Origin of the sequence: Vibrio agarilyticus, assembly GCF_012641465.1 — a bacterium.
Lineage (GTDB): Bacteria > Pseudomonadota > Gammaproteobacteria > Enterobacterales > Vibrionaceae > Vibrio > Vibrio agarilyticus.
Genome location: NZ_JABAIK010000004.1, coordinates 57,672 through 115,342 on the forward strand (window position 1 = coordinate 57,672; position 57,671 = coordinate 115,342).

46 protein-coding genes and 1 other RNA gene (2 of these 47 cut by a window edge) are annotated in these 57,671 nt (G+C 48.3%); 16 read left to right on the plus strand and 31 right to left on the minus strand.

What is annotated here, in order from left to right:
• Nucleotides 1-557, minus strand: partial view of a deoxyribonuclease IV gene (gene nfo / locus HGP28_RS05055; RefSeq protein WP_168835560.1) — the 5' portion only. It extends 325 nt beyond the left edge of the window; 557 of the gene's 882 nt are visible here — the first part of the coding sequence; it begins with the start codon at nt 555-557; its stop codon lies beyond the left edge, outside the window.
• 336 nt (nt 558-893) lie between these two features.
• Here nfo and grcA point away from each other — a divergent pair, with 336 nt between their 5' ends.
• The gene (gene grcA / locus HGP28_RS05060) at nt 894-1,271 is read left to right on the plus strand and encodes an autonomous glycyl radical cofactor GrcA (protein ID WP_168835376.1); all 378 of its coding nucleotides are present in this window, start codon (nt 894-896) and stop codon (nt 1,269-1,271) included.
• A gap of 128 nt (nt 1,272-1,399) precedes the next feature.
• Here the strand turns inward: grcA and thrC are convergent, their stop codons facing one another.
• From thrC to thrA, 3 genes are read right to left on the minus strand one after another with little or no spacing between them, the layout of a single operon-like run.
• Nucleotides 1,400-2,686 (minus strand): threonine synthase, encoded by a 1,287-nt coding sequence (gene thrC, locus HGP28_RS05065; RefSeq protein ID WP_168835377.1) that lies wholly within the window; start codon nt 2,684-2,686, stop codon nt 1,400-1,402.
• Nucleotides 2,683-3,639: a homoserine kinase gene (thrB, locus tag HGP28_RS05070; protein ID WP_168835561.1), complete on the minus strand. Its 957-nt coding sequence runs from the start codon at nt 3,637-3,639 to the stop codon at nt 2,683-2,685. The genes thrC and thrB overlap by 4 nt, the downstream gene beginning before the upstream one ends.
• Nucleotides 3,640-3,653: 14 nt before the next feature.
• Nucleotides 3,654-6,113: a bifunctional aspartate kinase/homoserine dehydrogenase I gene (thrA, locus tag HGP28_RS05075; protein ID WP_168835378.1), complete on the minus strand. Its 2,460-nt coding sequence runs from the start codon at nt 6,111-6,113 to the stop codon at nt 3,654-3,656.
• A 435-nt stretch (nt 6,114-6,548) separates the two neighbouring features.
• Here thrA and HGP28_RS05080 point away from each other — a divergent pair, with 435 nt between their 5' ends.
• Nucleotides 6,549-7,010 (plus strand): hypothetical protein, encoded by a 462-nt coding sequence (locus HGP28_RS05080; RefSeq protein WP_168835379.1) that lies wholly within the window; start codon nt 6,549-6,551, stop codon nt 7,008-7,010.
• 184 nt (nt 7,011-7,194) lie between these two features.
• On the opposite strand, the gene HGP28_RS05085 is transcribed toward HGP28_RS05080, so the two are convergent.
• Together HGP28_RS05085 and HGP28_RS05090 are read right to left on the minus strand one after the other, a co-directional pair.
• Complete coding sequence (locus tag HGP28_RS05085; RefSeq protein ID WP_168835380.1) at nt 7,195-7,722, minus strand: putative 4-hydroxy-4-methyl-2-oxoglutarate aldolase; 528 nt, start codon at nt 7,720-7,722, stop codon at nt 7,195-7,197.
• A 21-nt stretch (nt 7,723-7,743) separates the two neighbouring features.
• A complete protein-coding gene (locus HGP28_RS05090) occupies nt 7,744-8,169 on the minus strand; it encodes a DUF3293 domain-containing protein (RefSeq protein ID WP_281355530.1) in 426 nt (141 codons plus the stop codon).
• Between the two features lie 367 nt (nt 8,170-8,536).
• Here HGP28_RS05090 and arcA point away from each other — a divergent pair, with 367 nt between their 5' ends.
• Nucleotides 8,537-9,256, plus strand: a complete 720-nt coding sequence (arcA, locus tag HGP28_RS05095) for a two-component system response regulator ArcA (RefSeq protein ID WP_168835382.1) — start codon at nt 8,537-8,539, stop codon at nt 9,254-9,256.
• A 67-nt stretch (nt 9,257-9,323) separates the two neighbouring features.
• Here arcA and HGP28_RS05100 read toward each other — a convergent pair whose 3' ends face one another.
• From HGP28_RS05100 to mnmL, 3 genes are all read right to left on the minus strand, one after another.
• On the minus strand, nt 9,324-9,767 hold the full coding sequence (locus tag HGP28_RS05100) for a hypothetical protein (RefSeq protein ID WP_168835383.1): 444 nt from the start codon (nt 9,765-9,767) through the stop codon (nt 9,324-9,326).
• Between the two features lie 8 nt (nt 9,768-9,775).
• Complete coding sequence (gene arcB, locus HGP28_RS05105; RefSeq protein ID WP_168835384.1) at nt 9,776-12,118, minus strand: aerobic respiration two-component sensor histidine kinase ArcB; 2,343 nt, start codon at nt 12,116-12,118, stop codon at nt 9,776-9,778.
• A gap of 124 nt (nt 12,119-12,242) precedes the next feature.
• The gene (mnmL, locus tag HGP28_RS05110; protein ID WP_168835385.1) at nt 12,243-13,190 is read right to left on the minus strand and encodes a tRNA modification radical SAM protein MnmL/YtqA; all 948 of its coding nucleotides are present in this window, start codon (nt 13,188-13,190) and stop codon (nt 12,243-12,245) included.
• A gap of 534 nt (nt 13,191-13,724) precedes the next feature.
• Between mnmL and gltB the strand changes: the two genes are divergently transcribed.
• The 8 genes from gltB to HGP28_RS05150 all read left to right on the plus strand — a co-directional run bounded on the left by gltB (nt 13,725) and on the right by HGP28_RS05150 (nt 24,905).
• Entirely contained in the window at nt 13,725-18,263 is a 4,539-nt protein-coding gene (gene gltB, locus HGP28_RS05115) for a glutamate synthase large subunit (RefSeq protein WP_168835386.1), read from the plus strand.
• Nucleotides 18,264-19,733 carry a glutamate synthase subunit beta gene (locus HGP28_RS05120; RefSeq protein WP_168835387.1) on the plus strand — a complete coding sequence of 490 codons (1,470 nt, stop codon included), beginning with the start codon at nt 18,264-18,266 and terminating at the stop codon, nt 19,731-19,733.
• Nucleotides 19,734-20,246: 513 nt separating this feature from the next.
• Complete coding sequence (locus tag HGP28_RS05125) at nt 20,247-20,714, plus strand: DUF1499 domain-containing protein (RefSeq protein ID WP_168835388.1); 468 nt, start codon at nt 20,247-20,249, stop codon at nt 20,712-20,714.
• Between the two features lie 109 nt (nt 20,715-20,823).
• A complete protein-coding gene (gene mtnN, locus HGP28_RS05130; protein ID WP_168835389.1) occupies nt 20,824-21,519 on the plus strand; it encodes a 5'-methylthioadenosine/S-adenosylhomocysteine nucleosidase in 696 nt (231 codons plus the stop codon).
• Nucleotides 21,520-21,531: 12 nt separating this feature from the next.
• Complete coding sequence (locus HGP28_RS05135; RefSeq protein WP_168835390.1) at nt 21,532-22,485, plus strand: cobalamin biosynthesis family protein; 954 nt, start codon at nt 21,532-21,534, stop codon at nt 22,483-22,485.
• A 1-nt stretch (nt 22,486) separates the two neighbouring features.
• Nucleotides 22,487-23,320, plus strand: coding sequence for a vitamin B12 ABC transporter substrate-binding protein BtuF (gene btuF, locus HGP28_RS05140; RefSeq protein ID WP_168835391.1), 834 nt, complete (start codon nt 22,487-22,489; stop codon nt 23,318-23,320).
• A gap of 81 nt (nt 23,321-23,401) precedes the next feature.
• Nucleotides 23,402-24,022: a TRIC cation channel family protein gene (locus tag HGP28_RS05145; RefSeq protein WP_168835392.1), complete on the plus strand. Its 621-nt coding sequence runs from the start codon at nt 23,402-23,404 to the stop codon at nt 24,020-24,022.
• A gap of 13 nt (nt 24,023-24,035) precedes the next feature.
• Nucleotides 24,036-24,905, plus strand: coding sequence for a LysR family transcriptional regulator (locus tag HGP28_RS05150; protein WP_168835393.1), 870 nt, complete (start codon nt 24,036-24,038; stop codon nt 24,903-24,905).
• Here the strand turns inward: HGP28_RS05150 and HGP28_RS05155 are convergent.
• From HGP28_RS05155 to secA, 6 genes are all read right to left on the minus strand, one after another.
• Nucleotides 24,832-25,611 carry a TSUP family transporter gene (locus HGP28_RS05155; RefSeq protein WP_168835394.1) on the minus strand — a complete coding sequence of 260 codons (780 nt, stop codon included), beginning with the start codon at nt 25,609-25,611 and terminating at the stop codon, nt 24,832-24,834. The two genes, HGP28_RS05150 and HGP28_RS05155, sit on opposite strands and share 74 nt — an antisense overlap.
• A 183-nt stretch (nt 25,612-25,794) precedes the next feature.
• The gene (carB, locus tag HGP28_RS05160; protein WP_168835395.1) at nt 25,795-29,028 is read right to left on the minus strand and encodes a carbamoyl-phosphate synthase large subunit; all 3,234 of its coding nucleotides are present in this window, start codon (nt 29,026-29,028) and stop codon (nt 25,795-25,797) included.
• A gap of 16 nt (nt 29,029-29,044) precedes the next feature.
• A complete protein-coding gene (gene carA, locus HGP28_RS05165) occupies nt 29,045-30,184 on the minus strand; it encodes a glutamine-hydrolyzing carbamoyl-phosphate synthase small subunit (RefSeq protein ID WP_168835396.1) in 1,140 nt (379 codons plus the stop codon).
• 480 nt (nt 30,185-30,664) lie between these two features.
• Nucleotides 30,665-31,474: a 4-hydroxy-tetrahydrodipicolinate reductase gene (gene dapB / locus HGP28_RS05170; protein ID WP_168835397.1), complete on the minus strand. Its 810-nt coding sequence runs from the start codon at nt 31,472-31,474 to the stop codon at nt 30,665-30,667.
• Between the two features lie 83 nt (nt 31,475-31,557).
• The gene (mutT, locus tag HGP28_RS05175) at nt 31,558-31,962 is read right to left on the minus strand and encodes an 8-oxo-dGTP diphosphatase MutT (RefSeq protein ID WP_168835398.1); all 405 of its coding nucleotides are present in this window, start codon (nt 31,960-31,962) and stop codon (nt 31,558-31,560) included.
• 79 nt (nt 31,963-32,041) lie between these two features.
• Nucleotides 32,042-34,771 carry a preprotein translocase subunit SecA gene (gene secA, locus HGP28_RS05180; protein ID WP_168835399.1) on the minus strand — a complete coding sequence of 910 codons (2,730 nt, stop codon included), beginning with the start codon at nt 34,769-34,771 and terminating at the stop codon, nt 32,042-32,044.
• Nucleotides 34,772-35,294: 523 nt separating this feature from the next.
• Between secA and HGP28_RS05185 the strand changes: the two genes are divergently transcribed.
• Nucleotides 35,295-35,759: a DUF721 domain-containing protein gene (locus tag HGP28_RS05185; protein WP_168835400.1), complete on the plus strand. Its 465-nt coding sequence runs from the start codon at nt 35,295-35,297 to the stop codon at nt 35,757-35,759.
• 108 nt (nt 35,760-35,867) lie between these two features.
• Here HGP28_RS05185 and lpxC read toward each other — a convergent pair whose 3' ends face one another.
• The 16 genes from lpxC to rsmI form a co-directional block, all read right to left on the minus strand.
• Nucleotides 35,868-36,785, minus strand: a complete 918-nt coding sequence (gene lpxC / locus HGP28_RS05190) for a UDP-3-O-acyl-N-acetylglucosamine deacetylase (RefSeq protein WP_168835401.1) — start codon at nt 36,783-36,785, stop codon at nt 35,868-35,870.
• 96 nt (nt 36,786-36,881) lie between these two features.
• A complete protein-coding gene (ftsZ, locus tag HGP28_RS05195) occupies nt 36,882-38,096 on the minus strand; it encodes a cell division protein FtsZ (protein WP_168835402.1) in 1,215 nt (404 codons plus the stop codon).
• Between the two features lie 32 nt (nt 38,097-38,128).
• Nucleotides 38,129-39,391: a cell division protein FtsA gene (gene ftsA / locus HGP28_RS05200; RefSeq protein ID WP_168835403.1), complete on the minus strand. Its 1,263-nt coding sequence runs from the start codon at nt 39,389-39,391 to the stop codon at nt 38,129-38,131.
• Nucleotides 39,375-40,142, minus strand: coding sequence for a cell division protein FtsQ/DivIB (locus tag HGP28_RS05205; protein WP_439333836.1), 768 nt, complete (start codon nt 40,140-40,142; stop codon nt 39,375-39,377). The genes ftsA and HGP28_RS05205 overlap by 17 nt, the downstream gene beginning before the upstream one ends.
• A 289-nt stretch (nt 40,143-40,431) precedes the next feature.
• Nucleotides 40,432-41,895 carry a UDP-N-acetylmuramate--L-alanine ligase gene (murC, locus tag HGP28_RS05210; RefSeq protein ID WP_168835404.1) on the minus strand — a complete coding sequence of 488 codons (1,464 nt, stop codon included), beginning with the start codon at nt 41,893-41,895 and terminating at the stop codon, nt 40,432-40,434.
• 23 nt (nt 41,896-41,918) lie between these two features.
• Nucleotides 41,919-42,980, minus strand: coding sequence for an undecaprenyldiphospho-muramoylpentapeptide beta-N-acetylglucosaminyltransferase (gene murG / locus HGP28_RS05215; protein WP_168835405.1), 1,062 nt, complete (start codon nt 42,978-42,980; stop codon nt 41,919-41,921).
• A gap of 3 nt (nt 42,981-42,983) precedes the next feature.
• The gene (gene ftsW, locus HGP28_RS05220) at nt 42,984-44,174 is read right to left on the minus strand and encodes a cell division protein FtsW (RefSeq protein ID WP_168835406.1); all 1,191 of its coding nucleotides are present in this window, start codon (nt 44,172-44,174) and stop codon (nt 42,984-42,986) included.
• 39 nt (nt 44,175-44,213) lie between these two features.
• A complete protein-coding gene (gene murD, locus HGP28_RS05225; RefSeq protein ID WP_168835407.1) occupies nt 44,214-45,539 on the minus strand; it encodes a UDP-N-acetylmuramoyl-L-alanine--D-glutamate ligase in 1,326 nt (441 codons plus the stop codon).
• Nucleotides 45,540-45,570: 31 nt separating this feature from the next.
• Entirely contained in the window at nt 45,571-46,653 is a 1,083-nt protein-coding gene (gene mraY, locus HGP28_RS05230) for a phospho-N-acetylmuramoyl-pentapeptide-transferase (protein WP_168835408.1), read from the minus strand.
• Nucleotides 46,650-48,011, minus strand: coding sequence for a UDP-N-acetylmuramoyl-tripeptide--D-alanyl-D-alanine ligase (locus HGP28_RS05235; RefSeq protein WP_168835409.1), 1,362 nt, complete (start codon nt 48,009-48,011; stop codon nt 46,650-46,652). Before HGP28_RS05235 ends, mraY begins: the two co-directional genes overlap by 4 nt.
• Complete coding sequence (gene murE, locus HGP28_RS05240) at nt 48,008-49,501, minus strand: UDP-N-acetylmuramoyl-L-alanyl-D-glutamate--2,6-diaminopimelate ligase (protein ID WP_168835410.1); 1,494 nt, start codon at nt 49,499-49,501, stop codon at nt 48,008-48,010. Before murE ends, HGP28_RS05235 begins: the two co-directional genes overlap by 4 nt.
• Before the next feature lie 150 nt (nt 49,502-49,651).
• Entirely contained in the window at nt 49,652-51,400 is a 1,749-nt protein-coding gene (locus tag HGP28_RS05245; RefSeq protein WP_168835411.1) for a penicillin-binding transpeptidase domain-containing protein, read from the minus strand.
• A complete protein-coding gene (ftsL, locus tag HGP28_RS05250) occupies nt 51,397-51,714 on the minus strand; it encodes a cell division protein FtsL (protein ID WP_168835412.1) in 318 nt (105 codons plus the stop codon). Before ftsL ends, HGP28_RS05245 begins: the two co-directional genes overlap by 4 nt.
• A gap of 2 nt (nt 51,715-51,716) precedes the next feature.
• Nucleotides 51,717-52,667 (minus strand): 16S rRNA (cytosine(1402)-N(4))-methyltransferase RsmH, encoded by a 951-nt coding sequence (rsmH, locus tag HGP28_RS05255; RefSeq protein ID WP_168835413.1) that lies wholly within the window; start codon nt 52,665-52,667, stop codon nt 51,717-51,719.
• 182 nt (nt 52,668-52,849) lie between these two features.
• An RNA gene (rnpB, locus tag HGP28_RS05260) (RNase P RNA component class A) lies at nt 52,850-53,290 on the minus strand.
• Nucleotides 53,291-53,415: 125 nt separating this feature from the next.
• Nucleotides 53,416-54,285, minus strand: coding sequence for a 16S rRNA (cytidine(1402)-2'-O)-methyltransferase (gene rsmI, locus HGP28_RS05265; RefSeq protein WP_168835414.1), 870 nt, complete (start codon nt 54,283-54,285; stop codon nt 53,416-53,418).
• Nucleotides 54,286-54,355: 70 nt separating this feature from the next.
• On the opposite strand from rsmI, the gene HGP28_RS05270 reads away from it, so the two are divergent.
• The 4 genes in view from HGP28_RS05270 to HGP28_RS05285 are tightly spaced (at most 3 nt apart) and all read left to right on the plus strand, a layout consistent with a single transcriptional unit that may run on beyond the window.
• Entirely contained in the window at nt 54,356-56,149 is a 1,794-nt protein-coding gene (locus tag HGP28_RS05270; protein ID WP_168835415.1) for a penicillin-binding protein activator, read from the plus strand.
• Complete coding sequence (locus HGP28_RS05275) at nt 56,136-56,504, plus strand: YraN family protein (protein WP_168835416.1); 369 nt, start codon at nt 56,136-56,138, stop codon at nt 56,502-56,504. Before HGP28_RS05270 ends, HGP28_RS05275 begins: the two co-directional genes overlap by 14 nt.
• A 3-nt stretch (nt 56,505-56,507) precedes the next feature.
• Nucleotides 56,508-57,098, plus strand: coding sequence for a phosphoheptose isomerase (locus tag HGP28_RS05280; protein WP_168835563.1), 591 nt, complete (start codon nt 56,508-56,510; stop codon nt 57,096-57,098).
• Nucleotides 57,099-57,101: 3 nt separating this feature from the next.
• Nucleotides 57,102-57,671, plus strand: partial view of a BON domain-containing protein gene (locus HGP28_RS05285; RefSeq protein ID WP_168835417.1) — the 5' portion only. 6 nt of this gene lie beyond the right edge of the window; the window shows 570 of its 576 coding nt (coding positions 1-570); it begins with the start codon at nt 57,102-57,104; its stop codon lies off the right edge, out of view.

Genomic DNA, 57,671 nt, shown 5'->3' on the forward strand with positions numbered 1-57,671 from the left:
TCAAGGCAAACCCCGACACGAGATTTATCGTCAACCAAGGCAATGATCTGCGCCAAGTGCTCAAATCGCCAACCTAAGTTCGTTCCTTGGCCTGCGGTATTTTCAATCACGGCAACAACATTAGGAACCGCTTGATGCGCAAGATTAATCGATTCCGCTATCGTCGCAAGACACTCCGCCTCTGAGGTCTGTTTTAAATGACTGCCGGGATGAAAATTCAGTAGCGTTAAGCCCAACAGTTCGCAGCGTGCCATCTCATCAATAAATGCCGCGCGCGATTTGGCCAATTTTTCTGGATCTGGCGCGCCCAGATTAATCAGATAGGAGTCGTGGGGTAGAATTTGTTCTGGGCGAAAACCAAGTCGCGAGCAATTGCGTTTAAAGGCTTCAATCGAGTGATGCTCAAGCGGTTTTGCCACCCATTGCCGCTGATTTTTAGTAAACAGCGCAAACGCAGTTGCGCCAATTTCATGGGCGCGCAAAGGCGCATTTTCAACGCCACCAGCAGCAGAGACGTGAGCACCGATCCATTTGTTTGAACGAACTGTTGACACAATAACCCCTTAAAAACACATTTCACCTAAAAAACGACACGCTCAATAAACCCTATATGATGTTTTTTGACAACATTATCGAGCTAAAACCAACAATATCGACGCCAAAACCGTGCCAGCATACTGAGTCTATTTACCTAAGATAATTTTTTACATTGGAGTTTTCAAAGGTTTTCTTGATTTAACGCAACAAATCCACCATGGACAAATTCAAAATTTTGTTGTTATTTGACATAAATCAATATCTTTTTTGTGGGAATTGACTATATAATGGTGACAGTTCAACAAAATTTGTAAAACTTAAACAAAAACCACAAGAATAGTGGATAGGAGAGAGTCATGATCCAAGGTATTCAAATTACTCAATCAGCAAACGACAACCTATTAAACTCTATCTGGTTGATCGATTCAGAAACCAACGAAGCCCGTTGTGTGGCAGCATCTGCTGGCTATGAAACTGACCAAGTGATCGCGGTAAGCGATCTTGGTGAATACGAGTCACGCGATATTGCCATTGAAGCTGCGCCAAAAATCGAAGGTGGCCAACACCTTAATGTGAACGTTCTGCGTCGTGAAACATTAGAAGACGCGGTAGCTCATCCAGAGAACTACCCTCAGCTCACTATCCGTGTTTCTGGTTACGCCGTACGCTTCAACTCACTGACCGCTGAACAGCAGCGTGACGTTATCGCGCGTACGTTTACTGAATCACTGTAATGAATAAACTGCCCATTCTCATGGGCAGACTGCGCCAGTTGATACTGGAGTGACAGACATGTTAAGGGCGCTCATTGAGCGCCCTTATTGTATTGATATCCAAACCATTTCAAACGAGGCTGGGAATCTTACTTAGCCTGCACTTGGCGTAATATCACTTTCAACGCGTCAAAATCTGCATCAAGCTCAGCTGAAAGCAGTGGCAATTTGGCATGCTTTGCCAAAGGTGCTGGCAATTCAATATCGGCACCCAAAATATCATCCACCACTTCTTTGAACTTCGCCGGATGCGCCGTACACAAAAATAGCCCTGTCTCATCAGCTTGAAGCTGCTGATTTAGCACTTGGTACGCAATTGCGCCATGAGGTTCACATAAGTAACCGAGCTGATTCAATTCACGTACAGCCGCTGCACTTTGCTCGTCAGTCACCGCGCCTTTACCAAGAGTTTCAAGCCCCCATGTTTTCACTCGGCATAACTCTTCAATACGTGGCCAGTTATTGGGCTGGCTGACATCCATTGCATTGGATGTGGTCGCTATGGTTGGTTTTGGCTCCCAACGTCCCGTTTCTAAGTAGCGCGGTACGGTATCGTTAACATTGGTTGCGGCGATAAAGCGCTTGATCGGCAGGCCGAGAGCTTTTGCTAGCAACCCAGCCGTCAAGTTACCAAAATTACCGCTTGGCACCGACACAACAAGATTGTCGCGCTGCGCCGCAGGCACTTGTGCAACGGCTTCAAAGTAATAACAAATTTGCGCCATCAAACGACTAATATTAATTGAGTTAGCCGAATTCAAACCGATTTCTTGGCGTAGCTCCGCATCATCAAACGCTTGCTTCACCAGCGCCTGACACGCATCAAAGTCGCCATTAATTGCCACGGTATGAATGTTGCCACCCAGTGTACAAAAGAGTTTTTCTTGTAACGGGCTGATTTTTCCTTTTGGATACAAAATCACGACATTGATGTTCTCCATGCCATAAAAGGCATGTGCCACGGCGGCACCAGTATCCCCTGATGTTGCGGTCAAAATCGTGATTTTTCCACCATCAGAGACCGCCGCAAGTGATTGCGCCATAAAGCGGCCACCAAAATCTTTAAAGGCAAGTGTTGGGCCGTGGAATAGCTCGAGTGCGTAAACACCCTCTTTTACCGATTTGATCGGAGCTGGAAATTGAAACGCGGCATCAACCATCGCACTAACTTGCTCTGGAGCCAATTCATCGCCAATCAACGCAGACAAAATAGCGCTACTGCGGGTGACAAAATCTTGTTCGAGCAACCCATCAACATCACTGAGCGCCGGCAGCGCTTCAGGGAAAAACAGCCCTTGGTTACGTCCTAACCCTTGACGAACCGCTTGAGCAAAAGAGACTTGCTCGTCATTTTCTTTTATGTTGTACAGCTTCATAGCTCACTTCCTGTAACTCTTGCACCTTGTTTATCAAGGCGACAAATATGGACAAATCCCTGTTCATTTTGCACATAGTGCTCTTCTAGCCAGCGCGCAACACGCTGAGCGACATCGTAGTCTTTACAGACGCTAAAGAGTGTCGGACCGCTGCCTGAAATACCACAGGCTAACGCCCCTGCGCTCATTGCGTATTGGCGTGCGGCGGCAAACCCTGGTAATAGTCGCTCACGGTAAGGTTCTGCGATGACGTCTTTAATCATCGATGCGGCAAGCTCTGGCTGACCAGAGTGACATGCGTGAATGAACCCGGCAAGATGACGACCATGGGCAATCACGTCTTGTCGACGATACTGAGCCGGAAGAATAGCACGCGCTTCGGCTGTAGACACTTTAATGCCCGGATACGCCATTACCCAATACCATTCATCAAAACACGGAACCGACTGACTGATAATACCAAGCTCTTCAAGCATCAGCTGCAATCCACCGAGGTAGCACGGTGCCACATTATCATAATGAATGCCACCTGAGATCTTGCCTTCCATCTCGCCCATCAGTGCAAGGAGTGCCATTTCATCAAGCGGCTCACCGTGAAATCGATTTAACGCATCCAGCGCGGCAACAATAGAGCACGCACTTGAGCCCAACCCTGAGCCTATCGGCATATTTTTTTCTAACGTCATGGTCACAGGTTTAATCGACTGGCCTAATTTGTCGAGTTCGCGAGCAAACACTTGCCAACAATCATAAACGATGTTTTCGGTGGGTTCGGTCGGTAGCTTATCCACAAAACGACCTGCGGTACGCAACGTAAACGGAGCATCACCCCGTTCGACTTTCACTCTATCGCCAAGCAGTGCCCCATCAATCGGTGAAACCGCCGCGCCGAGTACATCAAACCCAACACTCACATTACCAATCGACGCTGGCGCGTAGACCACCACATCCATATCACAGCTCATGATCACATCCCTAATTTCCAGCCAAGCGTACGCATGACATCTGAGAAAACCCCAGCAGCTGTCACTTGAGTGCCTGCGCCATAACCACGTAAAACCAGTGGGATGGGATTGTAATAGCGGCTATAGAAGGCGAGAGCGTTTTCACCATTTTTGATCTTGAACATAGGATCGTCTTCATCCACCGCCGCAATACTGACTCGGCATTTACCGTTATCAATTTCCCCCACATAGCGCAGCACTTTGCCTTGCTCTGCAGCATCTTCAGCGAGCTGCTTAAAGTAGGCATCAGCCTCAGGTAGGCGTGCCATAAATTCATCCACAGAACCAGAATCATCAAACCCTGGCGGCAGTGCTTTCTCAATCACCACATCGTCAAGCTCAAGTGCCATACCCGCTTCACGCGCCAAAATCAGAAGTTTACGCGCCACATCCAAGCCAGAAAGATCATCTCGAGGATCAGGTTCAGTGAACCCATTTTGCTTGGCAATCAGTGTCGCTTCACTCAGCGTCATCCCTTCGTCAAGCTTGCCAAAGATGTATGAAAGCGAACCGGATAAAATGCCAATAAAGCGTTCTAACTCATCACCGGCGGCAATGAGATTTTGCATATTTTCAATAACCGGCAATCCCGCACCAACCGTTGTCTCATACATCAATTTACGGCGAGACTGACGAGCAACATCGCGCAACTGGTGATAGTAGGACATGCTGGCGGTGTTGGCTTTTTTGTTCGGTGTGACAACGTGGAAGCCTGCCGCTAGAAAATCAGCGTATTGGCTGGCAATCGCCTCACTCGAGGTACAATCCACCAATACCGGGTTGATGATATGGTTACGCTGCACCAGCGCCGACAAATTCGCGAGTGAAAATGTCTCACTCGCCCCTTGCATGCGATCGCGCCAGTGTTCAAGTGGTAGACCTGCGCCATCAAGCAGCACGCCTTTACTGTTGGCAAGGCCGCACACGCGGATCACAATACCACGCTCAGCAAGCTTTGATTGCTGACGATAAACCTGATCCACTAATTCAGCGCCAACGCCACCGACGCCAACAACAAACAGATCTAAAAAGTATTTAGAATTGAACAGATTTTCATGACACGCTTTGACCGACTCAGAGATTTTATCTTCTGGGATCACCGCCGAAATCGCGCGCTCAGAAGATCCTTGCGCAATCGCCACAACATTGACATTGACTTCAGCCAGTGATGAGAAAAAGCGAGACGCCACACCGCGCGAGGTGCGCATGCCATCGCCAACGAGTGTCACAATCGCGACATTATCAAGAAACTCAACAGGCTCTAGTAGGTTCTCTTTTAATTCGAGTTCAAAGGCATCGCACAGCGCCTGTTTGGCACGGACTTTATCTTGAGCTTCAATACAGAAACTGATGCTGTATTCCGAAGAGGACTGGGTAATAAGAACTATCGATACACCCGCAGCCGACATCGCACCAAAGACTCGGCTGGCCATGCCAACCATGCCCTTCATACCTGGCCCTGATACATTCACCATAGTCAGCTTATTGAGTGTGGTAATGCCTTTGATTGCCAGTTTATCTTCACCTGTATCTTGGCCGATGAGCGTGCCTGCGCCTTGAGGATTAAAGCTATTTTTGATGAGACACGGAATATAGAAACGAGCAATCGGCGCAATAGTTTTAGGGTGCAATACTGACGCGCCAAAGTAAGAGAGCTCCATTGCTTCTTGATAGCTCAGAGACTTCAATAGGCGAGCATCTTCCACCAGCCGAGGATCGCAGTTAAACACGCCATCGACGTCCGTCCAAATCTCACAGCACTCTGCTCGCAAACACGCAGCCAAAATAGCGGCAGAATAATCTGACCCGTTGCGCCCAAGCGTCACTAACTCACCGTCTTCATTACCAGCAGTGAAACCTGGCATGATATGCACATGATTGTCCGGTAGTGGATTTTGAGCAAAGCGCTGAGTCGATGCATCGACATCCACCATAGCTTCAAGATGGTCGCCGTGAGCCAGTAAGTATTCGACAGGGTCAATCAGATTAACTGCATGCCCTTTGGCTCGCAGTACGGCACGCATTAATTGAATGGAAATGCGCTCACCTTTGCTGATGATGCGCGCATTGACGTTATTAGGACACATGCCCAATAAGCGAATACCGCTAACAAATTTACCTAATTGATCCAGCGATTGGGTCACTTGAGCATGATACTCACTCAAATCAATCGTCGGTAACTGCTCTGCAATCGCACTCGAAAGCGCGGCGAAACTGGCTTGCAATTCTTGCACAGCTGGCTCAACCGCACCTTGCGCTAATGCGGTCTCAATCACCGCGACCAATTTATTCGTGGTTTTGCCCGGTGCAGAAAGCACAACTGCCGTATTTTCCTGCTGTGCGTTATTTGCGATGATTTCTGCAGCGCGTAAAAAACGCTCAGCATCCGATAAGGATGAACCACCAAACTTTAATACTCGCATCCCTTCCTCCAAAGTTTTAATCCAATAAAAAAAGGCCCGTATCTTTTGGGATACAGGCCTTTAATGATTTTGTTTCGCTCAGCAGCCTGCCCCAACTATGCCAATGTCGGTAATGGTAATCATCGTGGTTGTGGTCAGAATATTATGCTGAGTCATAGCTCTCAAATTGTGTTCGCTTTAATTCGCTAGCCATACGTTTACCGATTTTATTGGGTTGAGTCAACAAAAAATGTGCTGACTTACGCAGCAATGTGCTGTTTTCATCGACAAAGTTTGTTGATTAGCGCATCAAAGAAAAATCGAGAGGCAACGATGGTGCCAGCAAAACACACGATTAGTTCCACCAAAGTCACGATTTTTTTATTAAACGATAAGCATAATAAGCTGAATTGTGCTTTACTGAGAACAGTCAAATTCATGGGCAAGGAGCGCAGAATGAAAGTCACCTCGTGTGCAGCACTTATGCTGTTCTCCCCGCTCTGTTTTGGCGACATACTGCCAAATCTCCAGCATGACGATTTGAGCTTCAGCTCGCCACACAGCCTTTACCTTTCCAGCCAAGACGGTGCGACCCACGAACGGAGCATTGAAGGTGGCTATTCATACAACTTAATCCGCTCAGTTGATCTCTATGTGGGAGCACGAATGAATGGCAACGACCAGTCACAAAGTGGCGTTTTAAGTGGTGTCAGTTATCAATGGAGTGACCGCTGGGTGATATCCAGCGCACTTAGAGCCTATAAATACGATGCGATAACCAAAGAAAAAGGTGACGCTAATCTTGCAGCGGAAGTCACTAGCCATTTCAAACTGAATGAAAATCTCGCCGTCCATGCAACGTTAGACTATCAAGATTGGCAACAAGAAGTGGCGGTTGGTATTGGTTTTCGCTTCTAATGCTCACCAGAAACATCGTGTATACCCAAACAACTTCGAGTTACAGGTAGGCTTCTGAGCATTTCGCGAACATAGATAAACAATGTGATGAAATTTGTGCGTGCCAGCCAACAACGCAGCAGCGCCAAGTCACGTTACCGAAGGCCAGTGCCATACCAGGCAGCGGCCTCAAGCGCTTTCAATATCAGGACATTGACCGAGCATACGACGGCAATTTGATTCCGTGTTGCGCCAAATTCAGTGCTTCATTACAGATCAGTACACCATTTTCATCTGCGTAAACATAGTGATTGGGTTGAACCAGCTGATTTTGCAACGTTAAAGTGACGTTGACTTCGCCTTGATCACGTTTATCAGACTTAAATGGGTTGGTCGCTAACGCAAGAACCCCAAAATCCATCGTCGCCAGCTGCGCCACATCTCGAATGGCCCCATAAACGATCACGCCAGCCCAACCATTATCAATGCCACTTTGCGCCAGCATATCCCCCAGCAATGCACGCTGAGTTGAACCATTACCATCGACGATCAAAACTTTACCATGGCCCTCTTGTGCCAACATTTCTTTCACTCGAGAGTTGTCTTGATAGCAACGTATCGTGACAATTTCTCCCCAAAAAGCGCCCCTTCCACCGAAACGGCGCAGCGGTAGGTTTAATAGAGTGACCGATTCTGCAAAGTGGTCACAAATATCTGGGGTGATATCGCTCATCATTCCTCCGTAAATGATTATTCATAATGTGGTTAAACGCTCTGGGTTGATACAACGAGTAGCAAGCGCGCCGAGCTGAGTCATTTGATGCGGATTATCACAGGAATGCAGACTCAGCACGCCATTGTCGACCCAGTAGAGCGCATTTTGCTCAAATTTGACCCCTAGCATACGAGCGGACTCTAGTGATAAAGCCAAAGCAAAACTGGCTTCAAACCAAGAAAAATCCGCATTGCCGACGTTCACTTTAACCATCGGCACGTTGGGAATAGATTGCAATAACTGACGATTTTTTAACGAATTTTTCAATTTAGACTGCCATTGACTTTTGGGGTTCCACGCAGTAACCACCGCAAAGGATGAAAAAGGACAATTTGATAAAAAATCAAAATATACGTCGGAATAAGATCCCCAAAGTGGGGAGTTTTTAGTTATTTCATTTGGCATTCTATTTGTTATTCGCGATAAATCACTTACAAGGGGTCGCAATTGATGTAAATCAACAAAGTGAATTATTGCCGCACTTGAGCATTGTTAGCATGCTGTTAAGATTATAAACTCCGCTCAACGCATCAGGAAAATTTAGACTTTATCAGCGTAACTTATTGGTTCGAAAAGTCTATTTACCCTGGCTAATAAACACACTGCAGTGGATGCAGTGTACAAGGGCAACAACCCAAGGAAGGCGGGTACCGGCAAGCCGCTTATTTTTGATAACTAAACATTAGTATCAAAAACACATTACCTGTATGTTATGTTTTTGCCTAGAATTTACTTTAATAGCACAATTTTGTCACAAATTTAGGTACCGCCAATGCAAACCCCGCAGATTCTTATTGTAGAAGATGAGCAAGTAACACGTAATACACTCAAAAGTATTTTTGAAGCAGAGGGATATGCTGTTTTTGAAGCCAGTGATGGTGAAGAAATGCATCTGGTTTTGTCTGAAACCAATATTAATTTGGTTATCATGGACATCAATCTACCGGGCAAAAATGGTCTATTGCTCGCTCGCGAGTTGCGTGAGCAAGCAAACGTTGCACTGATGTTTTTAACGGGTCGTGACAATGAAGTAGACAAAATCCTTGGTCTTGAAATCGGCGCCGATGATTACATCACCAAACCGTTCAATCCTCGTGAGCTGACTATTCGTGCGCGCAACCTACTCAGTCGCTCAATGAGTACCAATACGACTCAAGAAGAAAAACGTATCGTTGAAAAATACAGCTTCAATGGTTGGGTATTGGATATCAACAGTCGTTCACTAGTGAGCCCTGCTGGTGAGAGCTACAAATTGCCACGTTCAGAGTTTCGTGCCCTTCTGCACTTTTGCGAAAATCCGGGCAAGATCCAAACTCGTGCCGATCTACTGAAGAAAATGACAGGTCGCGAATTAAAACCACACGACCGCACTGTGGATGTGACGATTCGCCGCATTCGCAAACATTTCGAATCTGTATCAGGTACGCCAGAGATCATTGCCACGATTCATGGTGAAGGCTACCGCTTCTGTGGCGATCTTGAAGAAAATTAATTTACTTGTTTTGCCAAAAAAGAGGGCTGCCGCAGCAGCCCTCTTTTTGATTCATCGAAACCAAAACTCAATACACTAAATCAATCACAACATCACGATCCACAAGATACATCACCTTGCCTTCATAACGCAGACCGACCTTAACGTTAACAGGCTGTGCCTTAGGTGGCATAGCGTCTACCGCAAAAGCGACTTCCCAATGCTGCTCATCATGAACTCGCAGCTCGACCGCCTCTGGCGTCAATAAGTGTTGCCACTCCCCTTGCTTTAATGCCACCTGAATGACTTCGAGACCTGCAGGTAGATCGTCATCACTATTGAAGTACAGTGCACCATGCAGCATTGACGCTTGTGATGCATCGCCCCCCATTTGGTTTTGCCACAGCTGGGCTTGCAATTGAATTTGAGCTTGACCCAACATTGCTTGCGAACCTTGATCCCAGCTCACCTGAGGTGAGCTACTACAGCCAACCACTATCTGAGATAGGGCGCCAAACAATAAAACAGTCATAATCGATTTCATTGATTTTTTTGCTCCAACCATGATTTCAAAATCTGAATATCATGTTGATATTCATTTTTAATTTCTTCGACCCAATCGGTAATATTTTCCCACCAAGCAGGCAATTCGGGCGATTGCGCCATTTGAGCAATACTCTGAATGTGTTTCAACCCGACTGATCCAGCAGCACCCTTAATTTTATGCGCTTCCGCAACGATTCCCTCTTGATCTTTTGCCGTCATATTTGAATCAAGGATCGCCAAATATTCTGGCATCATCTCTTCAAACATCACCACGCTATCAAGCACAGGTTGAATGCCCACAATATCAGTGTAAGACTCCAACATCTCGATATCGAGCAGTTGAGCGTCAACTAGTGGTACTGCCGGATCATTTTCCTGCGTCACCACTTCGATAGCGCTTGAACTGGATGTGAAGAATTTTTCAATCACGGCATGAATCGCCTGTACGGCTAACGGCTTGCTTATCGCTTCGTCCATACCTTTGTCAAAATACTCTTGACGATCTTTCAACACATTTGCCGTCAGTGCCACCAATGGTGGCAAATGTTGGTAGCGCGCCCGATAATGCTTAGCCACATCAAAACCTGTCATATCAGGTAATTGAATATCCAGCAGCACCAAATCAAACCGTTCTGGATCAAATTGGGCTATCGCTTCTTCACCTGTCATGGCAACCGTTACGTGATGACCTAAACTTTCCAGCAATGATTGCGCTACGGTAATATTCAGTGGAATGTCTTCAACCATAAAAATGTTTAAACTTGGTTGTGCGCTCGGCGGCAATTGAACGCTTTCGGGCACACTGGCTAGCGGCGCGTTTAGAGAAATTGTAAAGGTACTGCCAAAGCCGACTTCACTCGAGACGGAAATATCCCCGTCCATGAGATTAATAAGCTGCTTAGAAACCGCTAAGCCAATTCCAGTACCAACGGCATGAAGATTGTCACTTCCAGACTTCACTTGGTAATACATCGCAAAAATATTATCGAGCTCTTTTTCTGCAATTCCAACCCCGGTATCTTCGACTTCAAAAACCACATGCGCAATCTCTTGCTCAACCTCACAACTGACGGTGATGACGACGCCACCCTCTTTGGTAAATTTCATCGCATTTGAAAGCAGGTTCCAGATCACTTGCCGCAAACGTGTCGCGTCCACCTCAATATATGGTGGTAAATCACTAAGACGCTCTAAATCAAATCGCAACCCTTTTTGCTCGGCCATTAGGCCTGCAATACTCTCGATTTCAACCACGAAATCTTCAACATTTAAAGGGGCTGGAAACAGCTCCAACTTACGCCGGTCAAACTTATCCATATCAATAATGTCATTGAAAATGTTGCCAAGGGTAATAGCACTGACGTTGATCGTTTGCATCTGCTTGCGCTGCTCATCACTCAGCGGAGTATCAAGTAACATACGGCTCAGACCGACGATACCGTTAAGTGGCGTGCGCAATTCATGGCTTATGGTTGAAATAAAGGTGGTTTTATCGCGACTGGCTTTTTCTAAAGACTCTTCATGACGCTTGCGTTCTGTTATGTCACGGCCAAAGCCAACCAATCCCAGATGGCGCCCGTCTTTGGAATAAAACGGTACTTTACGCAATTCGAAATAGCTCTTTCGCCCATCAGGGTATTCAAGCCATTGCTCGTAGGTGAGCGCTTGATTATCAGCAAAGACTTTGTCATCGGTCGCAACGATCTGCTGAGCATCCTCTTTGCTATAAACTTGCCATGGGCTCAAGCCAACCAGATCTTTTTCACGACGTCCGGTCAGCTCTTCCATTGCTCGGTTACAGCCGGAGAAAACGCCTTCCTCATTACGATAATAAATAAGATCAGGTGACGCATCGATAAATGAACGCAACAGCGCCGTACGCTCGGCTAATTCAACTTGAGTACGCTCGCGTTGGAAGACTTCGTTCTCAAGATCTAGCATCGCCTCTTCGCGAGCTTCTTCCGCCTTAATGCGCTCTTCAATCTCTTGGTTAAGTTGTTCGATATTTTGTTGCAAACGGTAATTGAGTTCTTGATCGCGCGAACGCATCTCTTTGAGTTTGGAAACCAACTTCGTTAAACGTTGACGCGACTCTTCGAGTTGATCCACAACCACAGATAAGAAATAAACCGCCCAAGGTGTAATAAGGAGGCCAAAAAAGACCGAACGCACGATATCCGTATCATGAACCGTTCCTTTTAAAACCAAGGTTGCACCAACTTGAATCACCACCGCTAAGATCACAAGAGCGAGTGCCAATAGCATCGAAAAGCGAACTAAACCAAGACGGACTAACAAATCAACATAATATTGCGCAAGATTTTTAATTGGCTTCATTTATAGCTCCAACGGGTCGAGAACACTCGCGCACGTTCAAATGAGTAAATTAACCTCACGGTATCACGAATTCTGCCATCGTGACATGACCTTACGCTGAGTAGGTGATTCATCACCCAAAGCGCTATTGGGCAGGTAATGCTGTCGGTGGAACAAACACAAACGTATCTTCTATCGCGCTGCCCTGAGCGCCGTTTTTGTCTAACGCACGAAACATTTCTGTCATCGCAAGCCAGCGATTTTCACACCACAATGGGGATAATAAGGTCGGGCGACGCGCTGCCGCAGAAACTCGGTGGTAAACAATGTTTGACGGAGTATGACGGATCATTTCGCTTGCCGTCGCGATGTAAGACTCAAGGGTCGGCGCTTCAAGACGGCCCGCGCGCCACGCTTTGGCCATGGTGCTACCTTCCACAATATGCAAGCCGTGCAGCTTGATCCCATCGGTGCCGACATCAAGCACTTGCTTCAACGTGTCCATATTGTCGTGATGAGTTTCACGCGGCAAACCGACTATCAAGTGAGTGCAAACTTTGATCCCAAGCGCACGCGCACGCTGCGTAATCGCAGCATAACACTCAAAATCGTGACCGCGATTGATACGTTTCAAGGTGGTGTTGTTTGCCGTTTGCAAACCCAGTTCAAGCCAAATCTCAAACCCTTGGGCCACATAATCTGCCAGTAAATCCAACACCGCATCCGGAACACAATCAGGGCGAGTGCCGACACATAACCCAACAATATCCGCCGCCTCAAGTGCTTGTTCATACATATTTTTCAATACCTGCACTTCTGCATAAGTATTGGTATAGGCTTGAAAATAGGCCAAATACTTTTTCGCGCGATGAATTTCGCCAGCACGCTCTTGTAACTGCGTTTGAATACTCTTGACTTGCTGAGTTTCATCGGCAAATGAGGCCACATTACAAAACGTGCACCCTCCACGACCTATCGTGCCATCACGGTTTGGGCAGCTAAAGCCACCGTGAAGCGTAAGCTTATGAACCTTTTCGCCATAACGGCGCTGCAGATCTTGCCCTAGGGTGTTGACCAGATGATGTAATTGCATGTTTCGACCTAACTTGATGCGCGAATGATTCTCAGTATCACTTTGTAAGTAAATTACATCCCTGATCCACTGCGCGCAAAGGGTACGAAAAAGCGTCGAAATAATCACGAAATAAAATCAATAAACATTCAATATTTATCACAAAGGTGACCATTGTTTCGTGAATGTTAAAACTTTTTATTCTAAAATGGTGAAAAAAAATACGTTCGAGGCACGGAGTTTTCATTGCAATCAACGGTCACAAAATTGTAGGATACTTACCACTAATAGAGTGGTTTTTTTTCCTTTTGTGACAGATAACCGCACTAAAAAAACGGTGATTGCCACACCTTTCTTATATAAAACACTATTTTTCAGTGTAACTTTGGGGCATATCACCAAGGATAGTTTTTCTCGCAAAAAAATTTCCTGCGAGAGACGGAACGGACTCAATACCATTCTCCGCGTTTGGTAGCGATTTTAATAATGAAAAGGAAAGACGCATTCCGCTTAGTGCGGTTTTGTTGCGTCTAAATTAACTGGAAGGATGTATCTATGGTAGATAGAGAGCAGAAATCGCAAGGTCTCTACACTCCCGAGTTAGAACATGATGCCTGTGGTATCGGCTTTGTCGCCCATCTTAAGAACCGCAAATCGCATCAGGTAGTTACTCAGGCGCTCGATATGCTGGCACGCATGGAGCACCGTGGTGGCCAGGGCTGCGATCCATGTAGTGGCGATGGTGCGGGTATTCTATTACAAAAACCGCACGAATTTTTACTTGAAGAAACCGTCAAACTTGGCATTAAATTGCCCGCATTTGATCGCTACGGTGTTGGTGTCGTTCTTTTCCCGAAAGACGAATACAAACGCGATCAATGTCGTGACATTCTAGAACGTAATGCCAAACGATTAGATTTAGACATTATTGGCTATCGCGTCCTTCCGACCGATAATTCGATGATTGGTGCTGATCCACTCAGCACAGAGCCTCAGTTTGAACATGTGTTCATTACTGGTGGCCCCGGCATGACTCCTGCCGAACTTGAACGTAAATTGTATGTACTGCGTAACTACACTGTCCGTGTTTGTCTTGAGAGCGTATCGAATATTGGGGACGATTTTTACATCAACTCAATGTCATACAAAACCTTAGTCTATAAAGGCCAATTGACAACAGAGCAAGTTCCGCAATATTTCCTCGATTTACAAAACCCAACCATGGTCACTGCGCTTGCCTTGGTTCACTCACGCTTTTCCACTAACACGTTCCCGAAATGGCGCCTTGCGCAGCCTTTCCGTTACATCGCACACAACGGCGAAATTAACACGGTTCGCGGCAACCTGAACTGGATGAAAGCGCGTGAAGCGATTCTAGAGTCCGACCTTTTCAGCCAAGCTGAAATCGATATGTTGCTGCCAATTTGTCAAGAAGGCAGCTCTGACTCATCAAACTTCGATATGGCACTGGAACTGCTGGTGCTTTCTGGTCGCAGCTTGCCACACGCCCTAATGATGATGATTCCAGAGGCATGGCAAGAAAATAAAACCATGGATCCGACTCGCCGTGCGTTCTATCAGTACCACGCGAACATCATGGAACCGTGGGACGGCCCAGCGTCAGTGTGCTTTACCGATGGGGTTCAAGTGGGCGCCACACTTGACCGCAATGGCTTACGCCCATCTCGTTATACCGTGACCAAAGATGATTTTCTGGTTATGGCATCTGAGTCTGGCGTGGTTGACATTGCACCGGAAAACGTTGAGTTCCGTGGTCGTTTGCAGCCTGGTCGTATTTTTGTGGCAGACCTTGAACAAGGCCGAATTATTTCTGACGAAGAAGTCAAAGACGGTATTGCCGCAGCGCAGCCTTACGAGCAATGGGTTGCAGACAACCTACTGAGCTTGAAAAAACTGCCCGATGCCAGCAACCAATTTAGCCAGCCATCGCCAGAAAAACTGCTTCACCGTCAGCAAGCCTTTGGCGTCAGCGCTGAAGAGGTCAATGAAATTATTTTGCCTCTGGCTCAAACCGGGTATGAACCTCTTTCTGCAATGGGTGCCGACTGGCCACTGGCGGTGCTTTCGCACCAATCACAGCACCTATCCAACTATTTCAAGCAGCTGTTTGCGCAGGTAACCAACCCGCCGATCGACCCGATTCGCGAACGTATGGTTATGTCGCTCAACACCTATCTTGGTCAAGATCAAAACTTGCTGACCGAGACGCCACAGCACTGCCAAAAAGTGGAATTGGAATCGCCGGTACTGGCAAACTCGGAGCTTGAGAAACTGCGCGCAATTGATAATGTTCATTTGCAAGCCAAAACTCTCGATATCGTTTTCCAAGCCAATGAAGATCCAGGCAAACTTGAGCGTGCGCTAAAACGCATCTGCCAATACGCTGAAGATGCAGTCATCGATGGCTACTCAATTATTTTGCTGACAGACCGCGCAGTAAACTCAAACCACGCCGCTATCCCAGCGATGTTGGCAGTGGGCGCGGTGCATCACCATTTGATCCGCAAAGGCCTACGTGCAAAATGTGCCATTGTGGTTGAAACCGGTGACGCACGCGAAACGCATCACTTTGCAACACTACTGGGCTATGGCGCCAACGCCGTTAACCCATACTTGGTTATTGAAACCATCATCGAGTTGCAACGAGTCAAAAAACTGGATCCTGAAGCCAACCCAAGCGATCTGTTTAATAACTATCGTAAAGGGATCAATGGCGGCTTGCTGAAAATCTTCTCGAAGATGGGGATCTCAACGCTGCAGTCTTACCATGGCGCGCAAATTTTTGAAGCCCTTGGCATCCACAAATCGGTTGTTGATAAATACTTCACCGGCACCGTGACTCGTATTCAAGGCTTGACGCTGGATGACATCGCAAAAGAAGTGCTTATTCGTCACCGCATTGGCTATTCACAGCGTGAAATTCCAATTCAAATGCTTGATGTCGGCGGGGTTTATCAATGGAAACAGCGTGGTGAAAAACACCTGTTCAACCCTGAAACGATTTCGCTGCTTCAAGAGTCAACGCGCAACAAAGATTACGAGCAATTTAAAGCGTATGCTGCTGCAGTTGATAAGCAAGGCGATGATGCAGTCACGTTACGTAGCCAACTTGAATTTGTTAAAAACCCAGCCGGTTCGATTCCTCTTGCGGACGTTGAGCCGATTGAAAGCATTGTTAAACGCTTTGCAACGGGTGCGATGTCCTTTGGTTCAATCTCTTATGAGGCACACTCCACACTTGCTGTTGCGATGAACCGCCTTGGCGCGAAATCCAACTCAGGGGAAGGTGGTGAAGATCCAAGTCGTTTTGAACCCAAAGACAATGGGGACTGGGAACGCTCGGCCATCAAACAAGTTGCATCAGGTCGTTTTGGTGTTACCTCGTATTACCTCACCAATGCCGATGAGCTACAAATCAAGATGGCTCAGGGCGCAAAACCCGGTGAAGGCGGTCAACTGCCCGGCGACAAAGTTGATGACTGGATCGGTGCCACTCGTCACTCCACGCCAGGGGTTGGCTTGATTTCACCGCCGCCACATCACGACATCTACTCAATCGAAGATTTGGCTCAGCTCATTTACGATTTGAAAAATGCCAACCGAGCAGGCCGTGTCAACGTCAAACTGGTGTCTGAAGCGGGTGTGGGTACCATCGCCTCTGGTGTTGCTAAAGCCAAAGCCGATGTAGTGCTTATCGCAGGTTTCGATGGCGGTACAGGTGCTTCACCACTGTCGTCGATTCGCCACACAGGTTTGCCATGGGAGTTGGGCCTTGCTGAAACGCATCAAACCCTTCTGAAAAATGGTCTGCGTAATCGCATCGTCGTGCAAGCAGATGGTCAGATGAAAACCCCGCGTGACCTTGCTATTGCGACCTTACTTGGCGCAGAAGAATGGGGCGTGGCAACCGCCGCACTTGTTGTAGAAGGTTGTATTATGATGCGTAAGTGTCATAAAAATACCTGCCCTGTGGGTATCGCAACTCAAAACAAAACCTTGCGCGAGCGCTTTGATGGTCGCGTAGAAGATGTGGTCACCTTCTTCCAGTACATGGCAGAAGGCCTACGTGAAATCATGGCTGAATTGGGCTTCCGTTCGATTGATGAGATGGTGGGCCAAGGCCGTAAGCTGAAAATTCGCCAAGATATTTCTCATTGGAAATACAAAAACCTCGATCTTACACCGGTTCTGCACATTGAAGAGGCGCGCGCTGAAGATGGCATTTACTGTCAAACTCAGCAAAACCACAACCTCGAAGCCGTGCTTGACCGTAAGCTCATTCAAGCTGCGATTCCAGCGCTTGAAAAAGGCGAAGCCGTTACTGCAGAATTCCCGATCGTTAACACCGACCGTTCTGCGGGCACCATGTTGTCAAACGAGATCTCAAAGGTTTACAAAGACGCAGGTCTGCCCCAGCCGATGAATGTCAAATTCAAAGGTTCGGCAGGTCAATCCTTTGGTGCATTCCTAGCCAAAGGCGTTCATTTTGAAGTAGAAGGTGATGCGAACGATTACTGGGGCAAAGGGCTTTCTGGTGGTACGCTCGTGCTTTACCCAGATGCAAAATCGAGCATTGTTGCAGAAGATAATATCGTTGTCGGCAACGTTTGTTTCTACGGCGCAACCTCGGGCGAGTCTTTCATTCGCGGTATGGCAGGCGAACGCTTCTGTGTTCGTAACTCTGGTGCCAAAGTGGTTGTCGAAGGCGTTGGTGATCATGGCTGTGAATACATGACTGGCGGCGCGGCGATCATCCTAGGTTCAACCGGTCGTAACTTTGCGGCAGGCATGAGTGGCGGTGTTGCTTATGTATGGGACAAGTCAGGTGATTTTGCTGCGAAACTCAACCCTGAGTTGGTGGATCTTGACCCTATTGAGCAAGAAGATCGTGCGTTCTTGCAAGATATGCTGAATAAACATGTTCAATTCACAGGAAGTGAAGTCGCTCAAGCCTTCCTTGCTAATTTCGATGCGAGCTTGAAGACCGTGGTGAAAGTGATGCCACGCGATTACAAAGCAGTATTGGCCAAGCGCAAGGCAGAAGCAGAGCAAAAAGAAGCGGAGGCAGTGTAAATGGGTAAGCCAACAGGATTTTTAGAGCATGGCCGTGAACTACCACAAAAGATTGCGCCTGCAGAACGAATCAAAAATAACAAAGAGTTCGTACTGAACACTGAGTTTGGTAGCAAAATTAATACTCAAGCATCACGTTGTATGGATTGTGGCGTGCCGTTTTGTCATAACGGTTGCCCAATTGGCAATATCATTCCTGAGTTTAATGATGCGGTGTACCGTGACAGCTGGGAAGAAGCGTGGAACATTCTAAGCTCCACCAATAACTTCCCAGAATTTACCGGTCGCGTTTGCCCTGCGCCTTGTGAAAGCGCTTGTGTTCTTGGCATCAATCAAGATCCGATCACGATCTGTAATATCGAAAAAACCATCGTTGAAACAGCGTATCGCGAAGGCTATGCCAAACCTAAAACGCCACGTTCACGCACAGGAAAAACCGTCGCGATCATTGGTTCAGGTCCAGCTGGTCTTGCCGCAGCGGAGCAATTGAACAGCGCAGGCCACTCGGTAACAGTATTTGAGCGTGACGAAAAGGTCGGTGGCCTACTGCGATTTGGTATTCCTGATTTTAAACTTGGTATGGATGTCATTGATCGCAAAATCGATTTGATGGCTCAAGCTGGGGTTGAATTCAAGGTTAATCAACACGTTGGTATCGACGTTAACGCTCAGCAACTGCGTCAAGAATTTGATGTGGTATTGCTCACAGGTGGCTCAACCGTGCCACGTGATCTACCAGTACCGGGTCGCGAGCTAAAAGGGGTTCATTTTGCCATGGAATTCCTTGGTCAAAATAACCGCCGCGCTAATGGTATGGATCTCAAAACCGAAGAGATCCATGCAAAAGATAAGCATGTCATCGTCATTGGTGGTGGTGATACCGGTTCTGACTGTGTGGGTACTTCAAATCGTCATGGTGCGAAAAGCATTACTCAAGTTGAGATCATGCCAGTTCCACCTGAAAAACGCCCAGCAAATATGCCTTGGCCGCAGTATCCAATGATCTTACGCACCTCAACTTCGCACGAAGAAGGGGTCGATCGCCACTGGAATATTCTGACCAAAGAGTTCATTGGCAACGATCAAGGTCAAGTGACTGGCCTACGTCTTGCCGATATTGTTTGGGATGAACCGAAACCGGGTGAGCGTCCTGGCTTCAAAGAAGTCGAAGGCAGTGAGCGCGTGATCCCTTGCGATATGGCGTTTCTCGCGATGGGCTTTTTGCACCCAGAACCGCACGGTGTATTAGCACAACTTGATATCGCCTTAGATGACCGCGGCAACGTGGCAACGACAGGCTTTGCCACCAACCAAGCGGGTGTATTTGCTGCCGGTGATATGCGTACAGGCCAATCATTGGTGGTTCGCTGTATCAATGAAGGCCGCGAATGCGCTCGAGAAATTGACGCGTACTTAATGGGTGGAACAAACCTTGAAGCAAAAGCCAATTCATTAATGCTTTCAGCTTAAAGGTCAACCCTATACCCAAACAACGTGAAGATGCAGATAGGCGGTAAACGAGCAAAACCTCTGAGCACTTCAAGTGGGACGGGTATAGATAAGTTAGCGTTTGTGGGCGCTAGCCCTATTTCGTAATGGCGAAGCCACCAGCTTCAAGAAAACGGATATAGGGCAAGCGCCACAATGACACTCTGAACTTGGCCAACTTCAATAGAAGATGAGGCTATGTTCAAACCGCTCTTCCTTTTATAACAATAAGTGACACCTAGCTTTTGTATCTCGATTGCTAACCTCTGTCACACCATTCCTTTTCATTTGACCAGCGCTTGCTGGTCTTTTTTCTTATACCCAAGAGACTTTAAAGCCAAACCATCTCTATACCCGTCCCACTTTAAGTTGCAGCGTCTAGCGGGACAGGCATATCGGTAAGGCATGGGTCACATCTTAGATACCCTAGCCAATCATTTTTTCGCCACTTGGGTACACTAACAACACCACCGCCTCCATTGAGGTTACGCTTAAATGAAATTGGAAATATCAAAGCAAGCGACTTTAAAATTGACCGCTCAACTGAGTGTGATATTGCTGACCATCAGCACGACCGCTTGCGCCCAAGGAGATATCACCATGGACGATCGCACCGCCTTACCTTGCGGCAATAAGCCCAATTGCGTTTCAACGGAAGACTCGCGCGCTGACCACCATCTCGCGCCTTTTATCTTGCAACCTGGCACCACACTAAAGCAAGTCGAGGCGATTGCCCTAACCTTACCTGGCGCTAAATTGGCCGTGAGCAATGATGGTTACCTACGAGTAGAATGCACCAGTAAATGGCTTAAGTTTGTTGATGATCTTGAAATTCGGCTCGATGGGCAGCAAATGCAAGTGCGCTCTGAATCCCGTGTGGGTTATTCCGATTTTGGCGTCAATCGCAAGCGGACTGAACAACTGCGGCAAGGGCTGAGTCAAGCAGGCTTATTGATGCTATAACACTGCCGAACACGCTCAACGATTGTCGCTCTAGGGGAGACAAATAGTGCTCCCTTCACCAGTTACAGGTATACTCTGGCCATTCCCTACAATCAATGAAGAGATGACTATGAAAGTCGGTATTATTGGCGCGATGGAGCAAGAAGTTGCCCTTCTTCGCGCGGCTATGAGTAATCGCCAAACCGCGCAAAAAGCAGGTTGCACGTTTGATTTCGGCCAAATTAATGGCGTTGATGTGGTGTTGCTGCAATCTGGCATTGGTAAAGTAGCTGCCGCTATCGGCACGACCATTTTGCTCAGTGAATACCAACCCGATGTGGTCATCAATACAGGTTCAGCCGGTGGATTTGATGCCACGCTTAATGTCGGTGATGTGGTGATCTCAACAGAAGTGCGTCATCACGATGCCGATGTGACCGCATTTGGCTACGAGATTGGTCAAATGGCAGGGCAACCAGCGGCCTTCAAAGCCGACGACAAGTTAATGGCTTTAGCAGAGCAAGCATTGACACAAATGGACGGAATGCACGCGGTTCGCGGCCTTATCTGTACCGGCGACGAATTTGTGTGTAAGCCTGAGCGCCAAGCAATTATTCGTGCGCACTTCCCAAGTGTTATTGCGGTTGAAATGGAAGCGTCTGCTGTGGCGCAAACTTGCCATCAATTCCAGATTCCGTTTGTCGTGGTCCGTGCGATTTCTGACGTTGCCGACAAAGAGTCGCCGATGAGCTTTGACGAATTCCTTCCACTGGCGGCGAAAAGCTCATCTGAGATGGTAACTAAGATGCTGGCTTTGCTTAAGTAATCGATACTGTTCATGGAAGAATTACTGTCACCCATCTATGCCAATGGCGCGCTCCTTGCTCTTTGGGGCGCGCTGCTATTTCACTGGTTACTCCCCATTCCTCATTCTGCTCATCCGGCATTACTTTGGCATCAGTTTGCGTCATTACTTGCAAGCAAAGTCAATCGTCATCATCAGCCACAGCAAAGCGCGCTGTCGGGCACATTAGCTTGGTTGCTCATGATGATGCCATTGCTGGTGTTACTCATGGCGGCAAAACCTTTGGTCTGGGAGCCCGCTCTGTTTGAAATGGCGCTACTTATGCTGGCATTGGAATGGCGTGGCAGCGAGCATTTTGCCAAAGCGGCAATTCACGCATTAAGTACCGAGGACAAGGCACGTTCTCGCACGCTTCTTGCCACCAGTGTTAATCGAGAAACCGAGCGATTATCCAATTTAGGGCTGGGCAAAGCCAGCGCTGAAACCCTCATCATGGGGATTGGTCGTAACGTCATATGCGTGCTGTTTTGGTATGCGCTTTTGGGTGGGATTGGCGCATTAACTTATCGATTTGCAATGGAACTGGCTCGCGCATGGTCACCCAGCCGCGCGCGCTTTCATCCATTTGGCCGCAGCGCTATTCGATTCCTCGCCTTGATTGAACTTGTACCGATGCGTTTATTCGCCCTGACGTTACTGCCGGGCAAGTCCGCTGCGGGAGTGTGGCAAGGTTTACGCACTCAAGCGCCCCATTGGCCACTACCTGGCCCTGCTTGGCTTTTATGCACCATCGGCCATAAATTACAAATATCACTCGGAGGCCCAGCGTTTTATGATGGCGTTCGCGCCGAGCGCAGCAAAATCGGTGGCCGTATCGCACCATCGGCTCTGCATCTTGCGCAAGTGCAAGCGCTATTAACTTGGCGCGTCACAGTGTGGATTGTGCTGATCAGTATTATTCTCGCGTTGGTTCATCAAGGCCTTTGATATGTTGTTTCGATTGATTGCCATTACATACGCCAGCCTCATGTTGCCCTCTTTTGCATGTGCCTCAACGCCTCAACGAATTATCACTCTGGCGCCTCATGCCACTGAAATGGCGTTTGCAGCAGGTCTTGGCGAAAAAATCATTGCGGTAAGCGAACGCAGTGATTACCCACCACAAGCTCAGCAGCTCGAAACCGTATCGAATTATCAAGGGATCAAGCTCGAACGTATTTTGGCGCTAAAGCCCGATTTGGTTATTGCATGGCCTGCGGGCAATCCAGCGAAAGCGCTTGCGCAGTTAGAACAATTTGGGATTGAGGTCTATTTTTCTCACACCAACAGCCTTGAAGATATTGCCAATAACTTGGAGGCGTTAGCCGCCTACAGTGATGACCCATCCACGGGCCGAGCAGCTGCAGCAAAGTTTCGTCAGCAATTGACTGAGCTAAAACTGCGCTATGATACCGAAACCCCGGTACGTTATTTTTATCAGCTCAGTGATAAGCCACTTATCACTGTGGCCGACGGGCATTGGCCAGCCGCCGTATTCCAGTTTTGTGGTGGTGAAAATAGCTTTCAGCAAGCCAACGCACCTTATCCACAAGTGAGTGTTGAGCAGGTGATACTTCGCCAACCAGAAGCGATGTTTACCTCGCCCCACGCGACAGACTACACCACCGTTTGGCAACCATGGCAAGCCGACATTCCGGCTTTAAAATTCGGTCATTTTTGGTCATTGAACCCTGACTGGCTGAATCGCCCGACACCTCGAACCGTGCTAGCGCTCGAGCAAGTGTGTCAGCACCTTGATACGGTACGACAACACCGCCAATAGCGGGGAATATTGCGTGCCTCAATAAAAGAATTTGCTACAATCTCGCCAATTTCCTGATCACTATTTAGCTGTAAGACACTGATGGACTCGACGCTACTCTATATTATTGACTTATTTGGCACCGCAATCTTTGCGATTTCTGGCGTGCTACTGGCTGGTCGTTTGAAAATGGATCCTTTTGGCGTCATGGTGCTTGGTAGCGTCACGGCCATCGGGGGCGGAACGATTCGCGACATGGTGCTTGGCGCAACGCCCGTCTTTTGGATCACCAATACGACTTACTTATGGGTGATTATTATTACCTGTATTCTCACCATGCTTATCGTACGCCGCCCAAAACGCTTACCTTGGTGGGTACTGCCGGTTTGTGATGCTATCGGTTTGGCGGTGTTTGTCGGCATTGGCGTTGAAAAATCATTGATGTATCACGAGTCCGGCATGATTGCGGTGATCATGGGGATATTAACCGGCTGCGGCGGCGGCATTATTCGTGATGTCCTTGCGCGAGAAATCCCGATGGTGCTGCGCAGTGAAGTTTATGCCACTGCATGTCTCATTGGCGGTGTGACTCACACTGTGGCACTGGAGCTAGGCACAAGCAATTCTAGTGCCTTACTGCTCGGCATTGTTGTCACTCTGACCATTCGTCTCGGTGCAATACGTTGGCATTTATCCTTGCCGACGTTCGCGCTCACCAAATAAGCGAGTGACCCCTATGCTACTTGAGGGAATTGAAACCTTACTGGCGCTCGGCCAAGCCAAAACAATGAGCCGTACTGGTAGTCGACTCTACATCAGCCAGTCGGCGGTCAGTAAGCGGATTGCCAACCTCGAAAAGCGATTGGGGAAAAAACTGGTTGAACCTGATGGTCGCAATGTGAAGCTCACCAAAGAAGCAGAACGACTGATTGACACCCTCGCGCCGAGTTTCAACCAGTTATTGGGTCTTATCGACGATCAGCAAGCTTTGCCAGATACCTCTACCTTGGTGCTCGACTGCTCAGAAACGTTAATTGTCGGTTATTTGTCGCCTATTTTGGCGACCCTCTATCAAGGCGACCCTCATTTAACTATCACGACTAACCACACCCCTCGCATCGTTGAGAGAGTGCAATCAGGGCAGGCAACGCTTGGCATTTGCGCCGGACAGCTGCCGCCCAACCATGGACTGCAAGTGAGCCATCTTGGTGACGAACCGTTTTTTATCGTCAGTCACCGCCCTCTGGACTCATTACCAAGCCAAATCCAGACCAACGATCTCAACAATCCCGCCAACAGCTACCAACTTGCGATACTTACTCGTTTGGGCATTACACCTGTGATGCAAATGGACTCTTATCAAGCAAGTGCGCAGTTAGCGCTAGAGGGATTACCGCCAGCGCTGGTGCCGCTGTCCATTGTTCGTAGCCTTAAAATCGCGCCTCGCCATTGCTTTAGCTTTACTGAGCTAACCCCTTTGCATCGACCGCTACACATCTGCACGCGGCCCAGCCGGGCACGCAGCATGCGGGTTAAAACAGTGATAGCCACCATTGCCCATGCTGTTGCCAAAGCAATTTCAGCGCCATCGCCATCGACATCATAATCACTAATGGACGCACCCAGCGAGTTCCCTTAGTGATGACCATTTTTGCCCCAAGGCGCGCGCCAAGAAATCCACCGACCGCCATAACCAAACCAATTTCCCACACCGGGAGTCCCGCGAGAATAAAGAACAGCAAGGCGGCGAGATTAGACGTGAAGTTTAGAACCTTGGTGCGAGCGGTTGCTTCGACCAAACTAAAATGGCCAATCGCAACAAAACACAGCGTAAAAATCGACCCTGTACCAGGGCCAAAAAAGCCATCATAAAATCCAACACCCCCACCAATAGCAAAGGCAAAAGCGGCGTCAGATAATTTGGGCTCACCTCGCTGCTCTTTTGCTTTCCCACCAATCAGGAAGTAGAGTGCAATCGCAATCAGTAGCAACGGGATCAAGCTGGTGAGAATGTTTAACGAGACCACTTGCACCGCTTCAGCGCCAATGGCTGAACCAAGAAAGGTGCACACAATCGCGCGCCACATTGCCGCCAAGCTGACCAAACCACGACGAATAAAATAGAAACTGGCAGAAAAGCTACCAAACGAGCTTTGTAATTTGTTGGTGGCTAATGCTTGAGTTGGTGATAAACCCGCCGCAAGTAGCGCAGGCACAGTCAACAAGCCGCCACCGCCCGCCATAGCGTCAATAAAACCGGCCACAGATGCGACCGCAAACAGCGCTAACAGAATTTCAAATGTTATCTCCACGCGAATACCTATACTCAAACAATTTCGAGCACAGCTTAACATCATGAATAAAAGCAAAAAAATGAAACTCAGGCTTTGAATTCATTCCATTTTTTCATCAATCTAAACATTCACAATTACGGGCATAAAAAAGCCCGCTCAATCGAGCGGGCAATGAGTTTGTTATTCACCATTTATTCATGGTTAAGCGTTAAGGCTCGCTTTAACCTGTGCGTGCAGCTCTTGAACTGACGTCACTGAACTCTTTGCATCAGCGGTGTGCGCCATACAGGTTGCAAATGCCGCATTCAGCGTTGTGGTGTAATTGACTTTTTCAGCCAATGCGCCACGACGAAGTACTTTTGAGTCTTCAATCGCTTGACGACCTGCTGCAGTATTAATGATGTAGGTGTATTCATTGTTCTTGATGCGGTCAAGAATATGAGGACGACCTTCATGCACTTTGTTAACCAAGCGTGGGTTAATGCCCGCTTCACCCAAAATTACCGCGGTGCCGTGAGTTGCATCAAGTTGATAACCTAACTTAACCAATTTGGACGCCAAATCAACCACACGTTGCTTGTCGCCATCACGAACCGATAGCAGAGCACGACCACCCTCTGGGTAGACACTGCCACAACCCAATTCTGCTTTTGCGTAAGCTTCAGCAAACGTTGCACCAACGCCCATAACTTCACCCGTTGAACGCATCTCAGGGCCTAATAGTGGGTCAACACCTGGGAATTTGTTGAACGGCAGCACCACTTCTTTAACAGAGTAGTAAGGCGGAATGATCTCTTTCGTGAAACCCTGCGCTTCAAGCGATTGACCAGCCATAACACGAGCGGCAATTTTTGCCAGTGGCGCGCCAGTTGCTTTTGAAACAAAAGGTACCGTACGCGCAGCACGTGGGTTGACTTCAATCAGGTAAACTTGGCCATCTTTTACTGCAAATTGAGTATTCATTAAGCCGCGAACACCCAGTTCAAAGGCCAACTTCTCAACTTGCTCACGCATCACGTCTTGGATTTCTTGGCTCAATGTATAAGCGGGTAGCGAACAGGCTGAGTCACCAGAGTGGACCCCTGCTTGTTCGATATGCTCCATGATGCCACCGATAACCACGCGCTCACCGTCGCAAATCGCATCGATATCCACTTCAATAGCGTCATCAAGGAAGCGATCCAAAAGGACTGGAGATTCGTTTGAAACACTGACAGCTTCATTAAAGTAACGGCGAAGATCTTGCTCGTCATAAACGATTTCCATGGCTCGGCCGCCCAGAACATAAGAGGGGCGAACCACCAAAGGAAAACCAATTTCTTTTGATTTTTCGACCGCTTGCTCAATCGCTGTTACGGTCGCATTTTCAGGCTGTAACAGGCCTAGGCGATCCACGGCTTGCTGGAAGCGCTCGCGATCCTCAGCGCGGTCAATGGCATCTGGGCTGGTACCAATAATTGGCACACCCGCGGCCTCAAGCGCACGCGCTAATTTAAGAGGCGTTTGGCCACCGTATTGAACAATCACGCCTTTAGGTTTTTCAACACGCACAATCGCAAGCACATCTTCTAACGTCACAGGCTCAAAGTAGAGGCGATCTGAGGTGTCGTAATCGGTTGAAACTGTCTCAGGGTTACAGTTCACCATAATGGTTTCGTAACCATCTTCACGTAACGCCAGCGAAGCGTGAACACAGCAGTAATCGAATTCGATACCTTGACCAATGCGGTTAGGGCCACCACCCAATACCATGATCTTCTCTTTATCCGTTGGGTTCGCTTCACACTCTTCATCATAAGACGAATACATGTATGCGGTATCTGACGCAAACTCAGCCGCACAAGTATCAACGCGTTTGTAAACCGGATGAATATCAAACTGATCGCGCATGCGGCGCACTTCGCTTTCAGCGACACCAACCAACTTAGACAAGCGCGCATCGGAGAAACCTTTACGCTTCATGCGGCGCAGAACCTCTTCGGTCAATCCTGCAAAACCACCCGCTTTGACTTGCTCTTCTAACTTGACTAGCTCTTCGATTTGCACCAAGAACCAGCGGTCAATATTGGTCAGGTTAAATACGCCATCGACTGACATACCCGCGCGGAAAGCATCGGCAATGTACCAAATACGCTCAGCGCCCGCTTCTTTCAACTCGTGACGAATTTTAGTTAACGCATCCGGTGAATCGAGATCCACCATCTCGTCAAAACCATTAGCACCAACTTCAAGGCCGCGTAGTGCCTTTTGTAATGATTCTTGTTGGTTACGACCAATCGCCATCACTTCGCCTACCGACTTCATCTGAGTCGTTAGACGTGAATTCGCACCAGCGAATTTTTCAAAGTTAAAGCGAGGAATTTTGGTCACGACGTAGTCGATAGTTGGCTCAAATGACGCTGGCGTTGCGCCACCAGTAATGTCGTTCATCAACTCATCAAGCGTAAAGCCGACCGCCAATTTGGCTGCAACTTTTGCAATTGGGAAACCTGTTGCTTTTGACGCCAATGCAGATGAGCGAGAAACGCGTGGGTTCATTTCGATGATAACCATACGGCCATCTTTCGGGTTGATACCAAATTGAACGTTGGAACCGCCCGTCTCAACGCCGATTTCACGCAGTACTGCAAGTGATGCATTACGCATCAATTGATATTCTTTATCCGTTAGGGTTTGCGCTGGCGCTACGGTGATTGAGTCACCAGTGTGAATACCCATTGGGTCAAAGTTTTCGATTGAACAAACAATGATGCAGTTATCCGCTTTATCGCGAACCACTTCCATCTCGTACTCTTTCCAACCGATCAAAGATTCATCGATAAGCAGCTCGTTAGTTGGCGACAAGTCCAAACCACGGCGACAAATCTCTTCAAATTCTTCTTTGTTGTATGCAATACCGCCACCAGTACCACCCATGGTGAAAGACGGGCGAATGATACAAGGGAAGCCAACCATATCGAGCACACGATACGCTTCTTCCATGCTTTTTGCGGTATCAGCACGTGGACACGCAAGACCAATCGACTTCATCGCTTTATCAAAACGTGAGCGATCTTCTGCTTTATCAATGGCATCGGCAGTTGCACCGATCATTTCAACGCCAAACTCTGCCAACACACCTTGACGCTCAAGCTCAAGCGCACAGTTAAGCGCCGTTTGGCCACCCATGGTTGGCAATACGGCATCTGGACGCTCTTTTTCAATGATCTTACGTACCACTTCCCATTGAATTGGCTCAATGTAAGTGGCGTCAGCCATTTCTGGATCCGTCATGATGGTAGCAGGGTTAGAGTTAACCAAAATAACGCGGTAACCCTCTTCACGCAGTGCTTTACACGCTTGCGCGCCAGAGTAGTCAAACTCACACGCTTGGCCGATGACAATCGGACCCGCGCCTAGAATTAGAATGCTTTTAATATCAGTACGTTTTGGCATGTTCTACGACTCCGAATTACGCGCGGTGTTTCTTGATAAGTTCGATAAAATGGTCAAAGAGCGGCGCTGCATCATGAGGACCAGGGCTCGCTTCTGGGTGACCTTGGAAGCTAAATGCAGGCTTATCGGTGCGATGAATGCCTTGCAAAGAGCCATCAAAAAGTGACACATGAGTTGCACGAAGATTTTCAGGAAGCGTGGCTTCATCAGCAGCAAAACCGTGGTTTTGTGAAGTGATCATCACCACACCACGATCCAAGTCTTTCACTGGATGGTTCGCGCCGTGATGGCCAAATTTCATTTTAATGGTCTGAGCGCCTGATGCGAGAGCGAGAATTTGGTGGCCAAGGCAAATACCGAAAATAGGCAAGCCCTTGTCTAAAAATACTTTTGTCGCTTCAATCGCGTAGGTACACGGAGCTGGGTCACCTGGGCCGTTTGATAGGAAAACACCATCAGGATTTAGTGCCAGCACCTCTTCTGCTGACGTTTGTGCAGGCACGACGGTCAAACGGCAGCCACGGTCAACCAACATACGCAAAATATTACGTTTGGCACCGAAGTCGTAAGCCACAACATGGTATGGCAACTCGCTGTCATCTTGAGCTTCAGGTAGACCACCTTCTAGTGTCCACGACCCTTGCTTCCATGAATAGGCTTCTTGAGTGGTCACTTCTTTAGCAAGATCCATCCCTTTTAAGCCCGGAAACGCTTTTGCTTTTTCTAGTGCCAACGCTTCATCTAACGCCTTTCCAGCCATGATACAGCCGTTTTGCGCGCCTTTCTCACGCAAAATTCGCGTCAGTTTACGCGTGTCAATATCGGCGATACCGACAATGTTTTGTGATTTTAAGTAGTCAGAAAGGGTTTGTTCGCTGCGAAAGTTAGAAGCAATCAGAGGAAGGTCACGAATAACGAGGCCTTGAGCGTGAATCGCGGTGGATTCTTCATCTTCGGAAGTGGTTCCGGTGTTGCCAATATGAGGATAAGTAAGAGTGACGATTTGTTGGGAATAGGAAGGATCAGTGAGGATTTCTTGATACCCCGTCATTGAGGTATTAAAAACAACTTCGCCAACGGAAATACCATCTGCGCCGATAGCGACTCCGCGGAACACTGTCCCATCTTCCAGGACTAACAGTGCTGATTTACTCAAGACAACCTCCAGAATAAAAATGCAAATAAAACAAATTAGAATGCAAATTTGCCTTCCTTTTCGCCATAAATGTGCGAATTGAGGGAATTCAGACAAATTGGCGGTATTCTAATGACACACTGCAACTGTGTCAATATAAGGCCAAGAAATAATTGTAAATTTAACGCCTCTTATGCACTTTACGGATGATAACCAATAAAAATACAACTTTTCACATTTTTAAAGGTGATCAATCTCATCAAAATGTAAAAACTGTTGATTTTTTCCGAACAAAAAGACAGACGCATTATTTAACAAATAGGTAAACGTTAAACCGACATGAAAAAATGCCATTTTCGAGCGCTTCATTAAAAAACCGCCATTAGAGCCCAATAAACAACACTAAAAAACCGCCACTATGGCGATAAATACGACATTCCAATTGTCTTCCATTGACCATAGAAATAAAAACGCCGGCATTTGCCGGCGAATAAATATGTATTAAAGGTCATTCAGGCCGATGACATCTGTCATGGTATAAAATCCAGTGGGTTTATCGGCAAGCCACACCGCGGCTTTTACTGCGCCATTAGCAAAAGTCATTCGGTCCGTCGCTTTATGGGTAATTTCAACCCGCTCACCGATATCGGCAAACATCGCGGTGTGCTCACCAACAATGTCACCCGCGCGGATCGTTGCAAAACCAATTTCATCTTTGGTGCGTTCACCCGTAATGCCTTCTCGAGCATAAACCGCAACGTCACTGAGCTTGTTGCCCATCGCTCCAGCAATGGCTTCGCCCATGCCAATTGCGGTTCCCGATGGCGCATCCACTTTATGGCGATGGTGCGCTTCGACAATTTCGATGTCACAGTATTCGCCCATTACTTTGGCGGCTTTTTCTAACAGTTTGAACACCAAATTCACGCCAACAGAGTAATTCGGCGCCATAACCACAGGGATCTGCTTGGCGTAAGCGTCAATTTCCGCACGCTCGTCATCGCTAAACCCCGTCGTGCCAATCACAATACTTTTGCCATGCTGCGCGCACAGCGCCAAATTGGCTAGCGTGCTCGCTGGCGCGGTAAAATCAATCACCACGTCAAAGTTGGCAACCGCTTGGCTGAGATCGTCGACTAACGCGATATCTAATCGACCTTCGCCACACAATTCACCGATGTCCACCCCAACCAAAGAGGACTCCGGACGCTCTGAGCCTGCGCCCAAAGTGGCATTTGCATTGGCCAGTGTGGCTTTTACTAGGTTGCGTCCCATGCGACCAGCGGCTCCCGCCACGGCAATTCTTACCATTGCTCATCTCCATTTACTGCCCGACGCATCGCGCCGAATGTTAATTTTCAATCGGTTAAGTTACCAACAATCGAACGCGCTGGCTAGATTTGTCTAAACTCTTTCATGACTCGTTGAACAATCGGTAAGTTCGCTTCTGGAAACGCAAACTGATCGAGCTGATCAATCTCGACCCACAGGCCTTGCTGGCCTTCTCGACCATATGGCTCGCCAGAAAAGTCAATAATGGTAATAAAATCAAACGTCAGTGACTTGTCAGGGTAATCAAAAGCGAAATGCTCAAATGGGATCTGCTGCGTCACTTGAATGCCAATTTCCTCTTCCAACTCACGCGCCATCGCTTTTGCTATCGTTTCGCCAGACTCCACCTTCCCACCCGGAAACTCCCATAAGCCTCCTTTGTGTTTGTCATCGGGACGCTTGGTAATGTAAACCGAGCGCTGGTCGGCACTTAAAATAATCCCCGCGACAATATGAATACGCTTCATCGCTGTCCTCTTTTTTATGCAAATTCGTCTCAAAAAAAGAGCCGCCTAAGCGACTCTATTTCATGAAATGCCATGTAAGCTAATCAATTTTGCCGTGGCACTGCTTATATTTTTTACCACTGCCACATGGGCACAGTTCATTGCGGCCGACTTTACGCTCCTCACGCACCATTGGCTGAGCAGAGCGCTGAACGTCATCGCTCTCATCGCTTAATTGGCTCTGCGCTGTTGCGTGTTGCGCTTGTGCACGTCGAGCTGCTTCTTCAGCCTGGGCACGACGCTGCGCTTCCATTCGCTCGACTTCATCTTGCTGCTGAACACGAACTTTGGACAAAATCATCACGACATCGGATTTTAATGTCTCGAGCAGGTTTTCAAATAAGGCAAAAGACTCGCGCTTGTACTCTTGTTTCGGGTTCTTTTGCGCATAACCACGCAGATGAATCCCCTGACGCAGATGATCCATCGCCGCTAGATGTTCTTTCCAGAGTGTATCGAGCGTTTGTAACATGACAGACTTTTCAAAGTTACGCAGCACTTGAGCGCCAACCACCTCTTCTTTGGCTTGGTAGACTTCGACGGCATGAGACAAAATCTTCTCGCGTAGCGCTTCTTCGTAGAGCTTGTCGTCCTCTTCCAACCACTGACGGACTGGCAAGTCCAGATCAAAGTCCGCTTTTAAGCGCGTTTCAAGCCCTTCAAGATCCCACATATCTTCAAGCGATTGCGGCGGAATATATTCATTGATGACACTATCAAAGACATCTTCACGGTTATGAGTGATCATCTCGCTGATGTCATCCACTTCCATGAGTTCGTCACGCAACTCATACACGACCTTACGTTGGTCATTGGCGACATCATCGTATTCAAGTAGCTGTTTACGGATATCAAAGTTACGCCCTTCGACTTTGCGTTGCGCTTTTTCAATCGAGCGTGACAGCATTTTCGATTCGATGGCTTCGCCTTCTTCCATTCCACTTTGAATTAAGCTTGCCATGCGATCAGACGTGAAGATCCGCAGCAGAGCATCTTCCATCGACAAATAAAAGCGTGAAGATCCCGCATCACCTTGACGACCAGAACGGCCACGTAGCTGATTATCGATACGACGAGATTCATGGCGCTCCGTACCAATAATGTGCAAACCACCCGCATCGAGTACCGCGTCATGCACCGGTTTCCACTCGGCTTTAATCGCGTCAATTTGCTCAGCACTTGGATTATCCAGTTGTTCAACTTTGGCATGCCAGCTTCCGCCTAGCACGATGTCTGTACCACGGCCTGCCATGTTAGTCGCGATAGTCACAGCGCCAGGCTTACCGGCTTCTGCAACAATTTCTGCTTCTTTTTCATGGAACTTCGCGTTCAAAACATTATGTTTGATCTTCGCTTTTTTCAATGCTTGCGATAGAAGTTCAGATTTTTCAATTGATACGGTACCCACTAGCACCGGCTGACCTTTGGCAACGCGTGCTTTGATGTCTTCGATGATCGCAGCAAACTTTTCCGCTTCCGTACGATACACCATATCAGGCATGTCATCACGGATCATCGGTTTATTGGTTGGAATAACCACCGTTTCAAGACCATAGATGGTTTGAAATTCAAATGCTTCAGTGTCAGCGGTACCGGTCATACCCGACAGTTTTTCGTAAAGACGGAAGTAATTTTGGAAGGTAATCGAGGCCAGCGTTTGGTTCTCGTTTTGAATTTTTACGCCTTCTTTGGCTTCCACCGCTTGGTGCAGACCTTCAGACCAACGGCGGCCAGGCATAGTACGGCCCGTATGTTCGTCAACGATAACCACTTCGCCTTCATCGCTGACGATGTAGTCGACATTACGCTCAAACAGAACATGAGCGCGCAGCGCTGCATTGACGTGATGCAATAGGCTAATATTAGTTGGTGAATAGAGCGTGTCGCCCTCTGCCATCAGGCCATTTTTGATCATGAGCTCTTCAACGAACTCTTGGCCATTTTCAGTCAGATACACCTGCTTTGATTTTTCATCAACCGTGTAGTGACCTTCACCACGATACTCTTCCGAGTCTTCTTTATCTTGGCGCTGTAGCTGAGGGATCAGCAAATTAATTTTGGTGTAAAGCTCAGAGCTGTCTTCAGCGGGGCCAGAAATGATGAGCGGGGTACGTGCTTCATCAATTAAGATGGAGTCCACTTCATCAACCACCGCAAAGAATCGCTCGCGCTGAACACGATCTTCGGCGCGAAACGCCATATTGTCTCGTAGGTAATCAAAACCAAACTCATTATTGGTTCCGTATAAAATGTCGGCTTGGTAAGCCGCTTTTTTCTCATGCGGAGGCATGTTAGGCACGTTAACGCCCACCGTCATTCCTAGAAATTCAAACAGTGGTCGGTTGGTTTCTGCATCGCGCTTTGCCAAGTAATCGTTCACGGTAACGATATGAACGCCTTTGCCCGGCAGAGCGTTTAGGTAAGCCGGTAACGTCGCGGTCAAGGTTTTACCCTCACCGGTGCGCATTTCCGCGATTTGCCCATTATTGAGCACCATGCCACCAATAAGCTGAACATCAAAGTGGCGCATACCATAGACGCGTTTTGAGGCTTCACGAACCGTAGCAAAGGCTTCAGGTAAAATTTGATCCAACGATTCGCCTTGTCCTAGGCGCTGACGAAACTCAACGGTTTTTGCTTTTAACTCTTCGTCCGATAGCGCTTCATAGGTTGGTTCGTAATTATTAATTTCTTTGACAATTTTACGCAAACGACGCAGGGTGCGGTCATTGCGGCTGCCAATCACTTTAGTGAGTAGCTTGGTAATCATGAGTGTTGGATCTCTCTGTTCTAGACCAAAAAGCGGTCTGTTAGCAATGCTATCGTTGTTTCTCAATTAGAGTGGCTGTAAGGCTCTTCGTCACGCGATACACATGACGGTTGTGCGCAAAAATCGGCGCATTTCCTAATTTGCCACTGTTAACGATTACGCCATTTCGGCAATACGCGGCGCCCATCCGCTGCGTCAACGTTTACTTATTCTCGATATGGTGCTGAAAGCGACAATTTTCAAGCGCGAGCCAAGAAATTGATTTGGCGAGATCAGCTAATATGAAGAGGGATAGTGTAAGGATTTTTATCACGGTGAACCATCATTTCAACGATTTGTTTGACCTAGATGGAAATTTTCTTACTAAATGCAGAGAGTTTCGCCGTTTCACATCGCTATTTGACCCACTCCAGCTTAATTTTTCAGACCGTCCCCCCTCCAATCTGCCTTTATAGGGATTGAAAATTGCCATAAATCGCGGCCCGCGCTACTCTAGTAACATCATTATATAGGGGAACGAATCATGCGCGATCATCGCCCAACCGATGCAGAGACGTTGTTGAGCGCTCGTCACCTTGGGCAAATGCAAGCTCACGCCAAAACCATCTTAGCGTTAAACGAAGCACTGCAGACGCTCTTACCCACATCAATGGCAATTCATTGCCGCGCCGCAAATGTACGAGAAGGTCGTTTGGTAGTGGAAGTGGCGAGTGCTGCGCTACGTATGAAGCTTGAATATGAAAGACTCAGTCTATTAAGCCAATTGCGTTTAAAAGGATTTGCCCACCTAGTGAGTCTTGAATTAAAAATTAATCCCGCACTGTATCGAGGTGAGAATGGGGCAGCAACGTTAACCGAACATAAACCACGCGAACCTTTAAGTACGGTTGCCGCCGATTATTTGCTGAGCTTAACCCCAGTCGCTTCAGAAGGCATTCAAAAACGGCTGCGTAACATCGCCGCGTTAGCACAGCGTCACAGCGACTAGATAGTATTGGTCTTTCGAAAAAACCAATCTGCCACAGCGCCAAATGCAAAAAGCCAGTCTCAATGACTGGCTTTTAACTATTCGATATCCCAAAGGACAAATTAAGGCTTAGGCAAGTACCATGTTAGGCTCACCAAAGGCAACTGGCGAGCCAGCATCTTCAGTAAATGTGGTCCACTCCCACGCCTCTTGATCGGCAAGCACGGCGCGCAGTAATTGGTTATTTAAACCGTGTCCTGATTTATACGCACGGAATTCACCAATAATCGCGTGGCCACACATATAAAGATCGCCAATCGCATCAAGCACTTTGTGTGTCACGAATTCGTTGTCAAAACGCAAACCATCTTCGTTAAGAATACGGTAATCATCGAGCACAATGGCGTTATCAAAGCTGCCACCGAGGACAAGATTCTGCGATTGCAGATATTCGATGTCACGCATAAAGCCAAACGTACGTGCGCGTGAAATCTCGCGTACAAACCCTTGAGTCGAAAAATCAAATCGCAAATGCTGCTCATCAGATGAAATAGCGGGATGGTTGAAATCAATTTCAAAATCCATACGGAAACCATCAAAAGGCACAAATTCGGCCCATTTATCACCATCTTCAAAGCGCACAGGTTTCTTAATTCGAATAAAACGCTTGGGCGCATGCTGCAACTCGATACCAGCCTGTTGCAGTAGAAAAACAAACGGACTAGCACTGCCATCCATAATCGGAATTTCCGGCGCGTCTACCTCAACAATCACGTTATCAATGCCCATGCCAGCTAACGCCGCATTAAGATGTTCAACAGTCGAAATTCGAATGCCTTCGTCGTTGACCAATGCGGTGCACAGCATGGTATCGCGCACAGATGCGGGATCCGCTGGAAAATCGACCGGTGGATTAACGTCCGTGCGGCGATAAATAACGCCAGTGTTCGCAGCAGCAGGACGCAACGTAAGCGTGACTTTACGACCAGAGTGGAGACCCACACCAGTTGTTTTCACCATTTCTTTCAATGTACGTTGTCTAATCATACGCTAGCCTCGTTAAAAACTACTACACACGGTCGTCAAGCGACTGGCCGTGAATGCTATCACAATTTTGACCAGTGTCAAATTGTGGTCAGGCCACTAGTCTGCTTGACGGCGCAAGAATGCCGGTATATCCAAGTAACCACTCTCTTTCTCAGGCTTAGGCGCGGTATTTTGCGCAGCTTGACCACCAGAGACAGGAGCAGAGTTTGTTGGCGCTACAGGTGCTCGCTCTTGCAAATTCGGTTGCATGTTTTGTGCCGGTTTTTCTTCAACCTTTGACGCGACAGGGGTAGCTTGCTGTGGCTGCGAAACACTCGTCTTGCCACCAGCCACTAAAGTAATATCGGGCTTACGCTCATTACCAATGCCTGTTGCTACGACGGTAACGCGGATCTCGTCACTCATATCTGGGTCAAGAGAGGTACCAATCACCACGGTCGCATTATCAGAGGCAAATGCTTTCACCGTGTTACCTACCGTCTCAAACTCATCGAGACGCATATCCATACCTGCCGTGATGTTAACCAGTACGCCTCGAGCACCAGCCAAATCGATGTCTTCAAGTAACGGGCTTGAAATTGCCATTTCAGCCGCTTCTTCTGCTCGATCCTCACCACGTGCAACGCCACTGCCCATCATAGCATGACCCATTTCCGACATTACGGTACGTACGTCAGCAAAGTCGACGTTCATCATACCTGGACGCGTAATAAGTTCTGCGATCCCCTGAACCGCGTTCTTCAACACGTTGTTGGCATTGGCAAACGCTTCAAGCAGAGTGATTCCGCGACCCAGTACTTTAAGCAGTTTCTCGTTCGGTATGGTAATCAGTGAGTCAACATGCTTTGACAGCTCAGCGATACCTTGCTCAGCAAACGCCATACGCTTTTTGCCTTCAAAACTGAATGGCTTGGTCACGACAGCAACAGTTAAAATACCGAGCTCTTTTGCTACCTCAGCAATCACTGGCGCAGCACCGGTACCAGTACCACCACCCATACCAGCCGCAATAAACACCATATCGGCGCCATTAAGCACTTCTTTAATTCTTTCTTTGTCTTCTAGAGCTGCATCACGACCCACTTGTGGGTTTGCACCGGCCCCAAGGCCTTTGGTGATATCACCGCCAATCTGAATGACATTGCCCACGTTGGTTTTACGCAACGCTTGTGCATCGGTGTTGACGCTAATGAATTCCACTCCTTCAATGGACTCACGCACCATATGTTCGACAGCATTACCGCCACCGCCGCCAACCCCAACGACCTTAATTACCGCATCGTCAGACATTTCCATCATCGGTTCAAACATGTGTTGTCTCCGTTTATCCTGCAACTCTCAGGTTAAAACTCTTTTTGTATCCAATTACGCAAACGACCAAATAACCCCGTCACTGCTGAGCGTTTTGGCTCTTGATAATCATTGTCATCGTTAGCGCGCATATCTCTTGCGTAATGGAGCAATCCTACAGCCGTTGAATGACACGGCTCTTTTACATAGTCGGTCAACCCGCTGACATCCAGCGGTTGACCAACGCGAACTTGATTGCGGAACACCCGTTCCGCACACTCAACCAAACCACGAATTTGAGCAGCACCCCCGGTTAAAACCACCCCAGCGGCCAGATGATGCTTGATCCCATTTTCGCGCAACTTGACTTGCACATTATCAATGGTTTGATTGACGAGTCCCATTAACTCCGTATAACGAGGCTCTATCACCTCAGACAGCATTTGTCGTTGTAAACTGCGTGACGGACGCCCTCCCACACTCGGGACGTTGACGGTGTCGTCTTTACTGACCAGTTCACTTAGCGCACAACCAAATTTGACTTTGATTTCTTCAGCATCGCTTACGGGTGTGCCAAACGCAAAAGCAATATCACTAGTGACCGCATTCCCTGCATAGGAAAAGACTTCCGTATGGCGCAATGCTCCGCCGGTCCAGATAGACACATCCATCGTTCCCGCACCAATATCAACCACACACACACCGAGCTCGCGCTCATCTTCGGTGATCACTGCGTTGCTTGATGCCAATCCGGAAAAGACAATCTGCTCGACTGTCAGATCGCATCGCTCCACTGCTTTAATAATATTCCGTGCCATATCATTGTGGCACGAAATCAGATGAACGCTCACTTCCATTCGCACACCAGACAAACCAAGAGGGTTTTTTATCCCTTCTTGATAATCAATCGTGAACTCCTGGGGGATCACATGCAAAATGCGTTGTTCATCACCAATCTTTATTGACTTCGCGGTATGAATCGCGCGGTCCATATCTTCTTGAGAGACCTCTTCATCCGAAATGGTTCCCATGCCTTTTTCGATTCGGCTTGCGATATGACGTCCAGAAAGCGAAATAAACACATTAGTAATGGTACATTCGGCCATCAGTTGTGCTTGATCTATTGCTCGCTGAACGGACTTAACCACAGACTCCAAATCGTTGACGCCACCTTTGTCCATGCCACGTGACGGACTTGAACCTGAGCCAATAATACTAATTTGTCCATCCGGCAACACTTCGCCTACCAGAACAGTGACATTGGCGGTACCAATATCAAGCCCGACAATTATGTTGTCATCAGTGGCTTTGGTCATTTTGTCTCTCTTGTTCTAATTCTTGTTCGGTGTACCAACCCACCGCAGCGCCCGTGTCATAACGTAAATCAACATAGCTAATTCGATTGACCGTCTGATCAAGTTGCTGATAGAGCATAAAAAAGCGCGCTATTCGCGACTGAAGTGACTCTTTACCCAGCTCAAGGCGAATACCATTATCCAAGATAATTTGCCAAGCTCGACGATCATTCAATAGCAACGATGAAATTACCAAGCCAAACTGTGCAAATTGTGGCTTTAGCTCACGATATACGGTCAAAACTTGCTGATTTGACGCTTCTGGTCCGTAAAGCTTCACCACTTCTTGTTGCAGCAAACTCACGTCACCCTGAAATACTTCCCCCTGCAGGTTCAGTAATCCATTGCCATTCCAAATCGCCACAGGTTGATGTTCAACTAAAAACACCTTGATGGTGTCGGGCCACTGTTTTCGCACCGACGCGTGCGCAACCCATGGCAAAGACTCAGCGCTTTTCTGGAGTTCAGTCACATCTTGCGACATAAAGGTGCCAATATGATCTAACGTAGCCAACTGCTGCTGCACATCATTGGGCGTCACATAACGCAGCTCACCCTGAATGGCCAATTGGGACAACGGCAATCGCTCTTCGTCCCACATCCAGCTGATGGTTAAATACCCCCCCAACCCAACCAATATGAGCACGCCAGATAAAAACAACCCACCGAGCCAATGTGCACGGCGGTGGCTAATCTCACTATCTAGCACCACATCCTGGAAAGGGGTGTTTGTCAGACTCAATATTAATGATCCTTATTAAGTGCTTTATACCCAAGTATCATCAATAAACAGGACTCGGAGCCAGTTTGAGGTTACTTGCGTATATCAATTTATTCATATTTAAAAGCACTCGATTTAACTTCGCGATTATACTGACGTCCCATGCGCTCGCCAACCTTGAATACGTGAAAACCTGCACAAGATCTGCGCAATAGTGCGCTTAAATCACACAAAATGCTCTCTCAATTGTGTGATTTTACCTGTCGATCGGCCTAATCCACTACACAACTGATTGCATTCTTTCAATATTCAGTTCTAATTCAGCCAGTTGACGCGCCACTTTTCCGACATCTCCTGCACCTTGAGCAAGCACCAAATCTCCATCTTGCAAAATATTGGCCAAAATAGCAGGCAATTGTTGATTATCGGCAACAAAAATGGGGTCTAACTTACCTCGACTGCGAATACTACGGCATAAAGAGCGTCCATCAGCTCCCGCAATTGGCTTTTCACCTGCCGCATAGACATCCAACATGACCAGCACATCGACTTGTTCCAACACGTTAGCAAAATCATCATACAAATCTCGAGTTCGGCTATAACGGTGTGGCTGGAAAATCATCACCAAACGTTTCTCTGGCCAACCGTTACGCGCCGCCTGAATAGTGACATCGACTTCGGTAGGGTGATGACCATAATCATCCACAAGCATAGCAACACCATTACCCGTTTCAAATTCTCCAAGGTGATCAAATCGTCGACCGGTTCCTTGAGTTCCTAACATGGCACTTAAAATTGCTTCATCACTAATATCATCTTCTGTCGCAACCGCAATCGCCGCCGCCGCATTGAGCGCATTATGACGCCCAGGAATATTTAGCGTGATCGCCAAAGAAGGACGTCCTTGACGAATAACGGTAAATTTACCCTGCTGCCCAACTTGATGATACGCCTCGATTCGAACATCGGCATCGGCAGAAAAGCCATATGTGATCACTTGACGACTAATGCGCGGTAACAACTCTCGAATCACAGGATCATCAATACACACAATCGCTTGACCATAAAATGGCAAATTGTGGAGAAAATCGATAAACGTCTGCTTGAGCGTTTCAAAATCCCCACCATAAGTATCCATATGATCCGCTTCAATATTGGTAACGATGGTGACCATCGGCTGCAAATGCAAAAACGACGCATCACTTTCATCGGCTTCCGCGATTAAAATTCGGCTCAACCCAAGCCGAGCATTCGTTCCAGCACTTTTAACCAAACCACCATTAACAAAAGTTGGATCCAGGCCCGCCTCGGAATAAATCTGAGTCACCAACGCCGTTGTCGTCGTTTTGCCATGGGTACCTGCAACCGCAATACCATGACGATAACGCATTAATTCTGCTAACATTTCAGCACGGCGAACCACGGGAATTCGAGCCTCACGCGCAGCTTTTACTTCTGGGTTTTGCTCATTAATGGCGCTAGACACCACAACCACACTCGCTTTGGCAATATTACTGGCGTGGTGGCCGACAAAAATGGTCGCGCCTTTTTCTTGTAACCGTTCGGTCACCGCATTTTCCGCCAGATCTGAGCCACTAATTTGGTAACCCTCATTGAGCAGCACTTCGGCAATGCCGCTCATGCCTGCACCGCCAATTCCAATAAAGTGGATTGATTTAACGCGACGCATTTCTGGGATCATGGCTCGTAACTGCGCCATATTTTGCTGATGTTGAACTGTCATGAAACTGTCTCTAATTCTTTTCGTTAGGCTTGGGTTAAATCAATGATGCTTTGCGCCACTTTTTTGTCTGCGTCCAACTGTGCTTGCTGGCGCGCATTCTCTGCCATTGTCAATATCCTGGCTCGATCGAGCCCAGCAATCGCATTCGCCAGCGAGATGGCACTGAGATCGGGCTGTTCAATCATTAACGCAGCCTGATGGTCAATTAAGTGTTGAGCATTAAGGGCTTGTTGACGATCTTTATGCATAAACGGTACAAAAATCGCAGCAACCCCAACCGCCGAAATTTCAGACACAGTCAAAGCGCCTGAGCGGCACACAATCAGATCAGCCCACTGATACGCCGTGGCAACATCATCAACAAATTCGCTGACTTGGGCGCTGCTTAGACCCAGTTCTTGGTATTGCGCGACAACCTGCTGCGCATTACCTTTGCCAGCCTGATGGAAAATCTCAACGGGCTGCGACAACTGGGCTAATGCCAAAGGAACCACTTGGTTGAGGATTCGCGCGCCTTGGCTCCCCCCCATGATAAGTACACGCAGAGGTCCTTCACGCAAGGCAAAACGCTCGCTTGGCGTCGAAAGATGCAGCAAATCTTCGCGCACAGGATTACCAACCACAGGGGCCTTGGGAAAAGCCCCCGGGAACGCTTGAAACACACGACGTGCGATTTTGGATAACCACTGATTGGTCAGTCCCGCGACCGCATTTTGTTCATGCAACACCACAGGAATGCCTTCAAGCCATGCAGCAACGCCACCAGGCCCACTGACATAGCCTCCCATACCAAGCACGGCGTCAGGTTGGAAGCGTTTGATGTGCGCTCGCGCCTGTCGTATTGCTTGAACAATTTGCCAAGGCGCTGCAAGAAGGCGCATTACCCCTTGCCCACGCAAGCCTTTGACTTTGATAAAATCAATTTCAATTCCATGCTTGGGCACTAATTCGGCTTCCATACGATCGGCGGTGCCAAGCCAGCGCACTTGCCAACCTTGCGCCTGAAGCCGCTTTGCGACGGCCAACCCGGGAAAAACGTGACCACCAGTACCTCCGGCCATCACCAATAATTTTTTTGTTGTCATGAGTTACATCTGATCTTGGTTAGTCACTGCTTGATTGAATTGAGCCCGTCGACATTCATGGTCAATGCGCAACAATATTGCCACTGCAATTGCCATAATAATCAGGCTTGAGCCGCCATAACTTATCAGCGGTAAAGTCAGCCCCTTGGTGGGCATCATGCCTGCCGCCGCGCCGACATTCACTAAAGTTTGGAACGCAAACCAAACGCCGATCGCAAACGCTAAATAAGCACCAAACAGTTCATTTTTATCAAAGGCACGTCGAGCAATCAGTAACGCTTTTAGGACCAGGCTGAAAATCAGCACCAGCACCATAACTACGCCAATAAATCCCAGCTCTTCTCCCAACACCGAAAACACAAAATCGGTATGCGCTTCCGGTAAATATTCTAATTTTTGAATCGAATTACCCAGACCTTGACCAAGCCAATCGCCACGACCAAATGCCATCAAAGATTGTGTCAACTGATACCCACTGCCAAATGGGTCTTCCCACGGATCTAAGAACGCCGTAATTCGGCGCATTCGATAAGGCGAAATCACAATCAGGGCAATTAAAGCCGCAACGCCTGCCACCATAAGGCCTATGAACTGAGTCAGCTTGGCACCAGCGATAAACAGTAGGCCAAATAGCGTTACGACCATCACCACCACGGTCCCAAGATCGGGCTGAAGCAAAAGCAGCAGCGCCAAGCTCAAAAAGACAACAATCGGCTTGAAAAAGCCGCCAAAAAAAGTGGTGCGAACCTCAGCTTGCTTGCGAACCAAGTAACCTGACATAAAAATAAACAGCGCTAATTTGGCCAACTCCGCAGGCTGAAAATTGATTGGTCCGAGTGGAATCCAACGCGAAGCGCCGTTAACCGACTTGCCGACAAACAGCACTGCCAATAGCAAAATGACCGATAAACCCAGCAGATGGTAGCCATAACGCGACCATTGATGCAATGGCACTTGCACACATACCGCCGCCGTGGCGAGCGACAACAGTAAAAAGATGCCATGACGCTCCATAAAATAGAAAGGATCGCCCGTCAGTCGCGCGGCGACAGGAAATGACGCTGACGTCACCATAACGAGCCCAGTGAGCATAAGGCCGAGCGCAATCCAGACCAGCTGCCTGTCGTAACTGGTTTCAGGAAGCGGCTTAAGTAACCAATGCTGCACGGCTCTTGTCCATTGCCTCTTTGTCACTGCGCGCTCCTTTGTGTTTTTTTCAGTCGGTTCCCAAAGTTAGCCATACTGCTTTGCAAGCTCAGCAAATGCTTCTCCGCGTGCCATAAAGTTGGCAAATTGATCAAAGCTGGCACACGCAGGCGAGAGCATCACCATATCACCATAATCCAGCGAAGCTGAGGCTGCGGCAATCGCCTGTTCCATCGTGTCAAATAAACGCGCTGAAGAGTGTAACGGCACAAACTGATCCCCATCGGCACCAAAGCAGAGCAGATTTACGTTGAGCGTTGCTAATACAGGAGCCAGCTCAGAAAAGTCCGCGCCCTTGCCAACCCCACCGACTAACAAATAAAGCGTATTAACCCCTTCAAGACCCGAGAGCGCCGCCAGCGTACTAGCAACATTGGTTGCTTTAGAGTCGTTGACCCACTTCACGCCACCTCGCTCAAGCACCACCTGACAGCGATGAGATAAACCGCGATATTCCGCCAAAGCGCCCAATATTGGCTCTAAAGGCCGTCCTAAGCTTTCAACTAATGCGAGCGCAACCAAAGCGTTTGCGACGTTATGTTGACCCACCAATTGCAATTGACGCGTTGGGATCAGCGGCTTGCCGTCCACACTGAGCCAGCGTTCATTTTGATGCACCAGCGTGCCAAATTCTTTTTGATCAAAGCCAAAACTGCGAAGCGATGTTTTTGATTCAGGCCAAGTCTGCGCATCATCACGATTGACGATAGCGCGCTGAGCGTGAGCGAAAATACGTAATTTTGCCGCGCGATAATCGTCCATACCTTGATAACGATCCATATGATCTTCGGTCAGATTCAAAAATGCGGCCGCAACTAAGCAGAGTGATGAGGTGGTTTCCAGCTGAAAACTCGACAGCTCCAGCACGTAAACATCCGCGTCAAGCGCAAGTAAATCAAGAGCGGCAACGCCAATGTTGCCACCGACGCCCACGTTAAGCCCACTGGCACTCAGCAGCACCCCCGTTAAATCGGTAACGGTACTTTTGCCATTCGAACCCGTAATGGCCACCACGGGCTTATTGACAGCCCAGGCAAAGAGTTCAATGTCTCCGACAACGCGAACGCCGTGCTCAATGGCCGCTTGAATCGGTGGGCTGGCCAGTGCAATACCGGGATTTGCCACAATCAAATCGGCTGCCATCAGCCATTCTTGTTGCCAGCTGCCATAGTGCACGGCAATATCAGAAGGGAGATCGCAAAGTCCTGGCGGCGTTTCTCGTGTATCAATCACTCGAATCGTGACCTGAGGTTGGTGCTTTTTCAAATAATTCACCACCGACAATCCGGTCATACCCAAGCCAACCACCACGACCTGTTTGACACCATTCCAGTTTGCAAGACCGACACTCATTTGCGACAACTCCATGAATACGCTTGGCCGATTAGCGCACTTTTAGCGTGGCTAAGCCAATCAAAACTAACACGATAGAAATGATCCAAAAACGAACAATCACGCGCGGCTCCGGCCAGCCTTTCAGCTCGTAATGGTGATGAATTGGCGCCATGCGAAAAATACGCTGACCACGCAATTTATAAGAGCCGACCTGTAAGATCACAGACAGTGTCTCCATCACAAACACGCCACCCATGATCACCAAAACCAACTCTTGACGCACCAACACTGCAATTGTGCCCAATGCGCCCCCCAATGCGAGCGAACCCACATCGCCCATAAAGACCTGCGCAGGATAAGTGTTGAACCACAAAAAGCCCAATCCAGCACCGACAATCGCAGTACAAACCACCACAAGCTCTGAGGCGTATGGCAAATAAGGAATGTGCAGGTAGTTTGAAAAATTCACATTACCCGTCGCCCAAGCAATCGCAGCAAAACCGGCCGCCACCAGCACGGTTGGCATAATAGCCAAACCATCCAGACCGTCAGTTAAATTGACTGCATTACTGGTGCCGACAATCACAAAGTAAGTTAGCACGATATACATCAAGCCCAATTGCGGCATGATCTCTTTAAAGAACGGCACCACCAGCTGTGTGGCCGCAGTATCTTTACCATGCACATACAGTGCAAATGCGACTACAAATGCGATCAAAGACTGCCAAAAATATTTCCAACGCGCGATGAGACCGGCGGTATTCTTACGCACCACTTTGCGATAGTCGTCGACGAAACCCACGGCGCCATATCCAAGCAGAACCGCCAATACGGCCCAAACGTAAGGGTTGGTTAAGTCTGCCCACAGCAAAACCGTAATCGTTATCGCCGCTAAGATCATCACACCGCCCATGGTGGGCGTACCGCGCTTACTAAAGTGTGATTCTGGGCCGTCATTACGCACCACTTGACCAATTTGCAGCAGTTGCAAGCGTTTAATTAAACGTGGGCCCATCCATAACGACAGACCCAACGCGGTAATAATACTGACGATGGCGCGAAATGAGAGGTACTCAAACAGGCGGAAAAACGAAAAATGGGGCTGAAGCAGCTCTGCGAGCCAGATGATCATGGGTAACTCTCCTTCAAAGCAGCGACAACTTTACTCATACCTGCACTGTTCGCACCTTTGATCAATAAGGTATGCGAACCTTGGGTTGATTGTGCAAGCTTCTGCTTTATGTAATCGATCATTGCCTGATGAGCCTCAAAATGGTGCCCATGATTAAGTTGGCTAATGATCTTGGTATCCTCACCAAAGGTAAGGGTATGTTCAAAACAAAATGGCGCAGCATGTTCACCGACTTGACGATGAAGTGCAAGACTTTCCTCACCAAGCTCTGCCATGTTGCCTAAAATCAGCCAGCGCTCACCGGTCATGGTCGCCAACAGCTCAATAGCGGCCTTCATCGCGGGCACACTAGCGTTATAACTGTCGTCAATTAAGCGGATCTGCTCGCTCAAGGCATGAACCTCAACGCGCCCTTTCACCGCAGCAAGCTGAGCAAGCCCAAGCTGTAACTGCTCAGGAGTGGCGCCCATTTCAAGAGCGATAACCGAAGCAGCAACCGCATTGGCGACGTTATGACGACCAATGATCCCTAACGCGATTGGCAGCTCAATTTGCGGTGTGTGTAGAATAAATTGTGCTTCGCCTTGCGCGTTCAAAGTGATATCTGATGCGTAAAAATCCGCTTGGCGATTTTCTTGCGCAAAGATGATCACTCGCTTGCCCTCAAGTTGAGGCTGCCAAAGCCGATCGCCTTGACTGTCGAGATTCACTATCGCCACACCACCTTCACTCAAACCGGAATAGATCTCGCCTTTGGCTTGTTTCACTCCAGTGATAGAGCCAAACCCTTCAAGATGCGCAGCCGCGACATTATTGACCAGCGCAATATTCGGTTTGACCAAATTGGTGGTATAGGCAATCTCACCCAAGTGGTTCGCACCCAGTTCGATGATCGCAAACTCATCACTGGGTTGGGAACGCAACAGTGTCAGTGGTACACCGATGTCATTATTAAAGTTACCTTGAGTAAAAAGGACCTGACCGCAATGCTGTAAAATGCTTGCGACCATCTCTTTTACCGTGGTTTTACCACAACTTCCGGTGATAGCGACGGTTGGGGTTTGACACAACTGGTGCACCTTCGCCCCCAATAAACCCAAAGCTCGCTTCGTATCAGCAACCACAACCTGTGGCACTTGTAACGGCAAGGGCCGCTCAACCAGCAGCGCGCCTGCACCTGCGTCAATCGCCACTGAAGCAAATTCATGGGCATCAAACCGCTCGCCTACCAACGCAATAAACAATGCACCATCGGTTAAGGTTCGCGTGTCCGTCGAAACATGCTCAATGGCCAAGTCCGCGCCAATATGTTGACCATGAGTCCACTGAGCTAACTGAGATAAGGTAAAACGTATCATGCGAGCAATCCCAACAACTGACGCGCAGCATCGCGGTCTGAGTAATGTACCGTGGCATCCTTAAGCACCTGGTAATCCTCATGACCTTTGCCCGCGAGCAAAATAATGTCATTTACCTTGGCATGCTCAAGTGCAAATTTCAGAGCAGCAAAGCGATCATGTTCCACTACCGCCTTTTCTGGCGTTGACATGCCAGCCAACATATCGCTGACAATCGCAGCGGGATCTTCGCCGCGCGGGTTATCGTCCGCCAAAATGACTCGATCAGCCAATTGCTCGGCAATTGCCGCCATCATCGGTCGTTTGCCACGATCCCTATCACCACCGCAGCCAAAAATAACCCAAAGCTGACCAGTACAGTGTATGCGCAGCGCCTGCAACGCCTTTTCAAGGGCATCAGGAGTGTGGGCATAATCAACCACCACTTTAGCGTGCTCTGCCGATTGGAACAGTTCCATTCGGCCCACGACGGGAGTTAACTCTGGCGCACAGGCCACCAGCGCGTCACGGGAAAAGCCAAGCGATAAAAGCGTCGCAAATGCCAGCAATACATTGCTGGCGTTAAACGCGCCAATCAAGGGAACGGTTAAAAGCCCCTGACCAAAACTGCCATCAAAGGCGAGCACCATACCTTGCTCATCGTAATCCACTCGCGTTGCAAATACCGAACGCGTCGCGCCAGCCACCTCACCACATAATGACACGGCGCAAGCATTAGGCAGTTGTTTTAACCACTCCGCCCCCACGTTGTCGTCCGCGTTAATAATTGGCAACGGGCAACGATGGGCATCAAATAATTGAAATTTAGCCGCAGCGTAAGCGTCCATCGTCTGATGATAATCGAGATGATCGCGGCTGAGGTTAGTAAAAACCCCCGCCGCAAATGGAAGCGCGCGAACGCGACTTTGCACTAAACCGTGAGAGGAGACTTCCAACGCCACATAGCGCGCACCTTCCGCTTGTAACTCGCCAAGCGTGCGCTGAATATCGACCGCGTTACCTGTGGTATTTTCAGCAGGGTGCAAATTCGCCAAAAAGCCATTACCGGTGGTGCCCATGACGGCGGCTTTTTCGCCCACTCTGTCGAGCCACTGCGCAATCAACTGAGTGATGGTGGTTTTACCGTTGGTGCCCGTCACGCCAATGAGCGACAAAGCTTGCTCTGAATGGGGTTGATACAAACGCCCGGCAAGCTCAGAAAGCCGCTCGGGCAAATCGGCAATGTACACAATCGGCACAGCGCCTTGCCAATGAATCTCGCCATGCACCACAACGTCGTCTGCTTGAGCAATCACAGCGTTGGCGCCTTGAGTAACCGCTGAATCAATGAAGCCGCGCCCATCCATTGCATGACCACAGATCGCAACGAAGGTATCGCCTGCCACTATAGTACGGCTGTCTAAAGTCAACGCCTGAACTTCGATGGCGCTCAGTGCGTCAGTATCAAGCCATGGCGCGATCAACGCCGATAAAGAAATGGTCTGTTGCATGATGTAACCTCACCGCCTTCGCAGTGTCTCTAGCTAATAGCCTTCATAAACGGATTGTTTTCACAAACAAGTTGCTTTTGTAAGCAGCTTATTTCTATCAATAAGTTGTTTTCTAACCTGAAGATCCGGTCAGTATCTGGCCGACTTATCTCAGCGTTTCAAGGTGTTTTCATCTGGCGCGATATTTAGAATTTGCAGTGCACTTTGCAAAATCTCCGCAAACACAGGGCCTGCTACCGACCCACCACCATAATTATCACCACTAGGCTCATTGACCACCACCACAAGCGCAAGCCTTGGATTGCTGACTGGCGCAACACCTGCAGTGATCGCAATATATTCATCACTATAACCTCCAGCGGACGCTTTACGTGTCGTGCCTGTTTTGGCAGCAACGCGATAACCAGGTATCGCTGCCGACGTCGCAGTGCCGCCTTCTTGCGTTACCGTTTCCATCATTTTGAGCACCAAATCAGCGTACTCAGCATTCAGCACTTGCTTGCTGCCTTCAAGGCCATTCTCTTTGATGATATGAATCGGTTCAAAGCGTCCATGGTTCGCGAGTGTCGCATATGCATGCGCTAATTGAATTGGCGTAATCGCCAGACCATAGCCAAACGACAGCGTCGCATGCTCATGATCGGACCAGCGCTGACGATCAGGGAAAATGCCAACCACTTCACCCTCTAAATTTAGGCCTGATAAGCTGCCAAGTCCGACTGCGCTGTATGTGCCGAGCAAAGCATCCACTGGCATCTGCAGCGCCATTTTCGTTACGCCAATATTGCTCGATTTTTTCAAAATCGTGGTGAGATCAGCCTTACCGACTTTGCTCGTATCACGCACCAAATTTCCGCCGACTCTCATGGTCCCATTGCCAGTATCAATCACCGTATCGGGCGTCACCACCCCATTTTCTAATGCGGCCACGACGACAAAAGGTTTCACTGTGGAACCAGGTTCCATGATGTCAGTTAACACACGGTTGCGCATTTTGAAACTGAGCAAATCCGCACGATTGTTGGGGTTATATGAGGGCGCATTAACCATGGCAAGTACCGCGCCGGTTTCCACATCAATCATGACTGCTGAGCCTGAAGTGGCTCGATGATCGGCCACCACTTGTTTGATAGCGCGATAAGCAATTGCTTGAAGGCGTTGGTCTATAGTGAGTTCAAGCGGTTGCCCCGGTTTTTTCTCTTCTAACGCAATATTTTCAACCACGGTGCCATTCGCTGCTTTACGGATGGTTTTTTTCCCCGCCTCGCCCGTCAAATGGCTATTATAACGACGTTCAATGCCCTCAAGCCCGTTACCATCAATGCCCGTAACACCCACTAGGTGAGCACTCACTTCAGAGGTTGGGTAATAGCGCCGTGATTCGTCTTTTAAGCCCACACCCGGAATTTTAAGTTCACGAATGTAATTGGCCATCGCCGGACTCACTTGACGCTGTAAATAGATAAAACGGCGAGTCGGATTTTGACGGATTTCTGTCAATAATTCATTGCGGTCAAGCCCCAGTACATCGGCCAGCGCATACCAATGGGCGGTTTTTTCCAACGCGCCCTTTTGCAAAATAACTTTAGGATCGGCCCACACCGCTTCAACAGGCACACTAACGGCCAAAGGCTCGCCGTTACGATCGGAAATAATGCCGCGCGATGATGGCAGAGCGTGAACGCGCAGCGAGCGCATATCACCTTGGCGAATGAGATTTTCAGGCTCGACAATTTGAATATAAGCGGCGCGCGCAACAAGGCCCAAAAAGACCAGCGCGATCACGGCCATAACCAAATAGAACCGCCAGCGGATCACTCCAGAAATGGCTTGAGCTTGCGGCGTTATCGTGGCTGATGGTGTCTCTGCGCTGTTATGGTTAGACAACTCTTGACTCATGGCGCACCCAATATGACTTCTTTTGCGCTATCTGGGCGCTTCATCTCAAGAGCTTGCTCAGCCAAACTTTGCACTCGGCTATGTTCCGCTAACGCAGTTTCTTCTAACATCAAGTTGCGCCACTCCTCATCTAACGCTTCGCGCTGACTTAATGTGTGGTCTTTTTCAGCAATGGCTTGACGCGTCATGTGCGTTGAAAGCACCACCCCCATAGCTGAAATAAAGATCGCAAACAGCACCAATAATCCACCACGACCAGCGGTGAGTAGGTCGCGTGCGATAATCAGTGCTAAATTGGGCGTTGCCTGCGCCATAGCTAAAGCTTTTCAGCGACTCGCAGCACCGAGCTGCGTGAGCGAGGGTTAAATTCGACTTCTTGCGCCGTAGGTTTTAGCGCTTTACCGATGGTTTTTAAATTGGCACTGCCCAAAGCTTGAATTTGCGCTTCGGTCATTGGCAATCCATGTGGCACTTCAGGGCCTTTGCTTTCTTTACGCATGAAGCGTTTAACCATGCGATCCTCTAGTGAGTGAAAACTGATCACCGATAGACGCCCTTGTGGCGCTAAAATCGACGCGGCACCTTTGAGCGCAGTATCAATTTCTTCAAGTTCACTGTTAATGTAAATTCGAAACGCCTGAAACGCGCGCGTGGCCGGGTGCTTTTTCTCTTTGAAACTTTTCGGCGCGGCCTCTGAAATCAACTTAGCAAGCTGACTGGTGCGCGCTAAAGGTTCATTCTCTTCATTATCACGATAAGCGACGATCGCTTTTGCAATACGACGAGCGTGTTTGTCCTCACCAAATTCGCGGATCACCCAAGTAATATCATCCAATTCTGCTTGTGCAAGCCATTGCGATACTGGCATGCCAGAGGTTGGGTCCATGCGCATATCTAGCGGGCCGTCTTTCATAAAGCTGAAACCGCGTTCGGCATCGTCAAGCTGAGGTGATGACACGCCCAAATCAAACAAAACACCATCCACTTTACCAATCAAGTCGTAACGCGCTGCATATTCGGCAATACCAGAAAATGGGCCGTGGACAATGGTAAAACGAGGATCATCAATTTTCTGCGCTTCGGCAATCGCTTGAGGATCGCGATCGATGCTGTAAAGTCGGCCATTATCACCTAATTGCGCAAGGATCGTACGGCTGTGGCCACCACGTCCAAATGTTCCATCGATGTAGATACCATCGGGTTTAATTGCGAGTCCGTCTATCGATTCATGCAGTAACACGGAAACATGTTGGAAAGTGTCGGTCATAATCTTCTCGTTGAAATGTTCGATCACGCGAAAGTGAAGGTTAAGTGTACTGATTTCCCACCTCATCGCCACCACTAGACTTGTCTAAGACGTGATTTAGCGCCAAGTTTATGGGAAACAGCGAATTTTGCGTCAGCAAAATGCAAAAAACCCACCACTACAAAGTAATGATGGGTCTTGCATGGTGGAGCCGACATATAAGCCGGGTTCTGTTCCGCTTGCGCGGCGGTAGCCATTCCTCTAGGCCAGCAATCGCTCACTGGCTCAAGCAACCTACCCGCCTCCTTACGCGAGCAACGCAATGTGGAGGCCTATTTGGTCTTGCTCCGGGTGGAGTTTACCCTGCTGCGAACTGTTACCAGACGCCCGGTGCGCTCTTACCGCACCCTTTCACCCTTACCTGATCCCAGCATCTTACGATGTGGGCCATCGGCGGTCTTCTCTCTGCTGCACTTGTCGTAGGCTTGCGCCCCCCAGGCGTTACCTGGCACCCTGCTCTATGGAGCCCGGACTTTCCTCCCCTTTGTCAGTCTCCCGAAGGACGTCAACGTCAGTCTCCCAAAGGACTTCAACGTCAGTCTCCCGAAGGACATCAACAAAGCAGCGACTACCCAGTCAACTCCGCGGCGGATTGTAACCAGTCGATCACATCGTGTCTAGCCAACCCGTCACTTTTAAACTGATTTTGATGTCAGTTGTCGATGATTTACACAAATGAATCCTGTAAGGTCGTTGATCACATTTGCGCCTACGATGACGCCAAATGCTCCAATCCCCATTTGTATAATGCATTTTTCTTCAAATTGTAGATCTCTGCGGTCAGCGCTGCGGCTTTTTTCAGTGGCAGCTCTTGGCTTAAAATCGCTAAAGTGCGACTCGCCTCATCTGAAATGTCACTCTCTTGTGGCTCGCGATAACCGTGAACCAAAAGCACCATCTCTCCTTTTTGTTGATTTTCATCACTTTTTACCCACTCAATCAGCTCACCCAGTGGCATGCCTTGTATGGTTTCAAACGTTTTGGTCAGTTCACGCGCCAGCACTACCGAACGATCAGGACCTAAAATTGCCAACATATCGGCCAATGAGTCTAAAATACGGTGAGGGGATTCATAAAAAATGCATGTGCGCGAGGCTTTTGCGATCTCAAGGAACTTATCGCGACGTCCCTTACTTTTGGGGGGCAAAAATCCTTCAAAACTGAAACTATCTGAGGGCAACCCTGACGCGCTGAGCGCGGTGATCACAGCGCATGCACCAGGTAACGGCACCACACGGATCCCCGCTTGACGGCATTGATTGACAAGGTGATAACCAGGATCGCTAATGAGCGGTGTGCCTGCATCTGAAACCAACGCAATGGAGTGACCTGCTAATAATTTTTCGACCAAAACTTGTGCTTTTTGCTGTTCATTGTGATCATGCAACGCAAACGTGCGAGTTTGGATATTGAAAAATGACAACAACTTTCCAGTATGACGTGTATCTTCCGCAGCGATCATGTCGACATTTGACAGGACTTCTATCGCTCGCTGAGTGATATCACCTAAATTTCCAATGGGCGTCGGCACGATATAGAGCGTCGGACACTCTGAAAGAAAGTTATTTTGAGTTGTCATTTGTTTAGCACCACTTCAACGATTAATATAGAGACAATTTTGTCCGCAAATAGAAAGAGAACTCACGGCAATGATGAACCACAAGGGATTCAGTGTATCACGCATCCTCACTCCAATTGCACTGGCATTTGCTCTAGCGGCCTGTGAAAGCACGCCACAAGCACCTGCAAGTGTCGATATTACGACAGCGCCGATACTCACCGTACAAAATTATTTGATCAACGCCGATAGCAGTAAAGGCAGCTTGCAAAATGATTGGCTGATCATGGCAACCAAAGCCGCACTGGCCAACAACGATTACACGCAAGCCGATAATTTGATCCAACGACTGGCGCGACAAACGCTAACTGAGCCGCAACAAGCCGAGTGGCAACTCGCGCGTGCCCAGCTACATTTTCGCCAAAATCAACCGCAAAAAGTGATTGAGTTACTCAACTTCAAACCATGGTGGAAGCTAGTGCCAAGTCAATGGAAGGGGTATCACGAATTGCGTGCCGAATCTTTGCAACGGCTTGGACAATACTTTGCGGCAAACCGCGAGTGGGTCGCGTTTAGCCAATTTGTTCCTGAGCGGATGCAAGCGGACGCAGCCCAGATGATTTGGCGTAACTTCAGCTACTACTCCGCCAACGATCTCAATGCATTGACAACCAGCGCAGATGAAGCCGAATTGGACGGTTGGTTACAGTTAGCGATTTATATGCAAAACCTAGGTGGGAACGTCCCTCAGCTTAAAAATACATTACAGCAATGGCTTGCAGAAAACCCAACCCATGGCGCAGCACGCTTCACGCCGGCAGATATTCAATCAATTTTAGCTCTTGAGATGGTACAGCCATCCCGTATGGCACTGCTCCTGCCGCTAAGCGGTAAATTTGCCAAACAAGCTCAACTGATTCGTGACGGTTTCATTTTTGCCATGATGAATGAAAGCGGTCGTGATGAAGAGGCGTCACTCACGGTTATTGACACCAATGGCGTCAGCGCAGCGGAATTGGCGCGCCAGCTGCAAGAGGCTCAAGTGGACTTTATTGTAGGCCCACTTATTAAGGAAAATATTGATGCACTGACTGCACAAGGCATTACAGTGCCGTCATTGGCGCTGAATATTCCAAGCCAAATCATGTCTGGCAGCTCGCAGTGTTACTTTGCACTTTCACCAGAACAAGAAGTCGAACAAGCCGCCAAGCATCTATTCCAACAAGGTTATCAATACCCGTTGATTTTGGCGCCAAAAGGGGGCTTTGGCCAGCGTGTCGTCAGTGCGTTTAACCGAGAATGGCAGCGCTACAGCCAAAATCCGGTCGCAGTCAATTACTTTGGCGATAGCCGCCAATTGCAGCGTAATATTAACGAAGTATTTGGCTTACAAGAAAGCCAGCAGCGTATTGCTCAGATGAGCAGTTTGCTCGATTTACCTCTTGAAACACAAGCGCGCAGTCGTCGTGACATTGATGCTGTCTACATCGTATCAAAAAGCGATGAGCTCATTCTGATTAAGCCGTTTATTGAGGTGGCGATTAACCCAGATGTGAAACCACCACAGCTGTTTGCCAATTCGCGCAGTAATAATGGTGGGCAGCAGCTGGAAGATCTTTCCGGGATCATTTTTAGTGATATCCCGATGCTCAACAGCCCAAACCCTAATCTTGACGCTCAGTTAGACACGCTTTGGCCAACGCATTCTAATGTTGAAAAACGATTGCAAGCGCTAGGGATGGATGCTTATCGTCTCACCGAGCAATTGCCGCAAATGAAGGTGGTTGAAAATTATCGTATGCTAGGGCAAACAGGTGTGCTCAGCATTGATGAAAATTGCATAGTCCAACGAGAAATCAGCTGGAAAGAGTATGGTGCGCTCTGATCGCCGCGCCATAGGTTTACATTATGAAAACCTTGCCAAAGCCTATTTGCAGCGGCAAGGCTTGCGATTTATCGCACAAAACTATCAAATACGCCGTGGCGAGCTGGACTTAATTTTTCGTCATCGGGAAACTTTGGTCTTTGTTGAGGTCAAATATCGGCGTAATGCCCAATTTGGTCATGCCGCAGAAATGGTCTCAGCCACGAAACAGCGACGCCTTTGGATTGCTGCGCAACATTGGCTTCGTCAAAATAATTACAATTCGGAACACACCTCGATTCGCTTTGATGTGATTGCCATTCATCAGCAAGGCGACCAGCTTGAGTGGTTTCAAAATATTATTACCCAAGGATAAATGATGCTCGATAGCATTAGAGATTGCTTCACTGAAAGTATACAAATTCAGATTGCAGCCGCTGAAGCGCTGCCCGACGCCCTGACGCACGGAGCGCAGGCCATGGTATCTAGCCTACTGAATGGCAATAAAATTCTCTGTTGTGGTAACGGCGGATCCGCCTCAAACGCGCAGCAATTTGTCTCTTGCCTGTTGAACCGCTTTGAAACCGAGCGACCCAGCCTTCCCGCTCTGGCCTTAACGGCCGACACCACCACCTTAACTGCCGTGGCCAACGACTATCACTACCAAGAGATTTTTTCAAAGCAGGTGCGTGCATTTGGTCAACCTGGTGATATTTTGCTGGCCATTTCGACGAGTGGTAACAGCAAAAACATTATTAAAGCCATGGAAGCGGCGGTTACACGCGATATGACTATTATTGCGTTAACCGGCAAAGATGGGGGAGAAATGGCAGGTCTACTTGGTGAACATGATGTTGAAATTCGGATTCCATCTCAACGTACTGCGCGCATTCAAGAAGTGCATCTCGTCGCTCTACACTGTTTGTGCGATCTCATCGACCAAGTTTTATTTCCCACTCATGAGGAGTAACCTATGTTGCGATGGTTAGGGATAGCGATTGCACTATTTCATCTTACTGGATGCGCTGGTCTTATGTTTGCTGGCGCGGCAACCACGGTGAATTATGTCACCGACCCACGCAGCACTGAACAGATCTGGCTCGATAAAAATATTGAGTTTGAAGTGGCTGCTATGGGTAACAAAGCGCCCTATAAAGATAAGATTCGTTTACTAGCCAGTTCATTCAATGGCCAAGTGGTTATGATAGGGCAAATTCCAACGACGGCGAATGGCCAAGCGATTGAACGTGCGATACGCGAGCTCAAAGGCGTAAAAAGTGTGCATAATCGCACCCAACAAAAACCGCCGTTGGATTTGGCCACCATCAGTGAAGACACTTGGATCACTGCGAAAGTCAAATCTCGCTTGCTGACGGAAAATGAGCTCAACGGTATAAAAGTGCGCGTATTCACCGAGGATGGCCAAGTGTTTTTATTTGGCTACGTAACACGAGCACAAGGAGATAAAGCCACCGAAGTGGCACGTCACATCTCTGGTGTTAAAGAAGTGATTCGTGCGTTTCAATACCCCGACACTCAAGTG

Excerpts from the sequence above, each read along its gene's own strand:
- secA (WP_168835399.1), bottom strand. The coding sequence starts at position 34,771 with ATGATTACCAAGCTACTCACTAAAGTGATTGGCAGCCGCAATGACCGC.
- HGP28_RS05280 (WP_168835563.1), top strand. The coding sequence starts at position 56,508 with ATGCTCGATAGCATTAGAGATTGCTTCACTGAAAGTATACAAATTCAG.
- HGP28_RS05090 (WP_281355530.1), bottom strand. The coding sequence starts at position 8,169 with ATGCCAAATGAAATAACTAAAAACTCCCCACTTTGGGGATCTTATTCC.
- HGP28_RS05235 (WP_168835409.1), bottom strand. The coding sequence starts at position 48,011 with ATGATACGTTTTACCTTATCTCAGTTAGCTCAGTGGACTCATGGTCAA.
- HGP28_RS05145 (WP_168835392.1), top strand. The coding sequence starts at position 23,402 with ATGGACTCGACGCTACTCTATATTATTGACTTATTTGGCACCGCAATC.
- rsmI (WP_168835414.1), bottom strand. The coding sequence starts at position 54,285 with ATGACAACTCAAAATAACTTTCTTTCAGAGTGTCCGACGCTCTATATC.
- murC (WP_168835404.1), bottom strand. The coding sequence starts at position 41,895 with ATGACAGTTCAACATCAGCAAAATATGGCGCAGTTACGAGCCATGATC.
- arcB (WP_168835384.1), bottom strand. The coding sequence starts at position 12,118 with ATGAAGCCAATTAAAAATCTTGCGCAATATTATGTTGATTTGTTAGTC.
- HGP28_RS05150 (WP_168835393.1), top strand. The coding sequence starts at position 24,036 with ATGCTACTTGAGGGAATTGAAACCTTACTGGCGCTCGGCCAAGCCAAA.
- HGP28_RS05100 (WP_168835383.1), bottom strand. The coding sequence starts at position 9,767 with ATGACTGTTTTATTGTTTGGCGCCCTATCTCAGATAGTGGTTGGCTGT.
- murD (WP_168835407.1), bottom strand. The coding sequence starts at position 45,539 with ATGAGTGTCGGTCTTGCAAACTGGAATGGTGTCAAACAGGTCGTGGTG.
- HGP28_RS05125 (WP_168835388.1), top strand. The coding sequence starts at position 20,247 with ATGAAATTGGAAATATCAAAGCAAGCGACTTTAAAATTGACCGCTCAA.
- mutT (WP_168835398.1), bottom strand. The coding sequence starts at position 31,962 with ATGAAGCGTATTCATATTGTCGCGGGGATTATTTTAAGTGCCGACCAG.
- HGP28_RS05080 (WP_168835379.1), top strand. The coding sequence starts at position 6,549 with ATGAAAGTCACCTCGTGTGCAGCACTTATGCTGTTCTCCCCGCTCTGT.
- thrB (WP_168835561.1), bottom strand. The coding sequence starts at position 3,639 with ATGGATGTGGTGGTCTACGCGCCAGCGTCGATTGGTAATGTGAGTGTT.
- btuF (WP_168835391.1), top strand. The coding sequence starts at position 22,487 with ATGTTGTTTCGATTGATTGCCATTACATACGCCAGCCTCATGTTGCCC.
- ftsL (WP_168835412.1), bottom strand. The coding sequence starts at position 51,714 with ATGGCGCAGGCAACGCCCAATTTAGCACTGATTATCGCACGCGACCTA.
- lpxC (WP_168835401.1), bottom strand. The coding sequence starts at position 36,785 with ATGATTAGACAACGTACATTGAAAGAAATGGTGAAAACAACTGGTGTG.
- HGP28_RS05120 (WP_168835387.1), top strand. The coding sequence starts at position 18,264 with ATGGGTAAGCCAACAGGATTTTTAGAGCATGGCCGTGAACTACCACAA.
- thrA (WP_168835378.1), bottom strand. The coding sequence starts at position 6,113 with ATGCGAGTATTAAAGTTTGGTGGTTCATCCTTATCGGATGCTGAGCGT.
- HGP28_RS05135 (WP_168835390.1), top strand. The coding sequence starts at position 21,532 with ATGGAAGAATTACTGTCACCCATCTATGCCAATGGCGCGCTCCTTGCT.
- HGP28_RS05275 (WP_168835416.1), top strand. The coding sequence starts at position 56,136 with ATGGTGCGCTCTGATCGCCGCGCCATAGGTTTACATTATGAAAACCTT.
- murE (WP_168835410.1), bottom strand. The coding sequence starts at position 49,501 with ATGCAACAGACCATTTCTTTATCGGCGTTGATCGCGCCATGGCTTGAT.
- ftsZ (WP_168835402.1), bottom strand. The coding sequence starts at position 38,096 with ATGTTTGAACCGATGATGGAAATGTCTGACGATGCGGTAATTAAGGTC.
- ftsA (WP_168835403.1), bottom strand. The coding sequence starts at position 39,391 with ATGACCAAAGCCACTGATGACAACATAATTGTCGGGCTTGATATTGGT.
- rsmH (WP_168835413.1), bottom strand. The coding sequence starts at position 52,667 with ATGACCGACACTTTCCAACATGTTTCCGTGTTACTGCATGAATCGATA.
- HGP28_RS05270 (WP_168835415.1), top strand. The coding sequence starts at position 54,356 with ATGATGAACCACAAGGGATTCAGTGTATCACGCATCCTCACTCCAATT.
- mtnN (WP_168835389.1), top strand. The coding sequence starts at position 20,824 with ATGAAAGTCGGTATTATTGGCGCGATGGAGCAAGAAGTTGCCCTTCTT.
- HGP28_RS05185 (WP_168835400.1), top strand. The coding sequence starts at position 35,295 with ATGCGCGATCATCGCCCAACCGATGCAGAGACGTTGTTGAGCGCTCGT.
- mnmL (WP_168835385.1), bottom strand. The coding sequence starts at position 13,190 with ATGCAATTACATCATCTGGTCAACACCCTAGGGCAAGATCTGCAGCGC.
- arcA (WP_168835382.1), top strand. The coding sequence starts at position 8,537 with ATGCAAACCCCGCAGATTCTTATTGTAGAAGATGAGCAAGTAACACGT.
- HGP28_RS05245 (WP_168835411.1), bottom strand. The coding sequence starts at position 51,400 with ATGAGTCAAGAGTTGTCTAACCATAACAGCGCAGAGACACCATCAGCC.
- grcA (WP_168835376.1), top strand. The coding sequence starts at position 894 with ATGATCCAAGGTATTCAAATTACTCAATCAGCAAACGACAACCTATTA.
- carB (WP_168835395.1), bottom strand. The coding sequence starts at position 29,028 with ATGCCAAAACGTACTGATATTAAAAGCATTCTAATTCTAGGCGCGGGT.
- thrC (WP_168835377.1), bottom strand. The coding sequence starts at position 2,686 with ATGAAGCTGTACAACATAAAAGAAAATGACGAGCAAGTCTCTTTTGCT.
- murG (WP_168835405.1), bottom strand. The coding sequence starts at position 42,980 with ATGACAACAAAAAAATTATTGGTGATGGCCGGAGGTACTGGTGGTCAC.
- HGP28_RS05085 (WP_168835380.1), bottom strand. The coding sequence starts at position 7,722 with ATGAGCGATATCACCCCAGATATTTGTGACCACTTTGCAGAATCGGTC.
- gltB (WP_168835386.1), top strand. The coding sequence starts at position 13,725 with ATGGTAGATAGAGAGCAGAAATCGCAAGGTCTCTACACTCCCGAGTTA.
- dapB (WP_168835397.1), bottom strand. The coding sequence starts at position 31,474 with ATGGTAAGAATTGCCGTGGCGGGAGCCGCTGGTCGCATGGGACGCAAC.
- mraY (WP_168835408.1), bottom strand. The coding sequence starts at position 46,653 with ATGATCATCTGGCTCGCAGAGCTGCTTCAGCCCCATTTTTCGTTTTTC.